Origin of the sequence: Nocardioides sp. AX2bis, assembly GCF_902506435.1 — a bacterium.
Taxonomy (GTDB): Bacteria; Actinomycetota; Actinomycetes; order Propionibacteriales; family Nocardioidaceae; genus Nocardioides.
Map to the genome: position 1 here is coordinate 571368 of NZ_LR733215.1, position 56263 is coordinate 627630.

54 protein-coding genes (2 of these 54 only partly in view) are annotated in these 56263 nt (G+C 74.5%); 30 read left to right on the plus strand and 24 right to left on the minus strand.

From position 1 onward, the window contains the following. Window positions 1-2126, minus strand: the 5' portion of a protein-coding gene (gene icmF / locus GV155_RS02760; protein WP_160005022.1) for a fused isobutyryl-CoA mutase/GTPase IcmF. Its footprint begins 1099 nt before the window's first position; only the first 2126 of its 3225 coding nucleotides appear in the window; the start codon lies at window positions 2124-2126; its stop codon lies beyond the left edge, outside the window. A gap of 106 nt (window positions 2127-2232) precedes the next feature. Between icmF and GV155_RS02765 the strand changes: the two genes are divergently transcribed. Further along, complete coding sequence (locus GV155_RS02765; protein WP_160005024.1) at window positions 2233-3306, plus strand: glycoside hydrolase family 6 protein; 1074 nt, start codon at window positions 2233-2235, stop codon at window positions 3304-3306. Window positions 3307-3395: 89 nt separating this feature from the next. On the opposite strand, the gene GV155_RS02770 is transcribed toward GV155_RS02765, so the two are convergent. Further along, entirely contained in the window at window positions 3396-3947 is a 552-nt protein-coding gene (locus GV155_RS02770; RefSeq protein WP_160005026.1) for a 2'-5' RNA ligase family protein, read from the minus strand. Window positions 3948-4090: 143 nt separating this feature from the next. Then, on the minus strand, window positions 4091-4690 hold the full coding sequence (gene mftR, locus GV155_RS02775) for a mycofactocin system transcriptional regulator (RefSeq protein ID WP_160005028.1): 600 nt from the start codon (window positions 4688-4690) through the stop codon (window positions 4091-4093). 136 nt (window positions 4691-4826) lie between these two features. On the opposite strand from mftR, the gene mftA reads away from it, so the two are divergent. From mftA to GV155_RS02805, 6 genes are read left to right on the plus strand one after another with little or no spacing between them, the layout of a single operon-like run. Next, a complete protein-coding gene (gene mftA, locus GV155_RS02780) occupies window positions 4827-4928 on the plus strand; it encodes a mycofactocin precursor MftA (RefSeq protein ID WP_160005030.1) in 102 nt (33 codons plus the stop codon). Continuing rightward, window positions 4928-5200, plus strand: a complete 273-nt coding sequence (mftB, locus tag GV155_RS02785) for a mycofactocin biosynthesis chaperone MftB (protein WP_160005032.1) — start codon at window positions 4928-4930, stop codon at window positions 5198-5200. Before mftA ends, mftB begins: the two co-directional genes overlap by 1 nt. Then, complete coding sequence (gene mftC / locus GV155_RS02790) at window positions 5197-6537, plus strand: mycofactocin radical SAM maturase (protein ID WP_160005034.1); 1341 nt, start codon at window positions 5197-5199, stop codon at window positions 6535-6537. The genes mftB and mftC overlap by 4 nt, the downstream gene beginning before the upstream one ends. Next, window positions 6537-7805, plus strand: coding sequence for a pre-mycofactocin synthase MftD (mftD, locus tag GV155_RS02795; protein ID WP_236553899.1), 1269 nt, complete (start codon window positions 6537-6539; stop codon window positions 7803-7805). The genes mftC and mftD overlap by 1 nt, the downstream gene beginning before the upstream one ends. Window positions 7806-7821: 16 nt before the next feature. Then, window positions 7822-8502, plus strand: coding sequence for a mycofactocin biosynthesis peptidyl-dipeptidase MftE (mftE, locus tag GV155_RS02800; protein ID WP_160005036.1), 681 nt, complete (start codon window positions 7822-7824; stop codon window positions 8500-8502). Beyond that, on the plus strand, window positions 8499-9278 hold the full coding sequence (locus tag GV155_RS02805; protein ID WP_160005038.1) for a mycofactocin-coupled SDR family oxidoreductase: 780 nt from the start codon (window positions 8499-8501) through the stop codon (window positions 9276-9278). Before mftE ends, GV155_RS02805 begins: the two co-directional genes overlap by 4 nt. A gap of 35 nt (window positions 9279-9313) precedes the next feature. Here GV155_RS02805 and GV155_RS02810 read toward each other — a convergent pair whose 3' ends face one another. The 3 genes from GV155_RS02810 to GV155_RS02820 form a co-directional block, all read right to left on the minus strand. Beyond that, complete coding sequence (locus GV155_RS02810; protein ID WP_201300035.1) at window positions 9314-10786, minus strand: FGGY-family carbohydrate kinase; 1473 nt, start codon at window positions 10784-10786, stop codon at window positions 9314-9316. Continuing rightward, the gene (locus GV155_RS02815) at window positions 10783-12261 is read right to left on the minus strand and encodes an FAD-binding oxidoreductase (RefSeq protein WP_160005040.1); all 1479 of its coding nucleotides are present in this window, start codon (window positions 12259-12261) and stop codon (window positions 10783-10785) included. The genes GV155_RS02810 and GV155_RS02815 overlap by 4 nt, the downstream gene beginning before the upstream one ends. A gap of 69 nt (window positions 12262-12330) precedes the next feature. Next, window positions 12331-13107: an SDR family oxidoreductase gene (locus GV155_RS02820; protein WP_160005042.1), complete on the minus strand. Its 777-nt coding sequence runs from the start codon at window positions 13105-13107 to the stop codon at window positions 12331-12333. A 236-nt stretch (window positions 13108-13343) separates the two neighbouring features. Here GV155_RS02820 and GV155_RS02825 point away from each other — a divergent pair, with 236 nt between their 5' ends. Then, a complete protein-coding gene (locus tag GV155_RS02825; RefSeq protein ID WP_160005044.1) occupies window positions 13344-14114 on the plus strand; it encodes a hypothetical protein in 771 nt (256 codons plus the stop codon). A 100-nt stretch (window positions 14115-14214) separates the two neighbouring features. Here the strand turns inward: GV155_RS02825 and GV155_RS02830 are convergent, their stop codons facing one another. Together GV155_RS02830 and GV155_RS02835 are read right to left on the minus strand one after the other, a co-directional pair. Then, window positions 14215-14718, minus strand: a complete 504-nt coding sequence (locus GV155_RS02830; protein WP_160005046.1) for a VOC family protein — start codon at window positions 14716-14718, stop codon at window positions 14215-14217. Between the two features lie 101 nt (window positions 14719-14819). Continuing rightward, window positions 14820-16196: an NAD-dependent succinate-semialdehyde dehydrogenase gene (locus tag GV155_RS02835; protein WP_160005048.1), complete on the minus strand. Its 1377-nt coding sequence runs from the start codon at window positions 16194-16196 to the stop codon at window positions 14820-14822. Window positions 16197-16313: 117 nt separating this feature from the next. Here GV155_RS02835 and GV155_RS02840 point away from each other — a divergent pair, with 117 nt between their 5' ends. From GV155_RS02840 to GV155_RS02855, 4 genes are read left to right on the plus strand one after another with little or no spacing between them, the layout of a single operon-like run. Continuing rightward, a complete protein-coding gene (locus tag GV155_RS02840) occupies window positions 16314-17540 on the plus strand; it encodes a thiolase family protein (protein WP_236553901.1) in 1227 nt (408 codons plus the stop codon). Continuing rightward, window positions 17537-18205: a 3-oxoacid CoA-transferase subunit A gene (locus tag GV155_RS02845; protein WP_160005052.1), complete on the plus strand. Its 669-nt coding sequence runs from the start codon at window positions 17537-17539 to the stop codon at window positions 18203-18205. Before GV155_RS02840 ends, GV155_RS02845 begins: the two co-directional genes overlap by 4 nt. Further along, window positions 18202-18867, plus strand: a complete 666-nt coding sequence (locus GV155_RS02850) for a 3-oxoacid CoA-transferase subunit B (protein ID WP_160005054.1) — start codon at window positions 18202-18204, stop codon at window positions 18865-18867. Before GV155_RS02845 ends, GV155_RS02850 begins: the two co-directional genes overlap by 4 nt. 10 nt (window positions 18868-18877) lie before the next feature. Continuing rightward, the gene (locus tag GV155_RS02855; protein ID WP_160005056.1) at window positions 18878-19630 is read left to right on the plus strand and encodes an IclR family transcriptional regulator domain-containing protein; all 753 of its coding nucleotides are present in this window, start codon (window positions 18878-18880) and stop codon (window positions 19628-19630) included. Window positions 19631-19651: 21 nt separating this feature from the next. On the opposite strand, the gene GV155_RS02860 is transcribed toward GV155_RS02855, so the two are convergent. Together GV155_RS02860 and GV155_RS02865 are read right to left on the minus strand one after the other, a co-directional pair. Next, the gene (locus GV155_RS02860) at window positions 19652-20713 is read right to left on the minus strand and encodes an NADH:flavin oxidoreductase (RefSeq protein ID WP_236553903.1); all 1062 of its coding nucleotides are present in this window, start codon (window positions 20711-20713) and stop codon (window positions 19652-19654) included. 8 nt (window positions 20714-20721) lie between these two features. Further along, on the minus strand, window positions 20722-21534 hold the full coding sequence (locus GV155_RS02865; protein ID WP_160005060.1) for an IclR family transcriptional regulator: 813 nt from the start codon (window positions 21532-21534) through the stop codon (window positions 20722-20724). A 98-nt stretch (window positions 21535-21632) separates the two neighbouring features. Between GV155_RS02865 and GV155_RS02870 the strand changes: the two genes are divergently transcribed. Beyond that, window positions 21633-22040 carry a VOC family protein gene (locus GV155_RS02870; protein WP_160005062.1) on the plus strand — a complete coding sequence of 136 codons (408 nt, stop codon included), beginning with the start codon at window positions 21633-21635 and terminating at the stop codon, window positions 22038-22040. A gap of 20 nt (window positions 22041-22060) precedes the next feature. On the opposite strand, the gene GV155_RS02875 is transcribed toward GV155_RS02870, so the two are convergent. Continuing rightward, a complete protein-coding gene (locus GV155_RS02875) occupies window positions 22061-23338 on the minus strand; it encodes an MFS transporter (protein ID WP_160005064.1) in 1278 nt (425 codons plus the stop codon). 136 nt (window positions 23339-23474) lie between these two features. On the opposite strand from GV155_RS02875, the gene GV155_RS02880 reads away from it, so the two are divergent. Genes GV155_RS02880 through pcaDC form a run of 5 tightly spaced genes read left to right on the plus strand, consistent with a single transcriptional unit; the run spans window position 23475 to window position 28610 of the window. Continuing rightward, on the plus strand, window positions 23475-24689 hold the full coding sequence (locus GV155_RS02880; RefSeq protein WP_160005066.1) for a 4-hydroxybenzoate 3-monooxygenase: 1215 nt from the start codon (window positions 23475-23477) through the stop codon (window positions 24687-24689). Continuing rightward, entirely contained in the window at window positions 24686-25471 is a 786-nt protein-coding gene (gene pcaH, locus GV155_RS02885; protein WP_160005068.1) for a protocatechuate 3,4-dioxygenase subunit beta, read from the plus strand. Before GV155_RS02880 ends, pcaH begins: the two co-directional genes overlap by 4 nt. After that, a complete protein-coding gene (gene pcaG / locus GV155_RS02890; RefSeq protein ID WP_201300036.1) occupies window positions 25471-26073 on the plus strand; it encodes a protocatechuate 3,4-dioxygenase subunit alpha in 603 nt (200 codons plus the stop codon). The genes pcaH and pcaG overlap by 1 nt, the downstream gene beginning before the upstream one ends. Window positions 26074-26106: 33 nt before the next feature. Further along, window positions 26107-27402, plus strand: coding sequence for a lyase family protein (locus GV155_RS02895; RefSeq protein ID WP_160005070.1), 1296 nt, complete (start codon window positions 26107-26109; stop codon window positions 27400-27402). Continuing rightward, the gene (gene pcaDC, locus GV155_RS02900) at window positions 27399-28610 is read left to right on the plus strand and encodes a bifunctional 3-oxoadipate enol-lactonase/4-carboxymuconolactone decarboxylase PcaDC (protein ID WP_160005072.1); all 1212 of its coding nucleotides are present in this window, start codon (window positions 27399-27401) and stop codon (window positions 28608-28610) included. The genes GV155_RS02895 and pcaDC overlap by 4 nt, the downstream gene beginning before the upstream one ends. Before the next feature lie 45 nt (window positions 28611-28655). Here the strand turns inward: pcaDC and GV155_RS02905 are convergent, their stop codons facing one another. Next, complete coding sequence (locus GV155_RS02905) at window positions 28656-29171, minus strand: thioesterase family protein (protein WP_160005074.1); 516 nt, start codon at window positions 29169-29171, stop codon at window positions 28656-28658. A gap of 113 nt (window positions 29172-29284) precedes the next feature. On the opposite strand from GV155_RS02905, the gene GV155_RS02910 reads away from it, so the two are divergent. Together GV155_RS02910 and GV155_RS02915 are read left to right on the plus strand one after the other, a co-directional pair. Then, entirely contained in the window at window positions 29285-29482 is a 198-nt protein-coding gene (locus tag GV155_RS02910) for a hypothetical protein (protein ID WP_160005076.1), read from the plus strand. Window position 29483: 1 nt separating this feature from the next. Next, a complete protein-coding gene (locus tag GV155_RS02915) occupies window positions 29484-29696 on the plus strand; it encodes a hypothetical protein (RefSeq protein ID WP_160005078.1) in 213 nt (70 codons plus the stop codon). Between the two features lie 37 nt (window positions 29697-29733). On the opposite strand, the gene GV155_RS02920 is transcribed toward GV155_RS02915, so the two are convergent. The 3 genes from GV155_RS02920 to GV155_RS02930 form a co-directional block, all read right to left on the minus strand. Continuing rightward, window positions 29734-32058 carry an MMPL family transporter gene (locus GV155_RS02920; RefSeq protein ID WP_160005080.1) on the minus strand — a complete coding sequence of 775 codons (2325 nt, stop codon included), beginning with the start codon at window positions 32056-32058 and terminating at the stop codon, window positions 29734-29736. Window positions 32059-32126: 68 nt separating this feature from the next. After that, the gene (locus tag GV155_RS02925) at window positions 32127-32747 is read right to left on the minus strand and encodes a TetR/AcrR family transcriptional regulator (protein ID WP_160005082.1); all 621 of its coding nucleotides are present in this window, start codon (window positions 32745-32747) and stop codon (window positions 32127-32129) included. Between the two features lie 58 nt (window positions 32748-32805). Next, window positions 32806-33969 (minus strand): acyl-CoA dehydrogenase family protein, encoded by a 1164-nt coding sequence (locus GV155_RS02930; RefSeq protein ID WP_160005084.1) that lies wholly within the window; start codon window positions 33967-33969, stop codon window positions 32806-32808. 72 nt (window positions 33970-34041) lie between these two features. Here GV155_RS02930 and GV155_RS02935 point away from each other — a divergent pair, with 72 nt between their 5' ends. After that, on the plus strand, window positions 34042-34668 hold the full coding sequence (locus GV155_RS02935) for a TetR/AcrR family transcriptional regulator (protein ID WP_160005086.1): 627 nt from the start codon (window positions 34042-34044) through the stop codon (window positions 34666-34668). A gap of 54 nt (window positions 34669-34722) precedes the next feature. On the opposite strand, the gene GV155_RS02940 is transcribed toward GV155_RS02935, so the two are convergent. The 4 genes from GV155_RS02940 to GV155_RS02955 all read right to left on the minus strand — a co-directional run bounded on the left by GV155_RS02940 (window position 34723) and on the right by GV155_RS02955 (window position 37824). Further along, window positions 34723-35505 (minus strand): helix-turn-helix transcriptional regulator, encoded by a 783-nt coding sequence (locus GV155_RS02940; protein ID WP_160005088.1) that lies wholly within the window; start codon window positions 35503-35505, stop codon window positions 34723-34725. Window positions 35506-35515: 10 nt separating this feature from the next. Continuing rightward, window positions 35516-35875 carry a hypothetical protein gene (locus GV155_RS02945; protein ID WP_160005090.1) on the minus strand — a complete coding sequence of 120 codons (360 nt, stop codon included), beginning with the start codon at window positions 35873-35875 and terminating at the stop codon, window positions 35516-35518. A gap of 100 nt (window positions 35876-35975) precedes the next feature. Further along, window positions 35976-36950: a MerR family transcriptional regulator gene (locus tag GV155_RS02950; protein WP_160005092.1), complete on the minus strand. Its 975-nt coding sequence runs from the start codon at window positions 36948-36950 to the stop codon at window positions 35976-35978. 76 nt (window positions 36951-37026) lie between these two features. Continuing rightward, window positions 37027-37824 (minus strand): sigma-70 family RNA polymerase sigma factor, encoded by a 798-nt coding sequence (locus tag GV155_RS02955; RefSeq protein WP_160005094.1) that lies wholly within the window; start codon window positions 37822-37824, stop codon window positions 37027-37029. 195 nt (window positions 37825-38019) lie between these two features. Here GV155_RS02955 and GV155_RS02960 point away from each other — a divergent pair, with 195 nt between their 5' ends. Then, window positions 38020-39633, plus strand: coding sequence for an adenylate/guanylate cyclase domain-containing protein (locus tag GV155_RS02960; protein WP_160005096.1), 1614 nt, complete (start codon window positions 38020-38022; stop codon window positions 39631-39633). Here the strand turns inward: GV155_RS02960 and GV155_RS02965 are convergent. Together GV155_RS02965 and GV155_RS02970 are read right to left on the minus strand one after the other, a co-directional pair. Beyond that, window positions 39617-40864, minus strand: coding sequence for a cysteine desulfurase-like protein (locus GV155_RS02965; protein WP_160005098.1), 1248 nt, complete (start codon window positions 40862-40864; stop codon window positions 39617-39619). The genes GV155_RS02960 and GV155_RS02965 overlap by 17 nt on opposite strands. Then, window positions 40861-41250: a hypothetical protein gene (locus tag GV155_RS02970; protein WP_160005100.1), complete on the minus strand. Its 390-nt coding sequence runs from the start codon at window positions 41248-41250 to the stop codon at window positions 40861-40863. Before GV155_RS02970 ends, GV155_RS02965 begins: the two co-directional genes overlap by 4 nt. 199 nt (window positions 41251-41449) lie before the next feature. Here GV155_RS02970 and GV155_RS02975 point away from each other — a divergent pair, with 199 nt between their 5' ends. The 3 genes from GV155_RS02975 to GV155_RS02985 all read left to right on the plus strand — a co-directional run bounded on the left by GV155_RS02975 (window position 41450) and on the right by GV155_RS02985 (window position 45785). After that, window positions 41450-42274, plus strand: coding sequence for a response regulator transcription factor (locus tag GV155_RS02975; RefSeq protein WP_236553905.1), 825 nt, complete (start codon window positions 41450-41452; stop codon window positions 42272-42274). A gap of 210 nt (window positions 42275-42484) precedes the next feature. Continuing rightward, the gene (gene zwf, locus GV155_RS02980) at window positions 42485-43912 is read left to right on the plus strand and encodes a glucose-6-phosphate dehydrogenase (RefSeq protein WP_236553907.1); all 1428 of its coding nucleotides are present in this window, start codon (window positions 42485-42487) and stop codon (window positions 43910-43912) included. After that, the gene (locus GV155_RS02985; RefSeq protein WP_160005104.1) at window positions 43905-45785 is read left to right on the plus strand and encodes a glycoside hydrolase family 15 protein; all 1881 of its coding nucleotides are present in this window, start codon (window positions 43905-43907) and stop codon (window positions 45783-45785) included. The genes zwf and GV155_RS02985 overlap by 8 nt, the downstream gene beginning before the upstream one ends. A 158-nt stretch (window positions 45786-45943) precedes the next feature. Here the strand turns inward: GV155_RS02985 and GV155_RS02990 are convergent, their stop codons facing one another. Continuing rightward, window positions 45944-46603 carry an HAD family hydrolase gene (locus GV155_RS02990; RefSeq protein WP_236553909.1) on the minus strand — a complete coding sequence of 220 codons (660 nt, stop codon included), beginning with the start codon at window positions 46601-46603 and terminating at the stop codon, window positions 45944-45946. A 137-nt stretch (window positions 46604-46740) separates the two neighbouring features. On the opposite strand from GV155_RS02990, the gene GV155_RS02995 reads away from it, so the two are divergent. Then, window positions 46741-47016, plus strand: a complete 276-nt coding sequence (locus tag GV155_RS02995; RefSeq protein ID WP_160005106.1) for a DUF7218 family protein — start codon at window positions 46741-46743, stop codon at window positions 47014-47016. A gap of 278 nt (window positions 47017-47294) precedes the next feature. Here the strand turns inward: GV155_RS02995 and GV155_RS03000 are convergent, their stop codons facing one another. After that, window positions 47295-48086: a putative protein N(5)-glutamine methyltransferase gene (locus tag GV155_RS03000; protein ID WP_160005108.1), complete on the minus strand. Its 792-nt coding sequence runs from the start codon at window positions 48084-48086 to the stop codon at window positions 47295-47297. Between the two features lie 58 nt (window positions 48087-48144). Here GV155_RS03000 and GV155_RS03005 point away from each other — a divergent pair, with 58 nt between their 5' ends. Together GV155_RS03005 and GV155_RS03010 are read left to right on the plus strand one after the other, a co-directional pair. Continuing rightward, complete coding sequence (locus GV155_RS03005; RefSeq protein WP_160005110.1) at window positions 48145-49209, plus strand: MBL fold metallo-hydrolase; 1065 nt, start codon at window positions 48145-48147, stop codon at window positions 49207-49209. Window positions 49210-49302: 93 nt separating this feature from the next. Further along, window positions 49303-50118: a hypothetical protein gene (locus tag GV155_RS03010; protein WP_160005112.1), complete on the plus strand. Its 816-nt coding sequence runs from the start codon at window positions 49303-49305 to the stop codon at window positions 50116-50118. A 427-nt stretch (window positions 50119-50545) separates the two neighbouring features. Here the strand turns inward: GV155_RS03010 and GV155_RS03015 are convergent, their stop codons facing one another. Further along, window positions 50546-53029: a fibronectin type III domain-containing protein gene (locus tag GV155_RS03015; RefSeq protein ID WP_160005114.1), complete on the minus strand. Its 2484-nt coding sequence runs from the start codon at window positions 53027-53029 to the stop codon at window positions 50546-50548. 454 nt (window positions 53030-53483) lie between these two features. Here GV155_RS03015 and GV155_RS03020 point away from each other — a divergent pair, with 454 nt between their 5' ends. Together GV155_RS03020 and GV155_RS03025 are read left to right on the plus strand one after the other, a co-directional pair. Beyond that, window positions 53484-54977, plus strand: coding sequence for a helix-turn-helix domain-containing protein (locus tag GV155_RS03020; RefSeq protein ID WP_160005116.1), 1494 nt, complete (start codon window positions 53484-53486; stop codon window positions 54975-54977). A gap of 40 nt (window positions 54978-55017) precedes the next feature. Continuing rightward, a protein-coding gene (locus GV155_RS03025) for an MFS transporter (protein WP_160005118.1) crosses the window boundary here: on the plus strand, window positions 55018-56263 show its 5' portion. It continues 95 nt past the right edge of the window; only the first 1246 of its 1341 coding nucleotides appear in the window; its start codon is at window positions 55018-55020; its stop codon lies beyond the right edge, outside the window.

Consider the following 56263-nt stretch of genomic DNA (forward strand, 5'->3'; position numbering starts at 1 on the left):
CCGCGGACCGTGGCCACCGCGTGCGCGGCCAGCATCGCGTTCTCCTCCTCGCCGGGCTCGCGACCCTCGGCCTCCCGGAACTTCTCGACCTCCTGGTCGATCACGGTGTTGAGGAAGAACGCCAGCACCGTCGGCGCCGGGCCGTTGATGGTCATCGAGACCGACGTGGTCGGCGAGGTGAGGTCGAAGCCGCCGTACAGCACCCGCATGTCCTCGAGCGTGGCCACCGAGACCCCCGAGGTGCCGACCTTGCCGTAGATGTCGGGGCGCGGGTCGGGGTCGCGGCCGTAGAGCGTGACGGAGTCGAAGGCGGTCGAGAGGCGCTTGGCGTCGCCGTCGGCGGAGAGCACCTTGAAGCGCCGGTTGGTCCGTGCGGGGTCGCCCTCGCCGGCGAACATCCGCGCCGGGTCCTCGCCGTCGCGCTTGAAGGGGAACACCCCGGCGGTGAAGGGGAACATCCCCGGGAGGTTCTCCCGGCGCCAGAAGCGGACCAGCTCGCCGTGGTCGGCGTACGCCGGCAGCGCCACGCGGGGGATCCTGCTGCCCGACAGCGACTCGCGGGTCAGCGCGGTGGTGATCTCCTTGTCGCGGACCTTCACCACCTGCTCGTCGCCGGAGTACGACTCGACCACGGCCGGCCACCCCGCGAGCTGGTCGTGCAACGCCGGCGGCACCTCGCGCCGGCTCTTCTCCAGCAGCTGCGGGACGTCGCCCTGGTCGCCCTCGCCGAGCGCCTCGGTCACCGCCTCGACCTGCTGCAGGCGGCGGGCCGCGGCGGCCAGACGCTCGGTCTCGGCGTGGTAGCCGCGCACCGTCTCGGTGATCTCGGCGAGGTAGCGGACCCGGTCGGTGGGGACGACCTGACGGATGCCCGAGGAGTGCCGGACCGCGACGGCCGGCAGCACGCCGTCGGCCACCGGGAGGCCGCGGTCGGCGAGCAGGCCGCGCAGCTCCTGGTAGAGCGCGGTCACGCCGTCGTCGTTGAAGGTGGCCGCGCTGGTGCCGAAGACCGGCATCTCGTCGGGCTGCTTGCCGAAGGCCTCGCGGTTGCGGACCAGCTGCCGGCCCACGTCGCGCAGCGCGTCCTTGGCCCCGCGCCGCTCGAACTTGTTGATCGCCACGACGTCGGCGAAGTCGAGCATGTCGATCTTCTCCAGCTGCGAGGCGGCGCCGAACTCGGGCGTCATCACGTAGAGCGAGGTGTCGACGAACGGCACGATCGCCGCGTCGCCCTGCCCGATGCCCGGCGTCTCGACGACGACCAGGTCGAACCCGGCTGCCTTGAGCACCGTCATCACGTCGTCGAGGTGCTCGGGCAGCTCGCGGGCGCCGCGCGTGGCCAGCGAGCGGAAGTAGACCCGGTCGCCGTCGAGGGAGTTCATCCGGATCCGGTCGCCGAGCAGCGCCCCGCCGCCCTTGCGCCGGGTCGGGTCGACGGCCAGCACCGCGATGCGCAGCTTGTCCTGCTGGTCCAGCCGCAGCCGGCGTACGAGCTCGTCGGTCAGCGACGACTTGCCGGACCCGCCGGTGCCGGTGATGCCGAGCACGGGGACCTGGTGGCCGGCCGCGGCCTCGCGCAGCCGGGTCAGCGTGGTCTCGTCGAGGCGGCCGGTCTCGGCGCCGGTGATGGCGCGCGCGATCGCGGCGTGGTCGCCGGTGAGGACCTGGTCGGCGGTCACCGAGCCGGCCTGCCACAGGTCGGTGTCGCAGTCGGCCACGACGGTGCTGATCATGCCGGCCAGGCCGAGGCGCTGGCCGTCCTCCGGGGCGAAGATCGTCACGCCCGACTCGCGGAGCCGGGTGATCTCGTCGCGCACGATCACGCCGCCGCCCCCGCCGACGACCTTCACGTGGCCGGCGCCGCGCTCGCGCAGCGACTGCACGAGGTACTCGAAGTACTCGATGTGCCCGCCCTGGTAGCTGCTGACGGCCACGCCCTGGACGTCCTCCTGGACGGCGGCGTCCACGACGTCGGCGACCGAGCGGTTGTGGCCGAGGTGGATCACCTCGCAGCCCTGGCTCTGCAGGATCCGCCGCATGATGTTGATCGAGGCGTCGTGGCCGTCGAAGAGGGCGGAGGCCGTGACGAGGCGTACCGGGTTGGTGGGGACGTGGAGCTCGGGCACGGGTGCCTCCTGCAGCGGGGAAGTGGGGCTGGTCACGACATTAGTAGGACGTCCTACTAAATGCCATCCACCCTCGGTGGGCGCCGCGGCGTCGTAGGTTCGCCCGGTGACCCGACGCCTCACCGCCCTGCTCCTCGGCGCGCTCGCGCTCCTGCTCGCCGTGCCCGCCACCGCGACCGCGACGGGTGGCGCAACCGACGACAACCCGCTGGCCGGGCGGGAGTGGGGCACCTACCGCGGCCCGGCGGAGATGGCCTGGCAGCCCTACGTCGACGCCCGGGGGGCGCGCAAGAAGACGCTGGCCCGGATCGCGCAGACCCCGAAGGCGAAGTGGTTCGGCGCCTGGATCCCGGACGGCGAGATCGCGGCCAAGGTCCGGGAGTACGTCGCGAACGCCCAGGACGGCGACCCGTCGGTGCTGGTGCAGATGTCGGTGTTCCGGATGGTCCCCTGGGAGCACGAGGCCTGCTCGCGCCTGCCCACCGAGCGGGAGCGGGCGTCGTACCGCCGCTGGATCGACGGCTTCGCCCGCGCCGTCGGCCGCACACCGGCGGCGATCGTGCTGCAGCCCGACCTGCCGTTCGCGCTGTGCGCGCCGCGGGGCTCCGACGTGCCGACCCGCCTGGTGGCCTACGCCGCGAAGAAGCTCTCGGACCTGCCCCGCACCTCGGTCTACCTCGACGCGGGCGCGGCGGACTGGCCCTCGGAGGGGCAGGGCGGCGTGCAGCGGGCGCTGGACTTCCTGGTCCCGGCGGGGATCCGCCACGTGCGCGGCGTCGCCCTGAACGCCACCCACTACTCCGCGACCTCGCTGGAGGTGCGCCGTGCGGCCGCCCTGGTGAAGGCGCTGGACGCGCGCGGCATCACCGGCAAGCACGCGGTGATCAACACGTCCTCGAACGGCCAGCCCTTCAAGTTCGGCGAGTACGACGGCCCGGACCCCGACAACGCCCGCACCTGCCGCTCCCGCGACGACGACCGCCGCTGCGTCGCGCTCGGCATCCCGCCGACCCACCGCGTCGCCGCCGACCGCTGGCGGCTGCCGGCCGAGGTCGACCGGCTCGCGCGCCGCTACGTCGACGCCTACCTGTGGGTCGGCCGGCCCTGGCTCTACCGGCAGAACTCGCCGTTCCAGATGGAGCGCGCGCTCGCGGTCGTGCGGTCCAGCCCCTGGCGCTAGTCGTCCGGCGTAGTGATCGGCCGGGGAGCGGGCCGGGCAGCTCGCTGACCTGCGCCGATGCGGACGGCCGGTGCGTGGGCGAGCGTTCGCTACGCAGGACGACCGGGGACGCCCAGGCGGGACGTCGCCAGCTGCCGCCAGCGGCCGACGCCGAGAGCAGGCCGGGGTCCGGTCCACAGCTCGATGGCCTCGACGCGCTGGAGGACCGGCAGCTGCGGGAGGATGGATGCCTCCACCTCGCGCAGGACTTCCAGCGGCTGGTCGTGCGCAACGGTCAGGTGGGGCACCGGGTCGCTGAACCGGCCCTCGTAGGGCAGGTGAGCCGGGAACGAGGCCGCCACCGCCCTGGTCAGCTCCACGAGGGGGGAGGGATCGTCCGGGGCAAGGTAGAGCACCTTCTCGTCGAACCACGCCGTGCCACCCAGGACCAGGTCGAAGGGTGCGACGCGGGCCGCGACCTCAGCGACACGGTCCAGGTCGGTGTCGGCGAGCTCGCGTGGGTCGAGAAACGGGTAGAGCACGGTGACGTGGGCCGGCACCCCGACCCGGCCGGACGCGTCGTGGCGCGACCGGTGGCCGCCGACGACCCGCTCGGCCGCGGGGCAGCGGACGAGCAGCGCCGTGCGGTCAGGCGGTCCCACCTGGTCTCCTTCGTGGTCGCGGAACGAAAGAACGTACACAAGCCGTGGCGCCGACCCAGGGGCCGCGCATCACCGCAGGTCAGCGCGGTCGGCCCAGGTCCGACCCGGGCTTGTGTACGTTCTTCCGTCGGCGGCGGGCGGGCTCAGCAGGCCAGGTGGGCGCGCAGGCCGCGCATCGCCTCGTCGACCAGGCCCGCCAGGGAGCGGGAGGGGTCGCGCATCCAGGCGTCGTAGGCGGCCAGCGCCAGCGCCAGCGAGACGTGGCCGACGGTGGTGGGCAGCAGGTCGGTGGGGGACACCGCGAGCCGGTCGGCGACGTGCTCGGCGATCACCGCCCGCCACTCGGCGTAGCGCAGTGCGGAGTGGGCCTGGAGCTCGGGCGTCCCGAGGATCAGCTCCATCCGCTCGCGGTGGCCCGGCCGGGCGTCGCCGGGGAACTCGTTGAACCGCACCACGCCGTGGTGCACCGCCTCCCACAGCGGCAGGTCGGGCGCGGTCGAGCCGAGGATCCGGCGGAAGTCGTCGAGGGTGCGGTCGAACTGCCCCCACGGGATGTCGTTCTTGGAGCGGTAGTAGCGGAACAGGGTCCGCCGCCCGACCCCGACCGCGGCGGCGATGTCGTCCAGCGTGGTGCCGGCGAAGCCCCGCTCGGCGAACAGGCCGAAGGCGGCCTGCTCGATCGCGGCGTGGCTGGTGGCTCCCGGGCGCCCGGCCGCCCGCGGGCGCGCCGGCGTGGTCGTCATGGCTCGGACCCTAGCCCTCACCGCCCCGGCGGGGCCGCGGCTGGCGAGGACCCGTCCGTTCGGAGGGGTCGTTGTGGCCACGGGTGCCAATAGCGTGACGCAGACCACGTCACACCCCGCCACGAGAGGAGTCGCGATGAACCCCGAGCACGCCCAGACCAGCCAGACCGACGAGGAGATGAGCGCCGAGACGCTGGTCGAGGAGGTCTCGATCGACGGCATGTGCGGCGTCTACTGATGCTCGACGAGCCCTGGACCCTGTCACCGTCGGTGGCGCTGCGCCCCGAGCCCTTCGGTGCGCTGGCCTACCACTTCGGCAACCGGAAGCTCAGCTTCCTCAAGCGGCCTGAGCTGGTGGCGGTGGTCCGGGGACTCGGCGACGCGCCCGACGTCCGGTCGGCCCTGGTCGCCGCCGGCGTCCCCGACGCCCAGCACGACGCCTACGCGGCCGCCCTCGAGGGTCTCGCCGCGACCGACATGATCCGCCCTCGCACGGAGGTGCCCGCATGACCCTGGCTCCCGAACGCCCCCTGACCGTCACGCCCGCGCGTCCCGAGCGCCCGGTCGGCGGCGCGCTGGTCGACCAGTTCGAGCTCGGCCTCGACGCCCCGATCTGCCTCACGTGGGAGCTCACCTACGCCTGCAACCTGGAGTGCGCGCACTGCCTGTCCTCCAGCGGACGCCGCGACCCCGACGAGCTGACGACCGAGCAGTGCGAGGCCGTCATCGACGAGCTGCAGCGGATGCAGGTCTTCTACGTCAACATCGGCGGCGGCGAGCCCACGATCCGCCCCGACTTCTGGCACCTCCTCGAGTACGCCGTGGCGCACGACGTCGGCGTGAAGTTCTCCACCAACGGCGTGCGGATCACCCCCGAGCGGGCCCGCTTCCTCGCCTCCACCGACTACGTCGACGTCCAGATCTCCCTCGACGGCGCGACCGCCGAGGTCAACGACTACGTGCGCGGCCCCGGGTCGTACGACACCGCGATCACCGCCCTGCAGAACCTCCAGGACGCCGGCTTCGTCGACGCCAAGATCTCGGTCGTCTGCACCCGCGAGAACATCGGCCAGCTCGACGAGTTCAAGGCCCTGGCCGACTCCTTCGATGCCACGCTGCGGCTGACCCGGATGCGTCCCTCGGGCCGCGGCGCGGACGTGTGGGACGAGCTGCACCCCCTGCCCCACCAGCAGCGGGAGCTCTACGACTGGCTCGTCGCCAACGGCGAGAACGTGCTGACCGGCGACTCGTTCTTCCACCTCGCGGCCTTCGGCGAGCCGCTGCCCGGTCTCAACCTGTGCGGCGCCGGGCGCGTGGTCTGCCTGATCGACCCGGTCGGCGACGTCTACGCCTGCCCGTTCGCGATCCACGACCAGTTCCACGCCGGCAACCTGCTGCGCGACGGCGGGTTCGACAACGTCTGGAAGACCTCGCCGCTGTTCACCGAGCTGCGCTCCCCGCAGACCGGTGGCGCGTGCACGAAGTGCTCGCACTTCGACGCCTGCCGCGGCGGGTGCATGGCCGCGAAGTTCTTCACCGGCCTCCCGCTCGACGGACCCGACCCCGAGTGCGTGAAGGGGTACGGCGAGACGGCGCTGGCCGGCGAGCGGACCATCCCGGCGCAGAGCCAGGACCACTCCAAGTCCAACCCGACCCGCAACCAGCCGGTGATGCTGCAGCTGCTCACCCGTCGGCCCGACGGGTCCTCGGACGGCTCGGGAGTCCCGGTCTCGGCGTGCGCCGAGAGCCCGCTGGCCGGGTTCAGCCCGACCGACCCGACGGGCGACCCGCTGGCCGCCGCGAGCCCGTCCGGGGGCTGCGGCTGCAGCGCCGGAGGGGCGCACTGATGGAGACCTCGAAGAGCGCGCGGATGGCCACCATCCGCAAGAACCTCGAGAACCCGTGGAAGCAGAACCCGTGGTTCGAGTCCGTCGCGGTCGCCCAGCAGCGGGCCCGCAAGCGGCTGCCCGGTCCGGTGTACGGCGCCCTGGTCGCCGGCTCCGAGCGGGGCCAGACCATCGACGACAACCAGCGGGCGTTCACCGAGATCCAGTTCGCCCCGCACGTCGCCGGCCACCAGGCCGAGCGGTCGATGGCCACGACCCTGATGGGCCAGGAGATCTCGCTGCCCGTCGTGATCAGCCCGACCGGCGTGCAGGCGGTCGACCCCGAGGGCGAGGTCGCCGTGGCCCGTGCGGCGGCGTCGCGGGGCACGATCATGGGCCTGTCGAACTTCGCCTCGAAGTCGGTCGAGGAGGTCTGTGCGGTCAACGACAAGACCTTCTTCCAGATGTACTGGACCGGCGACCGCGACGTCATGGTCCAACGCATGCAGCGCGCCGCCGACGCCGGCTCGAAGGGCCTCATCGCCACCCTCGACTGGTCGTTCTCGATGGGCCGCGACTGGGGCAGCCCGGAGATCCCGGAGAAGGTCGACCTCCGCACGATGGTGCGGATGGCGCCCCAGGTCGCGACCAAGGTCGGCTGGCTCTGGCGGTTCGGGAAGACCGGGACCATCCCCGACCTCACCGCGCCCAACCTCGCCGCCCCCGGCGCCGCGAAGGGCCCGACGTTCTTCGGCGCCTACTACGAGTGGATGACCACCACCCCGCCGACCTGGGACGACGTCGCCTGGATGTGCGAGCAGTGGACGCGGATCAGCGGCGGCAAGCCGTTCATGCTCAAGGGTGTCTGCCGTGTCGACGACGCCAAGCGTGCCGTGGACGCCGGGGTCAGCGCGATCTCGGTCTCCAACCACGGCGGCAACAACCTCGACGGCACCCCGGCCACGATCCGCTGCCTCGCGGCGGTGGCCGAGGCCGTGGGCCACGACGTCGAGGTCGTCCTCGACGGCGGGGTACGGCGCGGGTCCGACGTGGTCAAGGCCGTCGCCCTGGGTGCGCGCGCGGTGATGATCGGGCGGGCGTACCTCTGGGGCCTGGCCGCCAACGGCGAGGACGGGGTCGGCAACGTCCTGGACGTGCTGCGCTCCGGCATCGACTCCGCGCTGCTCGGGATGGGGCTGTCGTCCATCGACCAGCTCAGCCCCGACGTGCTCGAGATCCCTGACGGGTTCCACCGCGCGCTGGGCGTCCCGGCCCAGCACCGGCACTGAGCCGCACCGGACCGGGATGCAGCACGTGCAGGTGACGTCGGCCGAGGTGGCCGGCACGGGCGTGGTGCTCGTGCCGGTGGGCTCGACCGAGCAGCACGGCCCGCACCTGCCGCTGGGCACCGACACCCTGGTGGCGACGGCGGTCGCCGACACGCTCGCGGCACGGCTCGCCTCGGACGTCGCCGGAGGCTGCTGGGTGGCGCCGCCGGTGGCGTACGGCTCCAGCGGGGAGCACCAGTCCTTCCCGGGCACCCTCTCGGTCGGCACCGACGTGCTGCGGACGGTGCTGGTCGAGCTGGTCCGCTCGGCGCGCACGTGGTGCGACCGGGTCGTGCTGGTCAACGGCCACGGCGGCAACCTCGAGGCCGTCCGCGGGGCGGTCGAGCAGATGACGTACGAGGGTCACCGCGTCGACTGGGTCCCGTGCGCGGTCGCCGGCGCGGACGCGCACGCGGGTCGTACCGAGACCTCGCTGATGCTGCACCTGCACCCCGACGCCGTCCGCCCCGCGCTCGCGGAGCCCGGCTGCACGACGCCCGTGCGCGACCTGCTCCCGGCCCTGCGCGCCGGCGGCGTCGCGGCCGTGTCGCCCAACGGGGTCCTCGGCGACCCGACCGGGGCGAGCGCGGCCGAGGGCGAGCGGCTGCTGGCCGCGATGGTCGACGGCGCGCTCGCGCGGTTGGCGGTGGTGGCGTGACCGCCCGCGTCGCCCTGGTCACCGGCGCCGCCCGCGGCATCGGGGCCGCGACGGTGGCGCGGCTGGCCGCCGACGGGTACGCCGTGCTCGCCCTCGACTCCTGCGCCGGCCCGGGCGGGGCGCCGTACGACCTGCCGACCCGCGCGGACCTCGACGCGGTGGCCGCCCCGTGGCCCGAGGTGCTCCCCGTCGTCGCCGACGTGCGCGAGGCCGGCGCGCTGCACGAGGCGGTGGGGGTGGCGGTCGAGCGGTGGGGCCGGCTCGACGTCGCCGTCGCCGCCGCCGCCGTGATGGTCGGCGGCCGCCCGCTCTGGGAGACCGACCCGGCCGAGCTCGACCTGCTCTGGGACGTCGACGTCAAGGGCGTCTGGCACACCGCCGCGGCCGCCGTCCCCGCGATGCTCGCCGGCCCCGACCCGGCCGGGTGCCGGTTCGTGGCGGTCGCGTCGGCGGCCGGCAGCCACGGGCTGTACCGGCTGGCCGGCTACACCGCGGTCAAGCACGCCGTGGTCGGCCTGGTGAAGGGCCTCGCGGCCGACCTCGTCGGCACGGGCGTCACCGCGGTGGCGGTCTCACCCGGCTCGACGCGCACCGCGATGCTCGAGCAGACCGCCGCGATCTACGGCACCACCACCGAGGACCTGGTCTCCCACCAGCTGCTCGGCCGGGTGATCGAGCCGGCGGAGATGGCCGCCACGATCGCCTTCTGCGCGAGCCCGGCCGGCGCCGTCCTGCACGGCTCCGTGGTCGCAGCCGACGGCGGCTTCGGCGCCTGACGCGCCGCAACCGTCATCTCGAGGCGCCGCGAGCGTCATCTCGGCTGTCCGGAAGGGTCATCTCGGCGGAGGACGGGGGCGAGGGCGGCGCGGAGGGCGGCGTGGGTGCGCGCGATCGCGGCGTACTCCCGCACGGCGACCGGGTCCGGCCGCACGGTCTCCCCGGGGGTGACCATCGCGGCGACGGCCTCGTCGAAACCGGGGTGGACGCCGGTGCCGACCGCCGCGCAGACCGCCGCGCCGAGCGCGGCGGGGGAGCCGTCGTCGACCGCCGCGCGGACCGGCAGACCGGTGACGTCGGCGACGACCTGGCGCATCAGCGGCGAGCGCGCGCCGCCGCCGGAGAGCAGCACCAGCCGGACGTCGCGGTCGAGCCCGTCGCACAGGGTGCGCAGGTGGCCGCCGACGGTCAGCGCCAGGCCCTCGAGCACCGCGCGGTACAGGTGGGCAGCACCGTGCCGCCCGTCGAGGCCGACGAACGCCCCGCGACGCCACGGCTCGTGGGCCGGGGCCAGCCAGTCGAGCACGGCCAGCAGCCCGTCCGCGCCGACCGGCACCTCCGCCGCGGCCCGGTTCAGCGCGTCCTCGAGCTCCTCGGGAGCACCGCCCGGGAGCAGACCGGGGCCCACCAGGTCACGCAGCCAGGACACCGTCCACATCCCGCGCCGCACGCCGCCGCCCTCGAGCAGGTAGCGCCCCGGGACGCTGGCCAGGTTCGTCCAGGCACCGGCCGCCTCCTCCTCACGGGGCCCCAGCGGGGCGTCGCCGAGCAGCATCGGGGCGACGTAGGTGCCCAGCGAGACCAGGGCCTGGTCGGGCCCGGTCAACCCGCAGCCGAGCGCCTCGACGGCCTTGTCGTTCGCGGTCGCGACCACCGGCAGCCCCGCCGGCAGGCCGGAGGCGCGGGCGGCCTGCTCAGTCACCGCACCGAGCACCGCCCCCGGGAGGACGAGGTCGACCAGCTGGTCGCGGCGCAGGCCGGACGCCGCCACCACCGCGTCGTCGGCCGACCAGTCCCACCGCTCCAGGTCCAGCGGCCACTGCACCGGGTAGGCGGACACCGAGTCCGCCGCGCGGCCGGTCAGCCACCGGGTGAGGTGGCCCGACGAGGCCGTCACCAGCGCCGTGTCGGGGGGTGCCGCGGCGGGGTCGTGGGGACGGGAGGCCCGCTCGTCCATCCAGCTGATCACCGGGGCCGCGAGCGTGCCGTCGGCGCGCAGCAGGGCGCGGGTGGACCGGATCCCGCAGAGCCCGAGCCCCACGAGGTCGCCGGTCGACCCGCCCGCCGCCGAGAGCGCGGCCACCGCGTCCCGACAGGCCGCGGCCAGGGTGTCGACCAGGTCGTCGTCGGGGTGCTCGACCACCCCGGGCCGGGGTGTCAGGGAGGTACGCAGCGCCCGCCGTCCGACGGCCACGACCCGCCCGTCGGCGGTGTGGACGACGACCTTCGCGCTCTGCGAGCCCAGGTCGACGCCGACCAGCAGCGGGCCGGCGGCCGGCCGGTTCACGGCAGCGGGTAGATCGTGCCGGGGTTCATCACGCCGTGCGGGTCGAAGGCCTCCTTCAGCCCGGTCAGCAGTCGCCACGACGAACCGTGCTCCTCCTCGACCCAGGGCGTGCGGTACTTGCCGATGCCGTGGTGGTGGACCATCGACCCGCCCACGCGCAGTGCCTCCTCGACCACGATCGTGTTCAACGGGCGGTGGTAGAGCTCGATCTCCTCCCGCGGCTCGCAGTCGATGTCGTAGTCGTAGACGAAGTACAGGTTGGTGCCGGTCTGGTAGCTGTGCGAGGAGTGGGCGCCGAGCATGGTCAGGTCTGCTGCCCGGGGGAACTCCTCCCGCACCCGGCGCAGGACGGCCTCGTGCAGCGCGGCCACCTGGGACCAGGCCGCCGAGACCTCGGTGGTGTAGCCGAGGTGGCGGTCGGTGAGCATGGCCTGCTTCTCGGCCTCGAGCTTCTCGGGGCCCCAGTTCAGGTGCGTGAACCAGTCCTCCACCAGCGCGGGGTCGACCGGTCGCGCCCCGACGGCCTCGGCGGCGGCGACCACGGCGGCCGCGGTGGCCTCGGCGATGCTGTGCGGGCCCTCGGCCACCGCGACCAGGACCGCCGACCCCGGCCCGCCTGCGCCGTCACCCGGGCCGTCGGCCCAGCCGGGGAGGTGGGCGAAGTGCTGCGCGGCGTCGCCGGCGTCGTAGACCCGGGCCACCGAGGGCCGGTAGCCGGCCGTGACCACCTCGCGGAGCACCTCGACCCCGCCGGGCAGGTCGTCGAGCAGGTAACCGGCGAAGACGCGGTGCTCGGGCAGCCGGAAGACCTGGACGGTGACCTCGGTGACGTAGGCCAGGGCACCCTCGTTGCCGAGCACGACGTGGCGCACGTCCGGGCCGGCGGCCCGGCGCGGGACCGGGCGGACCCGGACCACCTCACCGCCCGCCAGCACGGCCTCGACGCCGAGCAGCATGTCCTCGATCCCGCCGTAGAGCGTGGAGAGCTGGCCGATCGACCGGGTCGCGACCAGCCCGCCCATCCGGGCCAGCGGCTGCGACTGAGGGGAGTGCCCGGTGGTCAGTCCCTGCGCGCGCAGGGCGTCCTCGAGCGCGGCCAGACGGACGCCGCCCTGCGCGGTGGCGGTCATGTCGACCGCGTCGATGGCCACGATCTCGTTCAGGTCGGAGCCGTCGAGCACGACGGTGCCCTCGACGACGACCTCGAGCCCGCCCTCCGTGCCGGTGCCGCCGGTGCGGGGCACGACCGGCACCCGCTCGTCGTGGGCCAGGGCGAGCACCGCCGAGACGTCGGCGGTCGAGCGCGCCCGCACCAGGGCGACCGGCTGCGGGCCGTCGAAGATGCCGTGCACCGACTGGTACTTCTTCCACCGGTCCTGGCTCACCTCGCGCAGGAGGTCGGGGTCGGTCACGACGCGGTCGGCGCCGACCAGGTCGACGAGGCGGGCGACGAGCGCGTCGGGGGAGAGGGTCACGGGTGGCTCCTGCGGTCGAGGGCGGGGCGTGGGTGCGGGTGCGGGTGCGGGTGCGGCTACGGGGTGGCGTCAGCGGACGAGGTAGCCGCCGTCGACGGTCAGCACGTGACCGTTGACGTGGTCGGAGGCGCGTGAGGCCAGGAAGACCACGGTGCCCATGAGGTCCTCGGTCTCGCCCCAGCGCCCGGCGGGCGTGCGCTCGCGCACGGCCCGCTCGGCGACGGGGTCGGCGCGGGTGGCGGCCGTCAGGGCGGTGACCACGTAGCCGGGAGCGATCGCGTTGACCTGCACCCCGTGACCGCCGAGCTCGTCGGCGTAGGTCCGGGTGAGGCCGACGAGGCCGTGCTTGGTGGCGGCGTACGCCGGGGACCCGCGTCCGCCGAGGAAGGAGAAGACGGACGCCACGTTGATGATCTTGCCGCGTCCCCGGGCGACCATCCCGGGCGCGGCGGCCCGGGTCATCGCGAAGGGCGCGGTGAGGTTCACGTCGATCATCGGGTCCCACTGCGCGCGCCCGAACTCCTCCCACGGGGCGATCCTGTTGAGGCCGGCGCAGTTGACCAGCACGTCCGGTCCACCGAGGTCGCCGGCGCAGGCCGCGACGACCTCGTCGGCCGCGCCGTCTCGGGTGAGGTCGGTGGTCAGCTCGGTGTAGCGCCGGCCCCTGGCTTCGACCAGGGCGCGGGTCTCGCCGCCGTCGTCGAGCAGGGTCGGAACGCACACGTCGGCGCCGGCCGTGGCCAGCGCGAGGCTGAACGCCTGGCCCAGGCCGCTGTTGCCGCCGGTCACGACGGCCGTGCGGCCGGCCAACGAGAACCACTCCAGCGAGAAGTCGGTGATGCCCACGCACCGCAGCCTGGCACGTCGGCCCTCCGTGGGGCGAGGTGGCTGGAAGGGTGAGCAGCGGCCACCGGGCCCGAGGCACAGTCGTCGGTGCACCCTCGTTGTCCACTGGACCCGGGTGAGCCCTCACCAGCAGGAAGTGGGCGAGGGGATGGTGGCCCCGCTCCCCGCCGGGGGCGGGGCCGCACCCGATCTTCTCCGGCCCGGACGGGCCGACCTGAGCCAGGAGGACCAGCAGCATGAGCGCGCGCACGAACCCCGGTGACCGCGGGAAGTCCCGCAAGCAGGCCGAGCGGTGGGAGGACCCGGACGCCGGCGACGACGTCACCTACGTCGGGCCCAGCCACGTCGTGAACCCCCGTTGGTCGTGGGGCGGACTGGTGCTGCTGGTCCTGGGAGGCGTCCTGGCCGGCGTCGGCGTGGCGGTCACCCTGGTCTGGCTGATCGCGGTCGGCGCGGTGGTCCTGGCCGCCGGCGCGTTCGCGGCGCTGCGGGGGAACCTGTTCTACGACATCGAGGGCGGCTCGCTGTCGCCGAACGGCGAGAAGACCGTCTCGCCGGGCGCGACCGCCCGGGTCGACGACGAGGAGATGCGCACCGACGTCGCCGAGGAGGAGCAGGAGCTCGCCCGGATCCGGGCCCGTGAGGGGGTGCGGCCGACCCTGCGCCGGCCGGCCGCGGCCCTGCTGGTGCTGCTCGGGGTGTGGCTGCTGTTCACCCAGGGCACGTTCTACGTCGAGTCCGACCCGAGCGGGCGGGACGGCACCTTCCGGGCGCTGAGCGCCGGCCTGGTGCTGGTCCTCCCGGGGATGTACCTGCTGCTGAAGCGCTCCTCGGTCGTGGCCGCCGCGATCTGCCTGGTCGCCGGCGTCGGCCTGGTCCTCGGTGGGGTGCTGGCCGACACCAGCGACCTGCGCGGACCGGTCAACGAGGTGATCTGCGGCGTGCTGGTGCTGCTGGCCGCCCCCGTCGCCGCGCTGCCCGCCCTGACGGGCCGCCCCCGCGCCTAGCCGAGATGACGCTCGCGGCGCGTCGAGATGACGGTTGCGGCGCCTCGAGATGACGCTCGCGGCGCCTCGAGATGACGCTCGCGGCGCCCCGCGGGCGGCCTCAGAGCACGTGCTCGCCGTACATCTCGCCGAGCGGGTCGGCGATCAGCTCGAGGCGGGCGCCGTCGGGGTCGCGGAAGTAGATCGAGACCCCGCTGTGGAGCTCGTGCTCGACACCGGCATCGGTCAGCCGCTGGCGCAGCGCCTCCCAGCGCTCGGGGTCGACCGAGATCGCGACGTGGTGCAGGCCCCCGAGCACCTCGGCGTACGGCCCGACGTCGAGACCGGGGAAGTCGAAGAACGCGAGCAGGTTGGAGTTGCCGATGTCGAAGAAGAAGTGCGAGGACCCCGGGTAGTCGCGGTTCTCGATCAGCTCGGTCAGCGGGAAGCCGAGCACGTCCTGGTAGAACCGGACGGTCTGCTCGACGTCGCTGCTGACCAGCGCGGTGTGGTGCAGCCCCCGCGCGGTCGAGGCCGGGCGCTCGCCGACCGGTCGCAGGTGGGTCGAGCGGATCCGCTCGCGCGCGGCGGCGACGACGTCCAGGTCCACGGTGCTCTCAGTCATGGGACCACGATAGTTGATCTGTCAACCATTCCGGGTCGAGCCGGGACGCCGACGCCCCCGGCCGCAGGAGCGACCGGGGGCGTACGGGGTGGTGCGGGTGACTACTTCGCGGAGACGCGGACCAGCTTCTTGTTCACGAACTCGTCCATGCCCCAGGGGCCCAGCTCGCGGCCGACGCCGGAGCGCTTCACGCCGCCGAACGGCAGGCCCGGCATCGTGGTGCCGTGCTCGTTGACGAAGGCCATGCCGACGTCGAGGCCCTCGGCCACCTCGCGGGCACGCTCGGCGTCCGCCGACCAGACCGAGCCGGACAGCCCGTAGGCCGAGTCGTTGGCCAGGGCGAGCGCCTCGGCGGCGTCCTTGACCTTGTAGACCACGCCGACGGGACCGAAGAGCTCCTCGGCGAAGGCGCGCATCTCCGGGGTGACGTCGGCCAGCAGCGTCGGCTGGACGTACGCCCCGGGGCCGTCGACCTTGCCGCCACCGGTGAGCACGGTCGCGCCCTTGGACACGGCGTCCTCGACCTGCTCGACCAGGGTGTCGGCCGCGGCCTGCGAGGACATCGGGCCGAGCTTGGTGGTCTCATCCAGCGGGTCGCCGGTCTTGGTGGCCGCGAACGCGGCGGTGAGCTGCTCGACGAAGTCGTCGTAGTACTCCTCGGTGACGATCAGGCGCTTGGCGGCGTTGCAGGCCTGGCCACCGTTGCCCAGCCGGGCGCGGGCAGCGGCCTTGACGGTCGCGCCCATGTCGGCGGAGTCGAGCACGATGAACACGTCGGAACCGCCCAGCTCGAGCACGACCTTCTTCAGGTTGCGCCCGGCGGTCTCGGCGACCGCGGTGCCGGCGCGCTCGCTGCCGGTGAGCGAGACGCCCTGGACGCGCGGGTCGGCGATCATGTCGGCGATCTGCTCGTTGGTGGCGAAGATGTTGAGGTAGGCGTCCTCGGGCAGGCCGGCGTCGCGGAAGATCTCCTCCATCAGCAGCGCCGAGGCGGGGCAGCTCGGGGCGTGCTTGAGCAGCACGGTGTTGCCGACCATCAGGTTCGGTCCGGCGAAGCGGGCCACCTGGTAGTACGGGAAGTTCCACGGCATGACGCCGAGCAGCGCGCCGATCGGGCGGCGCTGCACCACCGAGGAGTCGGCGCCGGGGACGTCGAGGGTCTCCTCGGCCAGGAACGACGGGCCGTGCTCGGCGTAGTAGGCGTAGATCGCGGCGGAGAGCTGCACCTCGCCCTTGGCCTCGCGGACCGGCTTGCCCATCTCGAGCGAGATCGAGCGGGCGAGCTCGTCGGCGCGCTCGGTGTAGATCTCGGCGACGCGGGACAGGATCCGCGAACGCTCCTCGATCGGCGTCGTGCGCCAGGAGAGGTAGCCCTGGTGGGCGCTCTCGAGGGCCTGCTCGACACCCGCGGCGTCCAGGGTGTCGTACTCCTTCACGGTCTCGCCGGTGGCCGGGTTCACGGTCTGGTAGGTGCTCATGGAGGGTATAGCGGTCCCGCGGGCCGAGGTATTCCGTCGGGCGTGGTGGTCGTCACCTGGCGGCGCTAGGGTGTGCTCAGAGCGAACACTCGTTCGCTGTGCGAACAGGAGATGATCGTGACCGAGCTCGTCGAGACCGCGTCGTACGTCTACGGCGCCGCCCGCACCCCCTTCGGCCGCTTCGGCGGCGCCCTGGCCGAGACCCGCCCCGACGACCTGGCCGCGACCGCCCTGTCGGGCGTGCTGGCGACGGCGCCGGCCCTCGACCCGGCCGCGGTCGGCGACGTCGTCTGGGGCTGCGCCAACGGCGCCGGCGAGGACAACCGCAACGTCGGCCGGATGGCGGTGCTGCTCGCAGGGCTGCCGACCTCGGTTCCGGCGAGCACGGTCAACCGGCTGTGCGGCTCCTCGCTCGACGCGGCGATGTCGGCCTCGCGGACGATCGAGACCGGGGACGTCGACATCGCCGTCGCCGGCGGGGTCGAGTCGATGACCCGGGCCCCCTGGGTGCTGCCCAAGCCCTCGCGCGCCTTCCCGGCCGGCAACGTCACGGCCGTGTCGACCACCCTGGGCTGGCGCCTGGTCAACGACCGGATGCCGCAGGAGTGGACGATCTCGCTGGGGGAGTGCAACGAGCAGCTGCAGGAGCGCTTCGGGATCTCGCGGCAGCGCCAGGACGAGTTCGCCGCGCGGTCGCACAACCTGGCCCACGAGGCCTGGGAGGCCGGCTTCTACGACGACCTCGTGGTGCCCGTCGCCGGCGTCGACCTGGCCCGCGACGAGGGCATCCGGCCCGGCTCCACCGCCGAGAAGCTCGGCGGCCTGAAGCCGGCCTTCCGCCCCGACGGCACCATCACCCCCGGTAACGCCAGCCCGCTCAACGACGGCGCCGCGGCGCTCCTGCTCGGCTCCGGCGCCGCTGCGGCGAGGATCGGGCGGGACCCGCTCGCCCGCGTGGCCGGGCGGGGCGCGCACGCCCTGGACCCGCAGGAGTTCGGCTACGCCCCGGTCGAGGCCGCGAACACCGCGCTGCGCCGGGCCGGGATCTCCTGGTCCGACGTCGGTGCGGTCGAGCTGAACGAGGCCTTCGCGGTGCAGTCCCTGGCCTGCGTCGACGCCTGGCTGGGCGACGGCCTCGGCGACGCGGAGCTGGTCAACGCCCGCGGCGGTGCGATCGCGATCGGGCACCCGCTCGGCGCCTCCGGCGCGCGCGTCCTCGGCACCCTGGCCCACCGGCTCGTCGCCGACGGGCAGCGGTGGGGCGTGGCGGCGATCTGCATCGGCGTCGGCCAGGCCCTCGCGGTCGTGCTGGAGAACGTCGACACCGCGCGGCGGTCCGCGTGAGCGCGACGACGTACGCGGGGGCGACGGCGTACGACGACGCGCTCGCCGACGTCGCCGACGGCGCGACGGTGCTGGTGGGCGGGTTCGGGATGGCCGGGATGCCGGTCGAGCTGATCGACGCCCTGATCCGCCAGGGCGCGCGCGACCTGACCGTGGTCTCCAACAACGCCGGCAACGGCGACACCGGCCTGGCCGCGCTGCTGGCGGCCGGACGGGTGCGCAAGGTCGTCTGCTCGTTCCCCCGGCAGAAGGACTCGTGGGTCTTCGACGGGCTCTACCGCGAGGGCCGGCTCGAGCTCGAGGTCGTCCCCCAGGGCACCCTGGCGGAGCGGATGCGCGCCGCCGGCGCCGGGATCGGGGCGTTCTTCTGCCCGACCGGGGCGGGCACCCTGCTCGGGGAGGGCAAGGAGACCCGCGAGATCGACGGGCGCCTGCACGTCCTGGAGCACCCGATCCGTGGCGACGTCGCCCTGGTCAAGGCCCACGTCGCCGACGAGCTCGGCAACGTCGTCTACCGCAAGACCGCCCGCAACTTCGGGCCGGTGATGGCGACCGCGGCGGAGACCGTCGTGGTCCAGGTCGACCGGGTCGTCCCGGTCGGCGACCTCGATCCGGAGGCCGTGGTCACACCGAGCATCTACGTCGACCGGGTGGTGGTGGCATGAGCCGCAGCAAGGACGAGATCGCCGCGGCGATCGCCGCCGACATCCCGGCGGGCTCCTACGTCAACCTCGGGATCGGGCAGCCGACCCTCGTCGCGGACCACCTGACGCCTGGTTCCGGGGTGGTCCTCCACACCGAGAACGGGATGCTCAACATGGGTCCGGCCGCGCACGGCGACGACGTCGACCCCGACCTCACCAACGCCGGCAAGATCCCGGTCACCGAGCTGCCCGGGGCGGCCTACTTCCACCACGCCGACTCCTTCGCCATGATGCGCGGCGGGCACCTCGACGTCTGCGTGCTGGGGGCCTTCCAGGTCTCGGCCGGCGGCGACCTCGCCAACTGGCACACCGGCGAGGCCGACGCGATCCCCGCCGTCGGTGGCGCGATGGACCTCGCCATCGGCGCGAGGCGGGTGTTCGTGATGATGACGCTGCTGGCCCGCGACGGCACGCCCAAGCTCGTGCCGCAGTGCTCCTACCCGCTGACCGGGCTGGCCTGCGTCGACCGCGTCTACACCGACCTGGCGACCTTCGAGGTCGGCCCGGCCGCGCACGCCGACGGCGGGGTCCGCGTGCTCGCGACGTACGGCACGGGGGTCGCCGACCTGCGCGAGCTGCTCGACGTGCCCCTGGTCGACGCGACGTCCCCGGCCGGCGGCTGAGGGGCCGGCGGTGCCCGAGGAGTTCGTCCGCTCGCTGGCCCGCGGGCTGGAGGTGATCACCGCCTTCGACGCCGACCACCCCGCGCTCACCCTCAGCGAGGTGGCCGCCCGCACCGGCCTGGGGCGCGCGACCGCGCGACGGTTCCTGCTCACGCTGGTCGAGCTGGGGTACGTCCGCAGCGACGGCCGGCGCTTCTCGCTGACACCGCAGGTGCTCCGGCTCGGGACGGCGTACCTCTCGGGCCTCGACCTGCCCGGCGTCGCCCAGCCCCACCTCGAGCGGCTCTCGGCGGAGGTCGGCGAGTCCACGTCGGCGGCGGTGCTCGACGGGACCGACATCGTCTACGTCGCCCGGGTCGCCACGCGCCGGATCATGTCGGTCGGCATCACCGTCGGCACCCGCTTCCCGGCCCACGCGACCTCGATGGGGCGCGTCCTGCTGGGTGGGCTCGCCGAGCCGGACCGGCGCGCGCTGCTGGGGGAGGGCCCGCTGGCCGCGCCCACCGTGCGGACGCTGACCGGGGTCGACGACGTGCTGGCCGAGGTCGACCGGGTCGCCGCCCAGGGGTGGGCGCTGGTGGACGGCGAGCTCGAGGTCGGCCTCCGCTCGCTCGCCGTGCCGCTGCGCGACGCGGCGGGCGCGGTCGTGGCCGCGCTCAACGTCTCCTCCACGTCGACGGCCGCGACGCTGCGTCAGACGCTGGGCCCGCTGCGCGCGACCGCCGCCGCCGTCGAGGCCGACCTGCGGCTCGTCGCGCGCTGAGGCCCGCCGCCCGCCCGCTGCTCAGGCGACGAAGTCGTCCCAGTTCTCGGCCAGGTAGTCCACGAAGACCGGCCCCACGGACTCCGCCGCGAGGTGCTGGCGGGTGACCGGCTGGGGGACGGCGCGGAAGCCGGCGTCGGCGACCGCGCGGCGGGCGAAGTCGTGGTGCAGGATCGCGCCGGTCCCGACCAGCACGAAGTCGGCGCCGCGGGAGAGGCACCAGGCGGCGTCGGCGGCCGACTTGACCTCGCCGGCCAGGCCGAGCCGGGCGCCGTGGCGGGGGAGGTCGACGACGTGGTCGATCAGCAGGCCGTCCCAGCGCTCCGTGTCGTGCGGGGCCTTGCGCACGTCCCACATCGACACGTCGAGGTAGTCCAGCAGGCCGCCGGCCAGCACGGACCCGGCGACCTCGCGGAACTCGCCGAGCTCGATGCCCATCCGCTCCGGCGTCAGACGCAGGCCGACCTGGAAGTCCGGTCCGGTCGCGGCGCGGACGCCGTCGAGCACCTCGCGCAGGAAGCGGGAGCGGTCCTCGAGCGAGCCGCCGTACCCGTCCTCGCGGTGGTTGGAGCGCGCGTCGAGGAACTGCCCGATCAGGTAGCCGTGCGCGCCGTGGAGCTCGACGCCGTCGAAGCCGGCCTCCTCGGCGCGGACCGCGCCGGCCACGAAGTCGGCGACGGCCTCGTGGACCTCGGCGGTGCTCAACGCCGTGGCGCCGGTCGCCTCGTCGTCCCACGGTGCCTTCGTCGGCACGCCGGAGACCTCGCTGCTGGCGCGGCGGCCGCCGTGGTGGAGCTGGACCGAGGAGACCGCGCCGGCCTCGCGCAGCGACGTCGCGAGCCGGGTCAGGCCGCCCAGGTGCTCGTCGGCGGCGATGCCGAGCTGACCGTGCCAGGCCTTCCCTGCGTCGGAGACGTACGCCGCGCACGTCATGACCAGCCCGAAGCCGCCCTCCGCGCGGGCCCGCAGCCACCGGTGCTCGTCCTCGGCCAGGGTGCCGTCCGGGTGGGACTGCTTGTTGGTCAGCGGCGCCAGCGCGTAGCTGTTCGGCCACGCGGGTCCGTGCGGGAACGAGAGGGTCACCCCGTCAGTCAACCCGCCGTCCCCGGCGGGCGGGGAGCCGGGTACGCCGACCCGACCGCGCGGCCGATGCCGCGGGCGGCCACCTGGAGCGGCGGCACCAGCCGGGCGCGCTGGCCGCGCAGCGACGGCACCACCAGCCCGAGCGCGGCGACCACCTCGCCGTCCGCGCCCCCGCGGCGCACCGGCACGGCCAGCGAGCACGCGCCCAGGCTCATCTCCTCGCTGGTCGTCGCGTGGTCCTCGGCGCGGACCCGCTCCAGCTGGCGGTCCAGCGTCCCGGGCTGCGTCACGGTGTAGGCGGTGACCCGGGTCAGCCCGGCCAGCACCCGCAGCCGGACGTCGGCGGGGGCGTGCGCGAGCAGCACCTTGCCGACGCCGGTCGCGTGCATCGGCAGCCGCGAGCCGACCGTGCTGACCACCGGCACCGACGCGTGACCGCCCAGCCGGTCGAGGTAGAGGACCTGGTCGCCGTCGCGCACCGCGAGGTGCACCGTGGCGCGGGTGGCGGCGTACAGGTCGTGCAGGAACGGCGAGGCCGCCTCGACCAGGTCGGTGTTGACCGGCGCGAGCAGGCCGACGTCCCACAGCCGCCGGCCGACGACGTAGCGGCCGTCCTCCTCCCGGGCCAGCGCGCCCCAGGCCACCAGCTCGCCGACCAGGCGGTGGGCCGTCGGCAGCGGCAGCCCGGCGCGCTCCGCCAGCTCGCTGAGGCCGAGCCGCCGGTGCCCGTCGTCGAAGGCGCCGACCAGCGACAGGGCGCGGGAGGTGACGCTGGGGCCGGGCGCGGCAGGCGTACGCCCGTCCCCGCCCCGTGCCTCCATCCCGCCATCATCGCCCGGCAAACCCGGTGGCGGCGAGGCCCCGGTCCTGCCTAGCCTGGCGGCCGCGGTCGAGCGACGGCCGACGAGGAGGAGGACACGTGCAGCTGCAGAACCTCGGGTTCGTCATCCTGTCCCGCGACGTCCGCGCGGCCTCGGCGTTCTACGTCGACGCGCTGGGCTTCCAGCCGCTGGTGGTCCTGGACTGGTTCGCCAGCCACCAGCACCCGTCGTTCGAGGGGGTCTACCTCGACGTCCTCGACGCCGACCACGAGGCGGCCGGCGGTCGCCTGCGCGGCCAGGAGACGACGGGCACGATGATCGCGCTGGTCGTCGCCGACGCCACGGTGGAGCGGGACCGGCTGGCCGGGCTCGGGGTGGAGGTCGTGATGGACCTGCGCGACGAGCCGTGGGGCCAGCGCCGGTTCCAGGTGCTGGCGCCGGACGACGTCGTGGTCGAGGTGGTCCAGCGGATCGAGCCCGACCCGACCTGGTCGGCCACCGGCTGAGCCGGCTGACCGGGCAGGGCTCAGGCCCGGCTCGGCACCCCGTCCGGCACCGACTCCTCCTTGAGGTGCGCCGGCACGGTGGCCAGCGCGGCCAGGGCGAGCAGGGCGGCGACCGCGAAGGCGTAGAAGCCCCACGGGTAGGCGATGCCGGCGGTGACCAGCAGACCGCCGAGCGAGGGCCCGACGATCGCGCCGACCCGGCCGACCCCGGCCGACATCCCGAGCGCGGTCCCGCGGATCGGGGCCGGGTAGAGGTGGCCGACGAAGGCGTAGACGAGCACCTGCGCGCTGAAGACGAAGATCCCGGCCAGGGTCACCGCGACGTAGACCAGCGGGGTGCTCTCCAGACGGACCGACAGCCCGGCCAGGAAGACCGCCGCCAGGCCGAACCAGACCAGCACGGTCGGCTTGTTGCCGCGGGAGTCGCTGATCCGGCCGGCCAGCAGCAGGCCGAGCACCGCGCCGACGTTGAGCACCAGCAGCAGCCCGGTGCCCTGGCTGATCGAGTAGCCGGCCTCGCCCATGATCGTGGGCAGCCAGGTGTTGAGGCCGTAGACCAGCAGCAGGCCCATGAAGGAGGCGACCCACAGGCCCAGGCTCACCCGCAAGAAGCGGCCCCGCACGACGTCGGAGCTGCGGACGCGCGCCGGGGACAGGGTGCCCGCGGGGGCCGCGCCGCGGCGGGCCAACTCGTCGAGGTAGCCCTGCGACTCGGGCAGCCTGGCCCACATCACCGGCAGCACGAGCAGCCCGGCCACGCCACCGACCACGAACATCGACTCCCAGCCGGCGGCGTCGATCAGCCACAGGCCCAGCAGTGCCGTCATCACCGCGCCGACGTGGTAGCCGGTCATCATCCGGGTCACCGCCGTGCCGCCGCGTCCGGGCTTCGCGTGCTCGCTCATGTAGGCCAGCGCGGTCGGCAGGCAGGCGCCCAGGCCGAGGCCGGCGGCGAACCGCAGCGCCGTGAACGAGGTCGTGCTGCCGGCCAGCGGGATCGCCAGGGTCAGCACCGAGAAGAGCGCGATGCACCCGATCAGCGGGAGCCGACGGCCGTACCGGTCGGCGACCGGGCCGATCGCGACGGCGCCGATCCCCACGCCGACCAGGCCCAGGGTGGAGGCGACGGTCAGCGAGGCCGCGGTGAAGCCGAGGTCGCCGGAGGCGGCCAGGACCGGGATCACCGCGCCGAGCACGACGAGGTCGAAGCCGTCGAGGGCCACGGCGGCCCAGCACAGCCAGACCGGCCAGGCCGAGCGGGTGGTGGTGGCGGTGGTGTCGGTGGTGGGATCGGGCATCGGGGTGCTCCGGTCGTCGGGGACGGGGTACGTCCGGCCACGCTGCCCGTGGCCCCGTGACGGCCGCCACAGGTGACTTCCGTCCACCGGAAGTCGGGTGTGTCGGTCGTCTCCACCACCGGGACACGATGGCGTCATGCCCGAGGTCCCGCCCGTCCGCTCCCACGTGCCCGTCGCCGTCGTCGGCGCCGGTCCCGCCGGCCTGATGCTCACCCACCTGCTCGCCCGCGCGGGCATCGCCAGCACCGCCGTCGAGCTCCGCACCCGTGCCGAGATCGAGCAGACCCACCGCGCCGGGATCCTGGAGTCCGACAGCGTGCGGATGCTCGTCGACAGCGGCGTCTCCGACCGGGTGCTGCGCGACGGCGACGAGCACCGCGGGATCGAGCTCGGCTTCGGCGGGGGCCGGCACCACCTCGACTTCGTCGACCTGGTCGGCGCCACCACCCGGCTCTACCCGCAGACCGACGTCTTCCTCGACCTCGCCGAGGCCCGGGCGCGCGACGACGGCGACGTCCGCTTCGGGGTCACCGAGGTCGAGGTCGGCGACCTGGCCGCCCGCACGCCGTCGCTGCGGTTCACCGACGCCGACGGGGTGCGCCACGAGGTCACCTGCGACTACCTCGTCGGGGCCGACGGCTCCCGGTCGGCCTGCCGGCGGGCCGTGCCGGCCGACGCGCGACGCCAGTACGTCCGCGAGTACCCCTTCGCCTGGTTCGGCATCCTCGCCGAGGCGCCGCCCAGCGCGCCCGAGCTGGTCTACCACCACAGCCCGGACGGGTTCGCGCTGGTCAGCCAGCGCACGCCGACCCTGCAGCGGATGTACTTCCAGTGCGACGCCGGCGAGGACCCCGACACCTGGTCCGACGACCGGGTCTGGGCCCGGCTGCAGGCGATCTGCGGCAGCAACGACCACGAGCTCCTCGAGGGGCCGATCACCTCGCGCACCGTGCTGCCCTTCCGGTCCTTCGTCCAGGAGCCGCTGCGCCACGGCCGCACCGTGCTGGTCGGCGACGCCGGGCACACCGTCCCGCCCACCGGCGCCAAGGGCCTCAACCTGGCCCTGGCCGACGTCCGGGTGCTCGCCGAGGAGCTGGAGCGCGCGGTCCGCGACGACGACCCCGACCACCTCGACACCTACTCCGTCCGCGCCCTGGAACGGGTCTGGAAGGTCCAGCACTTCTCCTACTGGATGACCACCATGCTGCACGCGCTGCCCGAGGCCTCCGACTTCGACCTGCGCCGCCAGCAGGGCGAGCTCGCCGCCGTCGTCGGCTCCCGCGCCGGCTCCACCTGGCTGGCCGAGGCCTACACCGGCTGGCCGACCCCGACCACGGGAGGACCCCGATGACCGAGACGACACAAGCGGAGATCAGCGCCGAGATCGAGGCCGAGGCGCAGGCGTACGCCGCCCGCCCGGCCGGCGCGCCGGCGGAGACGACGACCCGGCGCGGCTGGGGGGCGTACCGCTCCAGCGTGCTGCGCGTCCCGAGCAACGACCCCCACCCGGTCGACCCCGAGGGCGTCGAGCTGTGGGCGCCCTGCTTCGGTCAGCGCGACGTCGACCCGCTCGAGGCCGACCTGACCATCCAGGGCCGCGGCGAGCCGCTGGGGGAGCGGATCGTGGTCACCGGGCGGGTCCTCGACGGTGACGGGCGCCCGGTGCGCGGCCAGCTGGTCGAGGTCTGGCAGGCCAACGCCAGCGGGAGGTACGTCCACCAGCGCGACCAGCACCCCGCGCCGCTGGACCCGCACTTCACCGGCACCGGGCGCTGCCTGACCGACGACGACGGCACCTACCGGTTCACCACGGTCAAGCCCGGTCCGTACCCCTGGCGCAACCACCGCAACGCCTGGCGCCCGGCGCACGTGCACTTCTCGCTGTTCGGCACCGACTTCACCCAGCGCCTGGTGACCCAGATGTACTTCCCCGGCGACCCCCTGATGGGTCTCGACCCGATCGCGACCGCCGTGGTCGACCCCGCCGCCCGGGCCCGGATGGTGGCGACCTACGACCACGACCTGACCGAGCCGGAGTGGGCCACCGGCTACCGCTGGGACGTCGTGCTGACCGGCTCCCACCGCACCCCCCGCGAGGACGACCTCGCCGCCGCCCTGGGCGAGGAGGCCTGATGAGCGACCTGCCCCCCACCCCCGGCCAGACCGTGGGCCCGTTCTTCCACGACGCCCTGCCCTGGACCGGTGACGCCGCGCTGGTGCCGCCCGGGCGGGCCGACGCCGTACGCCTGCACGGCGTGGTCCGCGACGGCGCCGGCGACCCGGTGCCGGACGCGCTGGTCGAGCTGTGGCAGGCCGGGCAGGACGGCCGGGTCGTGCAGCGGCCGGGGTCGCTGCACCGCGACGGGCACACCTTCACCGGCTTCGGTCGCTGTGCGACCGACCGCGCGGGGTCGTACTCGTTCACCACGGTCCTGCCCGGGGCGCACGCCGAGGGTGCGGCCCCGTTCGTCTCCCTCACCGTCTTCGCCCGGGGGCTGCTGCACCGGCTGCTGACCCGCGCCTACCTGCCCGTGGGCCTCGGTGGCACGGCCGAGGCGCTGGCGGCCGACCCGCTGCTGGCCGGCCTCGACCCCGGGCGCCGCGCGACCCTCGTCTGCGAGGTCGACGACGACGGCGGCGGTGCGGGCGGGCAGGCGCTGCGTCGCGACCTCGTCCTGCAGGGGCCGGGGGAGACGGTCTGGCTGACCTACCCCCGCCTGCCGCACGGCGGCTGAGCCGGACCCGGCGGCGTGGGCGAGACTGACGACGTGACCGACCTGCTCGTGCCCGGCGACCACCGCGCCGACGGCGTCCTCGACGACGCCGCCGTCCTCGCGGCGATGCTGCGGGTCGAGGAGGTCTGGCTGGCCGCGCTCGTCGTGCACGACGTCGCCCCGGCGACCGCAGCCCTGCCGGCCGGGCGGCTGACCCGCCTGGTCGGCGACGGCGACCTCGCCGCCCTGGCCCGGGACGCCGACACCGACGGGAACCCGGTCATCGCCCTGGTCGCGCTGCTGCGCGCCCGGCTGGAGGACGCCGGGGAGCCCGGGGCAGCGCGCTGGCTGCACCGGGGGATGACCAGCCAGGACGTCGTCGACACCGCCCTGGTCCTGGGGGCCCGGGACGGCGTGCGCCGGGTGCGCGCCGACCTGGCCACCCAGGCCGCCCGGCTCGCGCAGGTCGTCGCCGAGCACCGCGACACGCCGGCCGCCGGGCGGACCCTGACGCAGCTCGCCGTCCCCACCACCGTCGGGCTGCGGGCCGCCGGGTGGCTGGCCGGCCTGCTCGACGCCGACGACGACCTCGCCGCGCTCGAGACCGACGGCTGGCCGGTCCAGGTCGGCGGTGCCGGTGGCACCCTCGCGGCCCTGGTCTCGCTGGCCGGCGCCGACCGGGCCCGCGCGGTCGTCGCCACCGTCGCCGAGCAGCTCGGCCTGCGTGCCGTCCCGCCCTGGCACACCCGCCGTCGCCCGCTGACCCGGGTCGGCGACGCCCTGACCACCACCACGGACGCGTGGGGCCACCTCGCCGCCGACGTCCTCGCGCTCGGCCGGCCCGAGGTCGGCGAGCTCGCCGAGGGCGCCGGAGGCGGGTCGTCGACCATGCCGGGCAAGGTCAACCCCGTCCGCGCGGTGCTCCTGCGCCGCGCCGCCCTGGCCGGCCCCGCCCACCTCGCCACGCTGCACCTCGCCGCGGCCGGCCAGGTCGAGGAGCGGGCCGACGGCGCCTGGCACGCCGAATGGCCCGCGCTGCGCGCCCTGGTCCGCGGCGCCGTGACGGCCGGCGGGCACGCCACCGACCTGCTGAGCGGTCTCGTCGTGCACGCCGACGTCGCCACCGCCCGCGCCCGGCAGGCCGCCGAGGTGCTCACCGCGGAGCAGCGCTCGATGGCCGCGCTGGCCGGGTCGGCACCCGGCGCGGCGACCGCGGTCGCCGACCCCGCGTCGTACCTCGGCCTGGCCGGCGACCTCGTCGACGCCGTCCTCGCCCGCGCCACCGCCCACCAAGCGGCCCACCAGGCAGCCCACCCGACCCGTACGTCCCCGACCCCGGAGGTCCCATGACCATCGCCGTCCGATTCGGCCGCGGCACCTCGGCCGACAAGCCGCTGCTCGTGCTCGGCCCTTCGCTGGGCACCTCGGCGACCACGCTGTGGTCGGCGGCCGCCGACCGGCTGGCCGAGCACTTCCACATCCTGGCGTGGGAGCTGCCGGGCCACGGCCTGGACCGCGCGGTGCCCGACGGGCCGGTGAGCATCGCCGACCTGGCCGCCGGCGTGCTCGAGCTGGTCGACGAGGTCGGCGAGCGCCGCTTCCACTACGCCGGTGACTCGGTCGGCGGCGCGGTCGGCCTGCAGCTGCTGCTCGACGCCCCCGACCGCGTGGCCTCCGCGGTGCTGCTGTGCACCGGTGCGGTGATCGGCAGCGAGCAGGTCTGGACCGACCGGGTCGCGGCCGTGCGCTCCGGCGGCACCGCCGGACTGGTCGAGGCCTCCGCCGGGCGCTGGTTCGGCCCCGGGTTCGTCGGACGCGAGCCGGACCGGGCCGGCGCTCTCCTGCACGCCCTGTCCGGCGCGGCCGACGAGGGGTACGCCGCGGTGTGCGGCGCCCTGGCCGCCTTCGACGTCCGTGACCGGCTCGGCGAGATCGGCGCCCCGGTGCTGGCCGTGGCCGGCGCGGAGGACGCCGTGACCCCCGTCGACGGGCTCCGCGAGATCGCCGACGGGGTCCGCGACGGGCGCCTCGAGGTGCTCGACGGCGTGGCCCACCTCGCCCCGGCTGAGGCGCCGGTGCAGGTGGCGGCGCTGGTGCTCGAGCACGCCCTGGGCATCCGGCCCGACCCGGGGCCCCAGCAGCCGGCGGCGGTGCCGGACGCGCCGGCGGCGGGCCCGTCGTACGACGCCGGGATGGCGGTGCGGCGCGAGGTGCTCGGCGACGCCCACGTCGACCGGGCGACCGCGGCCACGACCGCCTTCACCGCCGACTTCCAGCAGTTCGTCACCGAGCACGCCTGGGGCTCGGTGTGGACGCGCGAGGGCCTCGACCGCCGGAGCCGCTCGATGATCACGATCACCGCGATGGTCGCGCTGGGCCACCAGGAGGAGCTGGCGATGCACGTGCGCGCCGCGCGCACGAACGGGCTGAGCGTGGAGGAGATCCGCGAGGTCATCCTGCACAGCGCGGTCTACTGCGGGGTCCCCGCGGCGAACACGGCCTTCCGGGTCGCCCAGGAGGTCCTGATCGCCCTGGGCGACGTCGAGCCGCCCGCCTGAGAGCCGGACTGGACGGGCAGGCTTCGCGGCGGGGGAGGCCGCGCGTCAGCGCAGCGCCATCGACCCCGAGACCGGGGAGTCGAAGTCCAGCGCCTGGTGCTCGGCGAGGCGCTCGTCGATCTTCGCGGCGACGTCGGCGGGCCAGGGTGCGGTGCGGCGGGTCTCCATCGAGACGTGGAGGAAGATCTCCTCCATCACGTAGCTCAGCCGCTCGTGGGTGTCGTCGAGCAGGTAGACCAGCACGTGCACGGCGCGCTCGGAGCGGCCGACCAGGCGCACCCGCACCGAGATCTTGTCGCCGGTGCGCAGCTCGTCGAGGTAGCTCATGTGGTGCTCGGCGGTGAAGACGCCGGAGCCGGCGACCGTCGGCCACTTCTGCGGGATCCCGCACTCCACGAGCGACTCGTCGAGGCCCTCGCTGGAGATGCCGACGTAGTGCCGGATGTTCAGGTGGCCGTTGACGTCCTCGAAGGCCGCCGGGACGGAGCGGGCGGCGTACACCGGCAGGGCGGCGAGCTCGGCGTAGCTCGGCTGGGACGTGGCAGCGGTCGAGGAGGTCACGGTGCGGATCCTAGGTGGTCGACGTCACCTGGGCGTCCCCAGGTCTGATCTGAGACACGGGTCACGTGCCATCCGGTAAGGTCGTAGGTCCCAGTCGAGCCCCGGAGGCCCCCATGACCGTCGTCCTCTGCATCGCCGCGTTCCTGGCCGTGATCTTCCTGATCGACCTCGTGCTGGACCGCCGTCTCGCGGCCCGGATCAAGCGCGGCGGACGCGGCGAGGTCGGCTCGGCCCCGTTCAACGCGGCCGCGGCGGAGCACGGCATCGAGCGCGGCGCCCAGCAGGGCCGCGACGCGACGTGGGGGGTCTGAGATGAGCCCGGGGCTCCTGCTCGGGATCGGCGTCGTCGTCCTGGTCGTGGTGGGCTACCTCGTCCACGACTGGCGCTCGGACCGCCGGCTGCGCGCCGAGCTGGCCGAGGGCCGTACGCCGCCGCGGGGCGTGGCCGGCGAGCACGCGGCCGACGTCCACGCCTACGACGCCATGCCGAGACCTGACGACGGCCGGAGCGGTCCGGGCTTCTAGCCCCACCGCGTCCGGCCGCCGCCCGGTCGTCGTCGGGTCAGCGGACCTCGACCAGCGTGTCCTCGCGGGTGCCCGGGTCCTGGGGGCGCGTGGCGTCGAGGTGCGCCGGGAGCTTCTCGCCCTCGACGTCGACGTCCGGCAGGACCCGGTCCAGCCAGGCCGGCAGCCACCAGGCCTTGTCGCCGAGCACGTACATCAGCGCGGGTATCAGCGCCATCCGCACCACGAAGGCGTCGAAGACGACCGCCACGGCGAGCGCGAAGCCCATCGACTTGATGATCGGGTCGTCGATCAGGACGAAGGCGGCGAACACCGAGGTCATGATCACCGCGGCCGCGGCGACCACACGGGCGGAGTTGCGGAACCCGTCGACGACGGCCTCCCGCGCGTCCGCGCCGTGCACGTACGCCTCCCGGATCCGGGTGACCAGGAAGACCTGGTAGTCCATCGCCAGCCCGAAGACCACGCCGATCAGCAGGATCGGCAGGAAGCTGACGATGGGCTGGCCCTCGACGAGGCCGAAGGCGCCCTCCTGGAAGACCGCGACCGTGGCGCCGATGGTGGCCAGCACCGAGAGCAGGAAGCCCAGGGTGGCGGTCAGCGGCACGAGCACCGAGCGGAAGACCACCATCAGCAGCAGGAACGCCAGCCCGACGACCACCGCGAGGTAGATCGGCAGCGCCCCGTTGAGCCGGTCGGAGACGTCGGTCGTGATGGCGGTCAGGCCGGTGATGCCGAGGTCGGTGCCGGTGGCCTGCTCGGTGTCGCCCTCGGTGTCGCGCAGCTCCTGGAGCAGGTCCCGGGTCGCGGGCTCGTCGGGGCCGGCCTCCGGCGTGATGAGCACCTGCGCGCCGTCGCCGGCCTCGCTGGTGCCGGCGACCTGGGCGTTGACGACGCCGTCCTGGGTCGCGGCCCACTCGGTGACGGCGCCGAAGGCGGCGCCGCGCTCCTCGGCGGGCACGTCGCGGGCGTCCACGACGACCAGCAGGGGGGCCTCGCGGCCGGGACCGAACGCCTGGGTGACCAGGTCGGAGGCGCGGCGCTGGGTGGTGTCGGAGGAGGCGGTGCTGTCGGTGGGGAAGGCCAGGAAGAGGTCCTTCATCGGGATCGCGACCGCGCCGAGCGCGACCACGACGAGCAGGGCCACGGCCACCGGGCGCTTGCCGACCACGCGCGCCCAGCGCACGCCGTTGTTGAGCACGGCGCCGTCGGCCTCGCGGGTCGGGCGGTGGCGGCGCACGACGCCGCCGAAGGCCTTGCCGCCGACCATGCCGAGTAGGGCGGGCAGCAGGGTGAGTGCGACCAGCACGGCCACGAGCACGGTCGCGGCGGCGGCCAGGCCCATCGCGGAGAGGAAGGGGATGCCGACCACGGTGAGGGCGGCCAGGGCGATCAGCACGGTCAGCCCGGCGAAGACCACCGCGGACCCGGCGGTGCCGACCGCCTTGCCCACGGCCTCCGCGCGGTCGTCGGTCCGGGTCAGCTCGGAGCGGTAGCGGGCCAGGATGAACAGGGCGTAGTCGATGCCGACCGCGAGCCCGATCATCGAGGCCAGGGTCGGGGTGGTCGACCCGACGGTGTCGGTCAGGCCGGTGGCGGCGGTGATCCCGGCGATGCCGATGCCCACGCCGACCAGGGCGGTCAGGATCGGCAGGCCGGCCGCGACCAGCGAGCCGAAGGTCAGCACGAGGACGCCCAGCGCGACGGCGATGCCGAGCGCCTCCGAGGAGGCGCCGGGCGGCTCGAAGCTGGTCATGCCCTGGCCGTTGGCCTCGGCGGTCAGACCCGCGTCGCGGGCGTCGGCCAGGGCGGCCTGCACCTCGTCCTGGCTGGCCGGCTCGACGTCGGTCACGGTGTCGACGTCGAAGGCGAAGGAGATGACCCCGACGCGGCCGTCCTCGCTCAGGGTGGCGATCGTGTCGGCGTTGGCCTCGGCCGCCGCGCGCGGGGTGCCGGCCTCGACCTGCTGGGCCACGATGCCCTGGCGCTGCTCGGGCCAGGCCACCGACGGGTCGGCGAGGGGCGCGTCGTCGGCCACCTGGTCGACGGCCAGCAGGTCGCCGATCAGCGTCCGGACGGCCGCCTGGTTGGCGGGGTCGGCGAGCTGCTCGCCCTCGGGCGCCGCCACGACCACGTTGACGGTCGCCTGGTCGAAGGCGTCCTGGCTGGACGGGAACAGCTCCTGCTGCAGGTCGGCGGCCTGCTCGGAGGGGATGCCGGGGATCGTGAACTCGTCGGTGGTGGGCTGCGACAGCGTGAACGCGGCCGCGCCGACGGCGACGACGGCGACGAGCCAGACGGCCAGGAAGGCCTTCCAGCGCCGGAACGCCGTCCGGCCGAGGCGGTAGAGCAGGGTGGCCATGGGGTTCTCCTGGGGGTGCGGGCGTACGTGGCGGGGTCGGGGTGGTGCGGCGGTGACCGGGGAGCCGGTCAGCGGAAGACGGCGCGGACGTCGCGCACGACGTCGGCGAACGTGTCGGCGAAGGCCCGCGGGTCGGCGTCGGGCTGCTCGAGCACGCGGGCCAGGGCCAGGTCGTGCGCGACGACGAGCACGCGCACGAGCAGGGTCGCCCGGTCGCGCCCGAAGTCGGCACCCTCGCGCTCGAGGAGCAGCCCGGCGAGCTCCGAGGCCAGCTGGTCGAATCGCTCGTGGGCGGCCACGAGCAGGCGCGGCTCGCTCAGCATCACCCGGCGGCCCCGCTCGAGCTCGTCCAGGCTGAGGCCCGGGGCGTCGACGAGCGGGCGGGCCGCGACCAGCAGGTCCTCGACGAGGTCCCCGCCGGGTCCCCCGGCGCAGAACTCGTCCACGTCGGGGCCCGCGACGTCGGGCAGCGGGCCGAGCACCGCGTCGACCTTGCTCGGGAAGTAGTTGAACAGGGTGCGGCGGGACACCCCGACCGCGGCGGCGAGGTCGTCGAGGGTGAAGCCGTCCAGGCCGCGGTCCTCGGTCAGTGCCTGCGCCGTCGCGGTGATCCGGTGCGCGGTCTCCCACCGGCGGAGGTCGCGCAGGGACACCCGCCCGGTCGGGGCGGAGGTTGCACTCTCGGTCATGAAGTGCAGTTTTGCACTCTGGTCCTAGAAGTGCACCATCCGTCGGGTGGGGCGTCGGTCACACGTGGCTGATCTCCCCGGAACCGCGGGCGTCCAGGCCCCGGGCGATCACCATCCGCTGGATCTGGTTGGTGCCCTCGAAGATCTGCATCACCTTGGCCTCGCGCATGTAGCGCTCGACCGGGAAGTCGCGGGTGTAGCCGGCCCCGCCGAGGACCTGCACGGCGTCCGTGGTCACCTTCATCGCCTGGTCGGTGGCGACCAGCTTGGCCACCGACGCGGCGCGGGAGAACGGTCGACCGAGGTCGCGCAGCCGCGCGGCGGCCAGCGTCGTGGCGCGGGCCGACTGCACGGCGGCCTCCATGTCGGCCAGCACGAAGCCGAGCCCCTGGTGGTCGATGATCCGGCGGCCGAAGGTCTCCCGCTCCCGGGCGTAGGCCAGCGCGTGGTCCAGCGCGCCCTGGGCCAGGCCGGTGGCCACCGCGGCGATGCCGAGGCGGCCGGAGTCGAGGCCGGCCAGCGCGATCTTGAGCCCGTCGCCCTCCTCGCCCAGCCGCCGCTCGACCGGCACGCGCACCCCGTCGAAGCGCATGGTGGCCGTGGCGGAGCCGGTCAGCCCCATCTTGCGCTCGGGCGGGTCGGCCAGGAGCCCCTCGCTGTCGGCCGGCACCAGGAAGCAGGAGATCCCGTTGCGGTCGTCCGCGGTCCGGGCCATCACCTTGTAGAAGTCCGCGTGCCCGCCGTGCGTGGTCCAGGCCTTCGCCCCGTCCAGGACGTAGTGGTCGCCGTCGCGGCGCGCGGTCGTGCGCATCGCCGCGGGGTCCGAGCCGGCGTGCGCCTCGGACAGGCAGTACGCCCCCAGCTGCTCGCCGCCGAGCATGTCGGGCAGCCACGCCTTCTGCTCCTCGGTGCCGCGCGTGAACAGTCCGAAGCAGGACAGGGCGTGCACCGAGACGCCGACGCCGACCGAGGCCCACACGGCCGCGAGCTCCTCGAGCACCTGGAGGTAGACCTCGTACGACACCCCGCCCCCGCCGACCTCCTCCGGGTACGGCAGCCCCAGCACGCCGGCGCGACCGAGCAGCCGGAACACCTCCCGGGGGAAGTCCTCCTCGGCCTCGGCCCGGGCCACGGCCGGGGCGAGCTCGGTGGTGGCGAGGTGGCGGACCAGGCGGAGCAGGTCCGCGGTCTCCTCGGTGGGCAGCACGCGGTCGGCGGGCACGGGTCCTCCAGGGGGCGTTCAGGGCCAGGTCGAGTACCACAGTACGCGGCTGGGTACTGCTAGCGTCGATCCATGACCTCGGAGGCCCAGCCCCGGACGCGTCGCACGCGCGAGGCCCTGCTCGACGAGCTGGTCGGGGTCGTCCTCGCCGAGGGGTTCGCCCACCTCGGGGTCGCCGACCTGGCCGCCCGCCTGCACTGCTCGCGCTCGACGCTCTACGCCGTGGCGCCGAGCAAGGAGCAGCTGCTGCTGGCGGCCGTGCGCCACTTCTTCCGTCGGGCGACCGAGCGGATCGAGCCGGCGGTGCAGGGCGAGCCCGACCCCGGTCGCCGGCTCGGCGCCTACCTCGCCGCCGTCGCGCGCGAGCTGGCCCCGGCGGGCGCCGCCTTCCGCGCCGACCTGGCGGGCCACCCGCCGGCCGCGGAGGTCTACCGCGCCAACACCGAGCGCGCGGCCCGCCGGGTCCAGGAGCTGGTCGACGACGGCGTCCGGGCCGGTCGGATGCGCCCCGTCGACGCCCGCTTCGTCGGCGCGGCGGTGGCCGAGGTGATGACGGGCATCCAGCGCGGCGTGCTGCTCGAGCGGACCGGGCTGGCCGACGCGGAGGCGTACCTGGCGCTCGCCGACCTCGTCACCCGCGGGGTCGGCGTCCCGGCGTCCACGACGCCCGCTGACCGGCCGCTCCTGCCCCGGACGTGACGGACGCCGCGGACCCCGAGGGGTGCGCGGCGTCCGGCTCCGGGGGCGGAGGGGTCAGGAGGCGACGGCCGACAGCGTGGTGCCGGTGCTCGCGGGCACCGGCGTGGCGGCGGTGGTCTCCTCGACCTCGTCGGTGTCGAGGTCCTCGGGCAGCGCGCCACCCAGGCCGTTGGTCATGCCCCAGGCGACGGCCTGGGCGCGACGCTCGACGTCGATCTTGCGGTAGGCCTGGCGGATGTAGGTCTTGATCGAGTTGATGCTCAGCGTGAGCTGCTCGCCGATCTCGGCGTTGGTCAGGCCGTTGGTGATCAGCACCAGGATCTCGTGCTCGCGGCGGGTCAGTCGCAGGCCCGAGGGGGTCTGCGGGTGCACCGGGGTCGCCGGGCGCATCGGGCGCACCTCCTCGACCTCGGCGGCGGCCTGGGCCTCGGCCTCGGCGCGGGCGGCGACCTCGTCCTCGCCCGGGGTGGTCTCGAGCTCGCCACGACCGCTGACGAGGTCCTCGAGGGCGCGGACCAGCTGCGAGGCGGTCAGTCGCTTGGAGAGGTAGGGGCGCGCGGTGGCCGTGGGCAGCTGGTCGGCGGGCGCCCAGCTCCACACCACCGAGGTGGCGTCGCCGGCGCGCTGCAGGTCGCGCAGGACGGCCTCACCGAAGTGGGACTGGCCCATCGGCTCGTACAGGACGACGTCGACGTCCTTGGCCCGGGCGAGGCCGGACCGGAGGTCGAGGAGCTCCACGCGCTCGGCGTACGGGGCGAGCATGCACTCGAGACCCGTCACCGACAGGTCGTGGTCGTCGACGAGCGCGATGGTGATCTGCGGGGTGGTGGAAGGCATGGGGGAACTCCTAGAAGGCCGTGTCGGAGGATGCGTCGAGCAAGGGACGTGCCTCGCGGAGCGAGGCGCGGTTGGCCGGTGGCAGGGCCGGCAGGAGCTCGTCGAGGACGGCCTCGACGAGGGCGTGCAGCAGGTGGGGGCGCAGCCGGGTCCGGGTCGCCTCGGCGAGGAGGACGGCCAGGTCGCGGCGGAGCTCGCTGGTCTCGCGGGCGTCGAGGTCCGTGAGCGGCAGCGAGAGGCGGGCGAGGTGGGCGAAGTAGACCAGGCCGTTCCGCACGCTCGTGGCGTCGGTCCGCCGGGTGTCCGCGCTGCCCGGGGAGTCGTCCCCGGAGGCGGCCCCGGTGGGGACGGAGTGGAGTGCGGCGGACATGGTGTCCGTCCTCTCGATCGGTGCGGACGCCCGGTCGAGCGCCTCGACCCCCCCGTTCTCCCTCAGTGCGAGTTTCAATCAGTTCGAGCCGAAAAACTTTCTACAAAGGTTGTACAGGTCGCTCCGGGGCGGTCGGGCGGACCGTCGCGGGCCCTCGTTGCGGGACCAGCTGCTGGGCACCGGCGACCGGGTCGCCGGACAGGTGGGTCGCTCCCCAGGCCTCGGCCAGGGCTGCGTCCGCGCCGGCGCCGGCGAGTGCCAGCGGCCACCGCCGACGCAGCTCACGGAGCGCCTCGTCGTCGATGTTGAAGGCCGCGCGGCGGGTCGCGGCCAGCACGACGAGGTCGGGGTCGACGATCTCGGCGGCGGCGAGCAGCGAGCGGGTCGGCGTCTGGGTGCCGAGGAAGCGGGTGCGCCAGCCCGCGCGCTGGAGGATGACCTCGAACGCCTTGAGCGCGAGGTCGTGCGCCTCGCCCGGCGGGCAGGCCAGCAGGACCAGCGGCCCGGTGCTGGGGGCGCCGCCGACGGTCAGGGCGGCGAGGCGCGACCGGACGACCTCGGTGGCGAAGTGCTCGTCGGCGACGTCGTAGTCACCGGTCGACCAGCCGAGCCCGACGTCGTGCATGAAGGGCAGCAGGACGTCGCGGATGGCGGCCTCCACCGAGACCGTGCGGAGGACCCGGTCGATGGTGTCGTGCATGGCCGACACGTCGTACCCGACCATCGCCGCCTTGAGCTCCTCGCGCGCCACGGCGTCGTCGTCCGTCCCGGTGCCGGCCCCGACCGCGTCGTGGGTCCCGGGCGCGAGCGACGACCGCTCGGCGCTCAGCACCTCGGCCGCGGCGCGGGCTGCCGGGACCCCGCGCTGGCGCGCCGCGACCATCGCGCGGATCCGCCGCTCGTCCTCCGGGCCGTAGAGGCGGTAGCCCGACGGGGTGCGGACCGGGCTCAGCAGGCCGTAGCGCAGCTCCCAGGCCCGCAGCAGGGTCTCGGTGACCCCGACCCGTCCGGCCAGCACCCCGATCCGCCACCGCTCGCCCGGTCCGGCCGCGCCGTCCTCCGCGTCGTCGGGCACGGGATCCTGACCTTCCACGAACGTTGGACTGGAGGACCGGATGCTAGCGCAGCGGCCCCCCGCCCGGCAGACCCGCTCAGCCGACGTCGCCGATGGTGGCGCGCAGGTGCGTGAGCATCTTCTGGAGCAGCCGCGACACCTGGACCTGGGTCATCCCCAGCCGCTCGGCGATCTCGCGCTGCGACATCTCGTCGACGAACCGCCAGGCCAGGATCTGGCGCTCGCGCTCGTCCATCGTGGCCACCAGCGGGGCGAGCATGGCCCTGGCCTCGGCGGCCTCGGCGGCGTGGTCGCCCACGTCCACCACGTCGATGCTGCCGCCGGCGCCGGTGGGCTTGTCGAGGGACAGCAGCGCGAAGCCGTCCCGGGCGACCAGGGCCTCGCGGACGACCTCGACCGACTCCTCGACCTCCGCGGCGAGGCGCTCGAGCGCCTCGGCGTCGTAGCGGTCGCGCTGGTCGCTGCTGCGCAGGATCCGGGAGTGCGCCCGCTGCACCTCGCGCGGCGGGCGGATGCTCCAGCCCTGGTCGCGGAAGTGGCGGCGGATCTCACCGGTGAGGTTGGGGACCACGAAGGTCAGCAGGTCCTCGCCCCGGTCGGGGTCGTAGGTGGCCACGGAACGGACCAGGGCCAGGTAGGCGACCTGGGTGAGGTCCTCCAGGGGGATGCCGCGCTGGGCGTAGCGTCGGGCGACGGCCTCGGCGACCTGCATGTTCAGCTCGACGACGGCGTCGAGGAGGCGGTCGCGCTCCGCCGGGTCGCCGGTGCCGGCCGCCGTGGCGGCGGCGGCGAGCAGCTCGGTGGTGCGTGCCGAGCGCTCCGCCGCGGGGATGCGTCTGGCACGGCGCTGGTGGGTGAGATCGATGGGCTCCACGGTTCCGGCCTCTCCGTCGAGCACCGGTCGGTGCGAGACCTTGTTGAACCTTGTTGAATCCTGCTTCCACAAGGTTCCACAGACTTCCCGTGTAAGCCAGCCACAGCGCACTTTCCACCCCTCGGGGTGAGAGCACGCCCGCGGTTCGTCGGGGAAGCCGACCGGGCGGACCTGCCCGACCGCTACCCTTCGGCCATGCCGACGAGCCCCCAGGGCGTGGGTTCCACCGCCTTCGAGTCGGTCCTGCTCGGTCCCGCCGACCAGTCGCCGCGCCGGCTGCGCTGGCGCGTGCAGGTCCTGCTCACCTCGATGCTGGTCACCACGCACATGATCGGTGCCGCCGTCGTGGTCGTGCTGTCGGTGCTCGTGCTGCCCTCCACACCGCTCTCCGACGCCAGCCTCGTGGGCCTGGCGATCGCCGTGCCGGTCTACGTCGTCGTGGCCGTCGTGGTCGGCGGCACGGCCGCGACCGTGCGCGGGCTCCGTGCGCTGCGCTGGGCCAGCGAGGGGCGCTCGCCCTCGGAGCAGGAGCGGCGTACGGCGCTGCGGCTGCCCTGGCAGCTGACCCTCGTGCAGGCCGCGATGTGGGCCGGGGCGCTCGGGGTGTTCTCGCTCCTCAGCCTCGTCCTGCAGCCCGAGCGGGCGCTGACCACTGCGCTGACCATCGCGATCGCGGGCCTCGTCGTGAGCGCCGTGGCGTTCCTGCTCAGCGAGTTCGGGCTGCGGCCGATCGCGGCGCAGGCGCTGACCGGCGAGCTGCTCCAGGACGGCCGGGGCCTGGTCGGCGTGCGTCGGCGGATGGTCGTCTTCTGGTTGATCGGCACCGCCGCGCCGCTGATGGGGGTGTTCCTCGCTGCGACCATCTTCCTGGCCGACGGGGCGCTGGGTGGCGAGGACCTGACGCCGACCAGGTTCGCCTGGATCGTGCTCGCGCTGGCCGGGGTGGTGCTCCTTGTCGGGCTGCTGGTCACCCTGCTCACGACCAGGGCGGTGGTCGGCCCGATCACCTCGGTCCGGCAGGCCCTGCTGCGCGTCGGCGAGGGGGACCTCGAGACCGAGATCACGGTCTACGACGGCACCGAGCTCGGCCTGCTCCAGGCCGGTTTCAACCAGATGGTCCGCGGGCTGCGCGAGCGCGAGCAGCTGCGGGACGTGTTCGGGCGCCACGTCGGGCGCGAGGTCGCGGACGCCGCCGCTGCCGGGTCGGTCGAGCTGGGCGGCCAGTCCCGCGAGGTCACGGTCCTCTTCGTCGACCTGGTCGGGTCGACCTCGTTCGCGACCGAGCGGGACGCCGACGAGGTCGTCGGCACGCTCAACCGCTTCTTCGCCGTCGTGGTCGAGGAGGTCGGTCGCGAGGGGGGACTGGTCAACAAGTTCATGGGGGACGCCGTCCTGGCGGTGTTCGGGGCACCGGTCGACCACGAGGACCACCCCGGCGCGGGGCTGCGCGCCGGTCGGCGGATCGCGGCGCGGCTGGCCGAGGAGGTCGGCGAGATCCGCGCCGGGATCGGGATCGCGACGGGCACGGCCTTCGCCGGCAACGTGGGGGACGAGCAGCGCTACGAGTACACCGTGATCGGCGACTCGGTGAACTCCGCCGCCCGGCTGTGCGACCTCGCCAAGGCCCCGCCGGCGGAGGCCGTGGACGCGGTGGGGTCGTCGTTGCTGCTCGCCGCGATGAGCACGGTGGAGGCCGCCGGGGGCGACGAGGGCGAGCGCTGGCGCGGTGCCGGTTCCACGGTGCTCCGGGGGCGCAGCGAGGAGACCGCGCTGGCCGCGGTGTCGGCCCCGGTCAGCGCGGACCGGTGACGAGCCGGCCGAGGCCGTCCAGCAGCCGGTCGACGTCGTCGTCGTCGGTGTAGGGCGAGATCCCGACCCGGAGGCCGCCGGTGTCGCCCAGCCCCAGGTGGCGCGAGGCGTGCACCGCGTAGAAGTGACTGGCGGGGGCGTTCACCCCGAGCCCGGCCAGGAACCGGTACGCGTCGACCGCCTCCACGCCCGGCACGTCCTCGAAGGTGAGCAGCAGCGTCGGCGTACGGCGTCGCGCCCGCGACCGGACGGTGACGCCGAGGTCGGTGGCGCCCTGCTCGACCCGGTCCCGCAGCCGGGCCTCGTGCGTCTCCACCGCTGCCAACGAGCGCTCCAGGCGGGTGCGCCGCGGGTCGGTCGCCGCGGCGGCGGAGGCGCCGACCACGTCGGCCAGGCCGGCGAGGAAGTCGACCGCGGCGCTCAGCCCGGCGAGCAGCTCGTACGGCAGCGTCCCGGCCTCGAACCGCTCCGGCACCCGGTCCGGGGACGGCTCCAGCTTGGCCGGGTGGAGGGTCTCGAGGAGCGCGGGGTCCCCGTGCAGGACGCCGCAGTGCGGGCCGAGCACCTTGTAGGGCGACCACGAGTAGAGGTCGGCGCCGATCGCGGCGAGGTCGACGTGGTGGTGGGCGGTGAGGTGGACGCCGTCGACGTGCACCAGCGCGCCCACCTCGTGGGCGGCCCGGGTGATCGCGGTGACGTCGGGGCGGGTGCCGAGCAGGTTGGAGGCGCCGGTGACCGCGACCAGGCGGGTGCGCGGACCCAGCAGCGCGGTCACCGCGGCCGGGTCGAGCTCGCCGGTGGCCGGGTCGAAGTCGGCCCAGCGCACGGTCGCGCCGACGGCGGCGGCGGCGGAGGTCCACGGTGCGACGTTGGCGTCGTGGTCCAGGCGAGTCACGACCACCTCGTCCCCGGGTCCCCAGCCGGCGGCCAGGGTGCGGGCGAGGTCGAAGGTCAGCGCGGTCATGCTGCGACCGACGACGACGCCCGTGGGGTCGCCGCCCACCAGGTCGGCGGCTGCCTGCCGGGCGGCCACGACCACGGCGTCCGCACGGCGCTCCGAGGCGGTCGTGCCGCCCCGGTTCGACAGGCCGGCGACGAGGGCCCCGGCGACGGCCTCGGCGACCGCGGTCGGTGTCTGCGACCCCCCGGGGCCGTCGAAGTAGGCGGTGCCGTCGGCCAGGGCCGGGAAGTGCGCCCGCAGCGCGGCGACGTCGTAGGCGGCGGCGCTCACCGCAGGACCTCGCGCACGGCGGTGACGAACCCGTCGACGTCGGCGACCGTCAGGGTCGCGCCCGGGTGCCGCAGCCGGCCGGTCGGCTCGATCCCGCGGACCGGCTCGTGGAAGGAGACGCAGGCGCCGCGGTCGCCGTTCGTGGCGAAGCTGATCCCGCGGTCGCTGAAGGACAGGTGCGGGGGACCGGCGGTCTTCAGCAGGGCGTACCCGCCGGAGACCTCGACGCCGGCCAGGTTGGCGACGGGGGTCCGCAACCGCCAGGGCCCGAACCGCACCCGCAGCTCGTCGTCCAGCTCCACGCCGGTGGTCGCGGCGGTGACGCCGAAGGGCAGGCCCAGGACCCGGTAGCGCGGGTCGAGGCGGAAGGCGAAGTGCTGCGTCATCCGGGCAACCTACGCGCGGCACCCGGGTCGCGGTCTCGCCCGGGAGGGCGGCGGGCCCGCCCCGACCGCACGCCACACCTGCACCGATCCTGGTTCACCCTTCAGGATGGGGCGCGACGGCGGGCGCTGCCGATTCGATCGGGCGTCGGACGGCGCATCCCCGGGCGACGGCCGAGCCCGTGACCGCGAAGGAGCACCCGTGACCCCCCACGCCGACGACGGCCGGGCGCCCCGGCGGGTGCCGCCGGGGTCCGCGCGGGCGGTACGGCTGGCGGTCGTCGACGACTACGAGATCGTGCGCGCCGGGGTCTCGGCGATGCTCGAGCCGTACGCCGGTCGGGTGCGCGTGGTCGAGCTGACCACCTCGGAGCCCGACCAGGAGGACGTCGACGTCGTCCTCTACGACACCGACACCCAGACGTCGGGCACCCGGGTCAGCCTCGAGGTGCTGCTCGGTCGGAGGTCGGTGGGCGCCGGGCGGGCGCCGGGGCAGCGCCCGCCGCGCGTGGTGGTCTTCAGCTGGAACGTCGAGGCGGCCCGGGTCGACACCGCGCTGCGGCGCGGGGCGGCGGGCTACCTCAGCAAGGGCCTCACCGCGGTGGACCTGGTCACCGCGGTCGAGCAGGTCCACGCCGGCGAGCGGGTCCGCCCCGAGGCCGAGGGCGACGACGACGAGCCCGCCGGCGGGTGGCGTGGCCAGGGCGAGGGGCTGAGCGTGCGGGAGGCCGCCACGATCGCGCTGATCACCCAGGGGCTGTCCAACCAGGAGATCGCCGACCGCTCGTTCCTGTCCATCAACTCGGTCAAGACCTACATCCGCAGCGCCTACCGCAAGATCGGTGTGTCGCGTCGCTCGCAGGCGGTGCTCTGGGGCCTGCAGCACGGGTTCGACGCGCCCGACCGGGCGGTGCCGGGGGCAGGGCAGGCCGGGCAGGCGGGGGCCGACCTGACCCGGCGACCCCCGGCGTCCCGTTCGGCGTCGCGCCCGCCGTCCCGGTCGGCTCCGCCCGCCGCGGAGGCGTAGGGGCCGGTGCGCGTCAGCGCCGGGAGGCCCCCCAGGACGTGCCGGCCGGTCCTGGTGAGGTGCCGACCGGTCGGGCATACTGGGAGGTGCCGGCGGTCACGCCCGGGTTCCCGACTCACGCAGACGGGGCCCGAGCCTGGCTGCCGGTGCTGCGTCCGCAGACCCCTCTGGGTGGCCGAGGCGCTCTCGCGCTGCTGGCAGGCTGGTCGGGTGAGCCCCACCGAGAAGCTTCCCCCGCACGTCATGGTCCTCTTCGGCGCGACCGGAGACCTCGCCCGCCGCAAGCTCTTCCCGGGCCTCTACAAGCTCGCCCGCGCCGGCCGGCTGCCGGCCGACTACCAGGTGATCGGCAGCGGACGGCACAGCCCGGGCTCCGACGACGAGTTCCGCGACCAGGTCCGCGAGGGGCTGGCCGAGACCGTCGGCGACCTCGACGACGACCTCGTCGCCGAGCTGGTCGGGCGGGTGTCCTTCCAGACCTCGAACGCCGACGACGGTGCCGACCTCGCCGAGGCCGTCCGGACCGCCGAGCAGTCCCTGGTGGGTGGCGACGACGTCTCCGACGTCCGCCGGCTGGTGTACCTCTCGGTGCCGCCGTCGGCGATGCAGGACATGATCCACATGCTCGGCCGGGAGGGCATCGCCGAGCGGGCCCGCCTGGTGATCGAGAAGCCGTTCGGCCTCGACCTGCAGTCCTCCCGCGAGCTCGACTCCGCCCTCAAGGACGTCGTCGACGAGGACCAGGTCTTCCGCATCGACCACTTCCTGGGCAAGGAGGCGGTGCAGAACATCCTGGCGCTGCGCTTCGCCAACGGTCTCTTCGAGCCGGCCTGGGACGCCGAGCACCTCACGTCGGTGCAGATCGACGTGCCCGAGGACCTCGGGCTGGAGGGCCGCGGCAGCTTCTACGAGTCCACCGGCTGCCTGCGCGACATGGTCTCCACCCACCTCTCCCAGCTGCTCGGCTTCGTCGCCCTGGAGGATCCGGGCGAGTTCAGCGCCGACGCCGTGCGCGACGCCAAGGCGAAGGTCTTCGCCGACCTCCAGCCGCTGGACCCGGCCAAGGTCGTCTTCGGCCAGTTCGAGGGCTACCGCGACGAGGAGGACGTGGCCGAGGACTCCGACGTCGAGACCTTCGTGGCGATCGAGGCCCGCGTCGACAACGACCGGTGGCGCGGGGTGCCGTTCTACCTGCGCACCGGCAAGGCCCTGGCCCAGCAGCGACGCACGATCACGCTGCGCTTCCGTACCGCGGAGAGCCCGATCTTCGGGGTGGACCCCGGCCCCAACGAGCTCGTCCTCGAGCTCACCGACGACCCGCAGGTGCTGATCGACATGCGCGCCAAGCGGCCCGGGCCCGACATGGAGCTGGCCGAGGCCACCATGCGGATGGACTTCTCCGACGCCATCCCGGGGGCCGACCCGCTGGAGGCCTACGAGCGGCTGCTGCTCGAGGTCATCCGCGGGGAGCAGACCCTGTTCACCCGCTCCGACGAGGTGGACCGGTTGTGGCAGGTCGTGCAGCCGGTGCTGGACAACCCGCCGCCGCTGCAGACGTACGCGAAGGGGTCCTGGGGCCCGCAGGCCGCGCTGGACCTCCCCGAGGGCGGCTGGCGGCTCGGGCGCGACGATGCCTGACGGCCCCTCCCAGGAGGGCGCCCGCAGCCGCAGCACGGGTGGCTCCCAGAGCGCGCTCGGCGACCGTGACTTCCTGGCGATCGCCGACCACGGCCTGATCGGTGACCTGCGCACCTGCGCCCTGGTGGGCTCCGAGGGCACCATCGACTGGTTCTGCGCGGGCCGCTTCGACGCGCCCAGCGTCTTCGGGGCCCTGCTGGACCCCGAGCAGGGCGGGGCCTGGCGCTTCGAGGTCGTCGACGGCCACGTGACGACGGCGCAGTTCTACTTCCCCGACTCCAACATCCTGGTCACCCGGTTCCTGACCGAGGAGGGCGTGGCCGAGGTCCACGACTTCATGCCGGTCGTGAAGGCGCACGACCACGATCACCGGCAGCGGATCGTGCGGCGGGTCACCGCCGTGCGGGGCTCGACGCGCCTGCGCATGGAGCTGGCCGCGCGCCCCGACTACGGCCGCGTCACGCCCGACGTGGAGCTGGTCGGCACCGACGCGCTGGTCACCGGGGGCGGTCTGCGCCTCGGGGTGGCCTCGACGGTCGACCTCACCACCGAGGACGGCACGGTGCTCGCCGACCTCACGCTGCGGGCCGGCGAGGAGGCGCTGTTCGTCCTGCAGGTGCTCGACGAGGGCGAGGACCTCACGCCCGGCGACTGCGCGGACACCGGCCAGCTGTTCGCCGAGACCGCGGCGTTCTGGCGCCAGTGGCTGTCCCGCTCGACCTACCAGGGACGCTGGCGCGAGATGGTCAACCGGGCCGCGCTCACGCTCAAGCTGCTCACCCACGAGCCGACCGGCGCGATCATCGCGGCGCCCACCACGAGCCTGCCGGAGGAGATCGGCGGCCCGCGCAACTGGGACTACCGCTACGTCTGGATCCGCGACGCCGCGTTCAGCCTCTACGCCCTGCTGCGCCTCGGCTTCACCGACGAGGCCAACGCCTTCATGGGGTGGCTCTCCCGGCGGCTCGAGGACCAGGGCGACGACGTCGACCCGGAGCTCGGCCCGCTGCGGGTGCTCTACGACATCGACGGCAACATCCCCGACACCGAGCACGAGCTCGACCACCTGCGCGGCTACCTCGACTCGAAGCCGGTCCGCGTGGGCAACGCCGCCGCCGGTCAGCTCCAGCTCGACATCTACGGCGAGCTGATCGACTCGGTCTACCTGTTCAACAAGTACGGCAACGGCCTGTCCTACGACTCCTGGTCCGACCTCACCCGGGTCCTGGAGTGGCTGATGGACAACTGGGAGCGGCCCGACGCCGGCATGTGGGAGATCCGCGACGAGCCCCGGCACCACACCACGTCACGGCTGATGGCGTGGGTGGCGCTGGAGCGGATGATCCGGACCGCCCGCCAGCGCGGCCTGCCCGGTGACGCGACCCGCTGGATGAAGGTCCGCGACGAGATCTACGAGCGGCTCATGACGCGGTCCTGGAACGCCGAGATCGGGGCGTTCGTCCAGCACGAGGGCGCCGACGTGCTCGACGCCGGCGTCCTGCTGATGCCGATGGTGAAGTTCGTGGCGCCCGACGACCCGCGCTTCCTCTCGACGCTGGAGGCGATCGAGGAGCGGCTGGTCTCCGACAGCCTGGTCTTCCGCTACGACGTGGAGATGTCCGCCGACGGTCTCGAGGGCGGCGAGGGGACGTTCTCGCTGTGCTCGTTCTGGTACGTCGAGGCGCTCACCCGCGTCGGCCGGCTCGACGACGCGCGGCTGGCGCTGGAGAAGATGTTCACCTACGCCAACCACCTCGGCCTCTACGCCGAGCAGATCGGGCTGACCGGGGTCCAGCTGGGCAACTTCCCCCAGGCCTTCACCCACCTCAGCCTGATCAGCGCCGCGCTGAACCTGGACCGCGCCCTGGGCTGACCGCCGAGATGGCGCTCGCGGACAGCCGAGGTGACGCTCACGGACAGCCGAGGTGACGCTCACGGACAGCCGAGGTGACGCTCGCGGACAGCCGAGATGACGCTCGCGGCGCCCCGAGGTGACGCTCGCGGCGCCCCGAGGTGACGCTCGCGGACACGTCAGCTCGTGAACGGCGCCTCGTCGAGGTGCGCCATCAGCTCGCGCGGGCTGTCGTAGACCGCGACGGCGCCGGCCTCGAGCAGCTCGGCGCTGCCGAACCCGCCGGTGAGCAGGCCGACGCAGGGGACCCCGGCCTTCGCCGCCGCCTCGACGTCCCATACGGCGTCGCCGATCATCACCGCGTGCGTGGCGTCCACCGACTCCAGCGCGACCTCGATGAGGTCGGGCTCGGGCTTGCTCTGCTCCGCCTCGGCGCCCGCGATCGACTCGTGCAGGTGCTGCCCGGCGCCGTCGAGCAGCTCCAGCAGGCGCTCGCTGAGCTCCTTGTCGGCCGAGCTGGCGAGCACGACGTTGAAGCCCTTGCCGCGCAGCGCCTCGAGCAGCTCGCCGGCACCGTCGGTGGCGCTGAGGTCGTGGAACCGCTCGTCGAGGTAGCGCTGGTGGCGCTCGCGGACCTCGTCGCCCATGGCGTCCTCGACGGACTGGCCGGCGACGTGGGCCACGAGGCGGTCCCCGCCCATCCCGATCGCGCGTTGGACGTGGTGGCTGGCCACGGTGACGCCGACGTCGCGGAACGCCAGCTTCCAGGCGGTGGTGTGCACGTAGACGGAGTCGACGAGGGTGCCGTCGAGGTCGAGCAGCACGGTGTCGATGGACACGAGGCGGGCTCCTTGGATGGGGTACGGGGGACCCGCCACCTTCGCAGTGGGTCGATGCCGGGGTCCTCACCCCCGGGGTCGGTGCCGGGCCGGGCCGTGCTGGCTAGCCTGGCCGGTCCACGAGGCGAGGAGGGCGCGTGAGCCCGAAGCAGGAGGACCCTGGTCCGAGCGTCAAGGACCCGGAGCTCTACGAGAAGCTCCGCGACGAGGGCAACAGCAAGGAGAAGTCCGCGCGCATCGCCAACGCCGCGGCGAAGAGCTCCCGGTCCGAGGTCGGTGAGCGGGGCGGGAGGTCCCCGTCGTACGACGAGTGGACCGTCGCGGAGCTCCGCGAGCGGGCTGCCGAGCTGGAGGTCCAGGGTCGGTCGACGATGACCAAGGACGAGCTGGTGGAGGCGCTGCGCGACCACTGACCGCGCACCCGCACCCGCGACGGAGGTCGTGGCAGCGGTCTGCGTCCGCGCCGCGGGCGACAGGCGACCGGGCCGCTGAGCGGCCCGGCCCCGGCGCCGGGGACCGAGCCGCACGGTGACCCGGCGCCCCGGGGGCGGACCTGCCTGACGAGGGACCGGAGGGAGCGTTCGCAATTCCTTCGACAGGGTCCGGCGACGCGCCGCGACGCCGGGTCGTCATGGGTTCGGAGCACGCCTGTAGCCGGATTGGTCCGGACCCGTCCGCGACCGGATGGCGGTCAGGTCGTCGACCGGACCGCGAGGACGGTGGCGTCGAGGTCGTCGTCGACCACGACCCGCGTCTCCAGGCCGGCGGAGGCGGCGGCGACGACGCCGTCGGGCGCCTGGCCCCGCGACGTCTCGACCAGCAGCAGCCCGTCGGGCGCCAGCCACCGGGCGGCCCCGGCGAGCACGCGCCGCTGCTCGTCGAGGCCGTCGGACCCGCCGTCGAGGGCCTGGCGCCGCTCGTGCAGCCGGGCCTCGGGGGGCATCAGCGCGACGGCGGCGGTGGGGACGTACGGCGCGTTCGCGAGCAGCACCGCGACCCGTCCGACCAGGGCCGCGGGCAGGGCGTCGTAGAGGTCGCCCTCCAGCACCCGGTCCGGTGGCAGGACCTGGCGTGCGCACCGCACCGCGGCGGGGTCGACGTCGACGGCCCAGACCTCGACGCCCGGCCGGGCGGCGGCCACGGCGGCCCCGAGCGCACCGGTGCCGCAGCCCAGGTCGACGACCACCGCGGCGTCGGGGCGTGGACCCAGGGCCTCCACGGCGAGCCGGACCAGCAGGGCGCTCCGGGCGCGCGGGACGAAGACGCCGGGCTCGACGGGCACCCGTACCCCGGCGAAGTCGGCCCAGCCGACGACGACCTCCAGCGGCACGCCCTGCTCCCGGCGGGCGACCAGCGCCTCGAGGTGGTCCGGCGTCCGGGCCTCCGCGAGGAGCAGCGCGACCTCGTCCTCGGCCCAGACGCAGCCCACGGCGCGCAGCCGGGCGACGAGCAGCGGCAGGTCGACGTCGGGGGTGCTGGTCACCGCGTCATGGTCGCAGGGGCCGGTACGCCGCCGCGCCGCGCCGCGTAGCCTCCGCCGGGTGACGAGCACCCCGACCTCCCGCGCCGTGTCCCCGGACTCCGGCCAGCACTGGACCGAGCCCGGTGCCTGGCCGGTGGCCGACGGCGTCCACCGGATCCCGCTACCGCTGCCGCAGGACGGCCTGCGCGCGGTCAACGTCTACGCGGTCGAGAGCGAGGCCGGGCTGACGCTCGTCGACGGCGGGTGGTCGATCGTCGAGGCGCGCGAGCTGCTCGAGCGGTCCCTGGCCTCGATCGGGTTCGCCTTCGCCGACGTACGGCGGTTCCTGGTCACCCACGTGCACCGTGACCACTACACGTTGGCGCACGTGATCGGCCGCGAGGTCGGGGCGGAGGTGAGCCTCGGGATCGGTGACAAGCCGACGCTCGACCTGATGCACGCCACCGAGCCGCCGTTCACCGGGTCCAGCGACCTGCTCCGCGCCGCCGGGGCCGCGGACCTCGCGGACCGCTGGGGGCGCTCGAGCGCGAGCCCGACCCTGGACCTCGACCACTGGGGCTACCCGGACCGCTGGTTGGAGGGCGACCACGACATCGCCCTCGGCTCGCGGACGCTGGCCGCGGTCGAGACGCCCGGGCACACCCAGGGCCACGTCGTCTTCGCCGACCACGGCGGGGGCCTGCTGTTCGCCGGGGACCACGTGCTGCCCACGATCACGCCGTCGATCGGCTTCGAGCCGGTGCCGGTCGAGCAGCCGCTGCGCGACTTCATGGGCTCGTTGGCCAAGGTGCGGGCGATGCCCGACCTGCGGCTGCTCCCGGCGCACGGCCCCGTCGCACCCTCGGTCCACGCCCGGGTCGACGAGCTGCTGGCCCACCACGAGGAGCGCCTCGCCGCGTGCCTGCGGGCGCTGGTCGGGGCGGGGCCGGCGGGGCTGACGTCGTACGACGTGGCCGGCGTCCTGCCGTGGACCCGGCACGAGCACGCCCTGGCCGACCTCGACCTGTTCAACGCGGGGCTGGCCACGATGGAGACCAAGGCGCACCTCGAGCTGCTCGTGGCCCGCGGGGACGCGGGGCGCGCCGTGGTGGACCGGGCCGTGGTCTTCACCGCCGTCGGCTGACTGCTGCCGGGCCGGGCGGTCGGTGGTGGTCGCGGGCGGAACCGGGGGCGGTCGTCGCGCGTCCGACCGGGGACGCCTGACCGGAGGAGACCCGTGCGCCCGTACCCCGCTGTGCTCGTCCTGCTCGCCGCGCTCGCCTCGTTCGCCGGATGTGGTGCCGCCCCGACCGCGGGTGGGGGAGAGGTGGTCGGAGCCGCCGCGGCCGAGCCGCAGGCGTTCCCGGACCCGCCCGACGGCACCCGCTGGGTGGGTACCGGACAGGTCGTCGTCGCGGTGCCGGACTGGTGGACGACGGGGGAGACGCGGTGCGCGGCCCCGGTCGAGGACACCGTGTACGCCGACAGCACCGCGGTGGTCGACTGCTTCGACCCGGTCGCGTCCGCCGAGGTGCCGGAGGTGTCAGCGCTGGCCGTGATCGACGCGGGGAGCGCGTACGCCGAGATGCTGCTCGGCCAGATGGAGCCCGCGGGCGAGGTCGACGGGCACCCGGTGCTCGAGCGTCCCGGGTGCGAGCGGTGGTTCCCCGGCGTCTGCCGCCGGGTCCTCGCGGTGCCGGACGAGGACGCGGTCCTCGCCGTGACGATCGCCGAGGAGGGCGACGGCAGCCACGCCGCGATCCGAGACTCGCTGCGTGTCCTCCCCGAGGCGATGACGACCGTGCCGATCGCGACCACGGCGGGTCGGACCCCGACCTGGGGCGCCGAGCCCGCGGTGGTCCGCGACCTGGTGGCCGCCCTGCGCCGCGGCGGCCTGCAGGTCGCGCTGGAGCGGGTCCCTCCGCCGGACCCGGCCGAGACGCAGGGCCTCGTCGCCGACCTCCCCGTGGGTGCCCTGCTGGGGACGGAGCCGGCGCTGGGCAGCGTGGTCGAGCGCGGGGCGACGGTGACCGTCTCGGTGATGGGGCGCTGAGAGGGGCGGTGGTCGATGTGTGATCTGCACGCACCTGATGAGTGCAGATCACGTATCGACCACGGCAGCCGGTGGGCCGGGCCGGCGGGGGATGTCCGGGCGTGCCGGTACCGCCGGTGGTCGAGGAGCGAGCGAAGCGAGCGTCACGAGACCAGGCCACCCCCGGTGGTCGAGGAGCGAGCGCCAGCGAGCGTCACGAGACCAGTCGCGGTGAGTCGATGTGTGATGTGCGTGCACCTGATGAGTGCAGATCAAACATCGACCGTGGCAGCCCGTGGGCCGCGCCGCGGGGCCGGTCGGGTCGCGATCTGCTGTCATCAGGTGGCACCAGATCGTGAGTCGAGAGCCAACGGTGTGACCGGGCGTGCCGGTGCCGCCGGTGGGCGTGCCCGGTCCGGCGGTACGGCTGCTGCTGAGTGTCAGTGGGTCAGAAGGGTGGGGTGGTGTTGCGGGGTGGTGACTCGGCGGCACCGCCGGGTTGGTCGGGGTCGTCTGCGACCGGGGGTGACGGGTCCGGGTCGGAGTCGATCGTCATGGTGGGCGCTTCGGCGCCGGTGGCGTCGGTCAGGCGCACCGAGACGGTGACTTGCTGGGAGCCGTTGGTGACGTCGATGGACTTCGGGGTGAAGTCGAAGTCGCTGGTGACGGGTCCCTGGGTGTCGGTCGGGGTGTTGGCGACTGTGAGCTTCTGGGGGTGGTCGCGGAAGGAGTCGCCGTTGTTGCCCAGGACGTCGTCGGTGGGGAAGAGGGTGACGGTCCAGGTGCCGGCGGCTGCGGTGGTGGGCAGGGTGACGGTGCGTTCGTAGCGGCCGTCCTGGGCGGTGCCGGAGACACGGTTCATGGTGCCGAAGCCGTAGCTCTGGTCGGTGCTGTCGGAGTCGATCGTCATGGTGGGCGCTTCGGCGCCGGTGGCGTCGGTCAGGCGCACCGAGACGGTGACTTGCTGGGAGCCGTTGGTGACGTCGATGGACTTCGGGGTGAAGTCGAAGTCGCTGGTGACTGGTCCCTGGGTGTCGGTCGGTGCGCTCGGGACGGTGAACCTGGACGTCGCCGCCGGGCCGGTCCCAGCGGCGTTGACCGCCGCGACGGTGAGCGTGTGATCGCCCGCCGCGAACGACCCGTTGAAGTAGACCCCGCTCCAGTCCGCCGCCACTTGTCCGACGGAGACGCCGTCGACCGTCAGCGCGTACCCGGTGATCGGGGAGCCACCGTCGCTGGACGGCGGCTGCCAGTACAGCTCGGGGCGGTTGGCTGCGGCGTTCCAGAACCCCGACACGCTGGTCGGGACGGAGGGGACCGCGATCGGCGCCGCCGCGGTCCGTAGCCGGATCGAGGCCGGTACGCCCGGCCCGTGGGCGTTGGATGCCGTGACGGTCACGTCGTAGGCCGTGGCTGCGGCCAGACCGACCAGAGTCGCCTCCCGGGTGTCCGGCCCAAGGCTGAGCGGGGCCCCCGTGCCGGCGTTCACGGTGTACGCGGTGATCGGAGACGCTCCGCTGGCGGTGGGGGCCGACCAGCTCACGCTGAGCGTCGACGTCGTGGCGGGTCGAGCCTCGGTCAGACCGGTGGGGTTCGACGGCAGGCCGGTCAGGTCGCGGTCGCAACCGGCTGCCGTGACCTGGTAGGCCCCGATGCTGCCGTAGGCCGTGTACCCGGTCGAGGTGTCCCCGATCTGGTGTCCGCTGCCGCTGCCGCTGATTTCGACGGAGTAGCGGGCATCGGTCGGGACGGTCAGTGCGGCATCCATGCCAAAGGCCCGGGTGGCGTCGACGGTCCCGGAGGCCGGGTTTGCGGTCGCGAGAACGGTCCCGTCAGGGGACAGCAGGCGGGCGCGGACGTCGAGGTCCGGCGTCGCGTACGGACTGGCGATGGCGACCGTGCTGCCCGAGGAGCAGCGGCCGAGGGCGAAGACGTCGCTGTCGGTGTCAGAGGTGATGTACCCGTTCTGGGGGGCGAGGCCCCCGGTCTCGTCCGGGCGGCGGGCGAGGTACCCGCCGATCACGGCGAGGTCGTCCTGACGGGTGCTCGCGCCGGCGTACTCACCCTTGCTCCACTGGGTGATCGGGCGGTTGTAGCCGACGCCCATGATGGGGGCCCAGCTGCCGTGGCCGGCGTAGTAGTCGGCGCCGGTGATGCCGTCGTGCTGCAGAGCGAGGTTGTGCCCGATCTCGTGGCTCGTCGCCTCGGCGATTGCCTTCGCCGAGTTGCCTAGCGCCTGGGGGAACACCCAGGCCGGTTGCAACGCGCTGCCGATCGCGTCGTAGGCGTTGAGGAAAGCCACCCCGCCGCACTGCTGCTGGCAGACCGTGGACCATGCGTTGCTGCTCGGTGAGATGAGGGCACGTGTCCCGTACGTCTGGTCGGCGCTGTCCGAGCGCTCCAGACCGGCCGCGCCGGGGTCCTGGGTCGTGACGTCGACGTCGTAGGCCGCGAAGTCCTCGCTGACCATCGACCAGACCTGCTGGACCATCGCGCGCTCGGTCGCGTTGAAGGCCGCGCCGTCCCCGGAAGGGTCCCACCCGGGGTGCGTGGCTGCGGCCACCCCGTAGTTGGAGTTCCAGTAGGTGCCGGCGACGGTGTGGCCGTCGAAGTCGAGGAAGATCGAGCGCTGCGCGCCGGGGTTGCTGTGGAGCGCGAAGGTGTCGGCCAGGGCGACCGCGCTGTCGAGCACCGCCCGGGTCGGTGGGTCGTCAGGCAGGTCTGCCGGGATCGGCTCGACGTAGTGCAGGCGGCCGTCGGTGGTCAGGCGGGCGGTGCCGTCGGTCCGGAGCAGCGTTTCCAACCGCGTCGCGGAGAGCTCGTTGACCCTTGCCGCGGCGGGGAGCCGGGCACCGAGCTCTCGGACCGCCTCGGCGCCGCCGACCGGCTCGTCGAGGAGGGGGTCCGCGCGCTCACTCGCGACGTCCGACACCGGATCCACAGGTCCGGGCGCGGCCGGTCCGGTGGCGGTGGCGGTGGCGGCCGGACCGATAGCGGTCAGGGCGGCGAGTGCGATCGCGGAGACCGCGATCCGAGCGGACGCGGTGCGTACGACGAGCTTCACGTGTTCCCCCAGGTTGATTCGGGAGGAACCGTAGTTGGGCAACGATGCCGAGCCGGTGTTGTTTCCGCGACGTGACCGGGTGCCGCCTTGCGTCAGATGTCCGGAAGCGTCACCTCGAGGCGCCGGAAGCGTCACCTCGAGGCGCCGGAAGCGTCACCTCGAGGCGCCGCGAGCGTCATCTCGGCTTTTTTCCGGACCGCCGGGGAGGGGAAACATCAGAGGGGTAGCGCAGGCGGGAGGTCCCGTGACCCAGATCGCTCCCACTACGGTTTCCCGCCAGCGGGATCATCAGAGGTCTCGCACGCGATGGAGGGGGACCGGCGTGACGGGGGGGCGGCCGCAGACGGTTCTCGACGACGAGACCGACCTCAACGGTCCGCGCGTCGACGTCGACCGGCGGGTCGGGTGGATCCTGCGGATGGCGCGCACGACGACCCCGGGTCCGGACGGGGCGCCGCTCCGCCTCGAGGCCATGGCCGAGGCGGTCGGCGTCAGCACCACGCGGCTGCACCGCGTCGAGACCGGCGTGACGCGCAGCGGGCGGGTCGCGGACGCGTACGAGCGGGTGCTCGGGATGCCCGAGGGCTCGCTGCGCGCCCCGGTCGACATCATCTGCCGGACCTTCCCCTACGCCCAGGCCGACCGCGAGCCGGGGGAGCCGGTCACGTCGACGAAGGAGATGTCGGCGCTGACCGAGGCGCTCCTGGGCCCCGACCCGACCGGGGGGCAGTGGCTGCGCGGGGCGCGCGCCCTGGCCCAGCCGGGGGCCATCGGGCTGCCGGAGGGCCTGGCCCGGGACCTCGTACGTCGCCTGGCCGACGAGATGTCCCGCTCGGTCGGGCACGCCTACCCGTCGCGCTACGAGGCGATGGCGCTGCTGCGCTGCAGCGCGTACGGCCACCTCGTGCTGGAGGTCGCGCAGGAGATCGTCGGCGACCCGCACGTGCAGGTGATGTACGACCTGATGAGCGCGGTGGGGGAGAGGCCGTCCCCCGATGCGCTGGCCTGGTGCCTGGAGCTGCTCGACCACGGGCGCGACCGCGTCGTGATCGGTGGTGCGCTCGCGATCGAGGCGATGGCCGAGGTCGCCGAGGAGGGGTTCTGGGCGCCGGTCGTGGCGCCGCTGGTCGACCGGCTCGACGCCGGGCAGGAGGGCACCGTCCGCCACGACTGGCTCTCGCACCTGCTGCGGCTCGTGCCGCGCCCGGTGGTCGCGGGCAGCGGTCGCCGCCCGGCGCACCCGCTGGCGCCGGTCCCGGTCATCCCCGACTGGTCACGGACCCGGGTCAACCCGCACTGGTCGGAGTGCCAGGAGCGCGCCTGGGCCATCACCGAGGAGCTCCGGCTCGGTCCCCAGCCGATGCTGGCTCGGCTGCTCTTCGACATCGCCATCGGGCCGTTCGAGAGCCGCGCGGCGACCTCGTACTTCCTGCTCCGCGGGGTGCCGACGATCGCCGCGGCGGTCGGCGCGCAGCTCGGTGAGCTCGTCGACGCCCACGCCGACCCGCTGGTGCGCGAGCGCGCCGGGCGCCGTCTGGTGGGGACGATGGACCACCACTACCACCCGCTGGCGACGAGGTGGATCGCGGCGGGCACCGTCGAGGAGCGGGACCGGGGGCTGCGCCTGGCGGGCTCGGCCGGCCACCTCGTGCCCGAGGAGGAGCTGCGCGCCGGGCTCACGGAGGCGGCCCTCTACGCCGCCGGCATGGCGGGGCACCCCTGCCTGCCGGCGCTGGCGGCTGACCCGACGCTGTCGGAGCGGGTGCGTGGCGCGGCCGCGTGGTGGCTGCGGGCGGGGTCCCGGCTCCAGCACTGAGCCCTCCCCGCGGCGCGGCGGAATGTGCCGGGGGCCGGCGGTGTTGGTCCACCTCGTGAAGGTCGACGACTCCCGCCGCGTCTCGATGCTGCTGGGACTCCTCTTCGGCCTCGCCGGGATGGGCTCCTCGTCCGCCGCCGTCGCGCTGCCGCTGCTGGGCGACGAGCTCGGGGTGAGCGTGTCGGTGGCGACCTGGACGATCAGCCTGTACGCCCTGATGCTCGCGGTCACCACCGCCGTCTACGGCCGCATCTCCGACCTCGTCGGCATCCGGATCCCGATGCTGGTCGGGATCGGGCTGATGGCCGGCGGCGCCCTCGTGGCGGCCTTCGCGCCGACCTTCGAGGTGCTCCTGGGCGCCCGGCTGGTGCAGGGCGCGGGCGCTGCCGCCGTCCCCACGCTCGGGGTGGCCGGGCTGTCGGCCCGCTACGACGGCGCGGTCCGCGGCCTCGCGCTCGGACGGCTCGCCGGCGTCGCCGCCGCGGTGAGCTGCCTCGGTCCGCTGCTCGGCGGACTGGTCGAGCAGGCCTTTGGCTGGCGCGCGGTGATGGCGCTGCCGGTGCTCGGCGTGCTGGTGCTGCCCCTGATCTGGCGCGCGCTGACCGGCGAGGGCAGCGGCGCCCGGCTCGACGTGCTCGGTGCGGTGCTCGTCGCGGGGACCGCCGGTGGGCTCGTGCTGCTGGTGCAGTCGCCGTCGACCGGGATCGCGGTGGCCCTGGTCGGCATCGCGCTGATGGCGCTCGGCGTCCCCGCGGTCATCGGCTGGACGCGCCGCCGCCCCGACGGGTTCCTGCCGGTCGAGGTGGTCCACAACGCCACGGTGGTGCGCAGCGCGCTCGCCGCGGCCGCGGTGCCCGCGGCGTGGTTCGCCCTGCTGGTCGGGGTGCCGGCGGTGCTGGTCGGCGAGGGCTGGGAGCCCTGGCAGGTCGGCATGCTGCTGCTGCCCAGCGCCGTGCTCGCGCTGCTCACCCCGCGCCTGGCCGGGCCGATGCTGGAGCGGTTCGGGGCGACCCGGTCGCTGGTCGTCGCCGGGGTGATGGCCTCGGTCGCGCTGCTGCTCGCGGCGGTGGGCCTCGGGCTGGTCGTCCCCGTGCTGGTCGGCCTCGCGGTCGCGCTGGTCACCGTCGCCTTCGGGATCGGGCAGCCCGCGCTGTCGGCCGCGGTCGGCGACGCCGTGCCGGCCGAGGTGCGCGGGGTCGCGCTCGGCGTGGCCACGCTGCTGTTCCTGGTCGGCGGCTCGGTCGGCTCCGCGGTCGTCGGCGGCCTGGGCGGCCTGGTCGGCATCC

What these genes read in the sequence shown, in the direction of transcription:
- GV155_RS02920 (WP_160005080.1), bottom strand. Translation starts at nt 32,058, where the DNA reads ATGGCCACCCTGCTCTACCGCCTCGGCCGGACGGCGTTCCGGCGCTGG.
- GV155_RS02915 (WP_160005078.1), top strand. Translation starts at nt 29,484, where the DNA reads ATGAGCCCGGGGCTCCTGCTCGGGATCGGCGTCGTCGTCCTGGTCGTG.
- GV155_RS02945 (WP_160005090.1), bottom strand. Translation starts at nt 35,875, where the DNA reads ATGTCCGCCGCACTCCACTCCGTCCCCACCGGGGCCGCCTCCGGGGAC.
- GV155_RS02960 (WP_160005096.1), top strand. Translation starts at nt 38,020, where the DNA reads ATGCCGACGAGCCCCCAGGGCGTGGGTTCCACCGCCTTCGAGTCGGTC.
- GV155_RS02970 (WP_160005100.1), bottom strand. Translation starts at nt 41,250, where the DNA reads ATGACGCAGCACTTCGCCTTCCGCCTCGACCCGCGCTACCGGGTCCTG.
- pcaH (WP_160005068.1), top strand. Translation starts at nt 24,686, where the DNA reads ATGACCGAGACGACACAAGCGGAGATCAGCGCCGAGATCGAGGCCGAG.
- mftD (WP_236553899.1), top strand. Translation starts at nt 6,537, where the DNA reads ATGGAGACCTCGAAGAGCGCGCGGATGGCCACCATCCGCAAGAACCTC.
- mftE (WP_160005036.1), top strand. Translation starts at nt 7,822, where the DNA reads ATGCAGCACGTGCAGGTGACGTCGGCCGAGGTGGCCGGCACGGGCGTG.
- GV155_RS02910 (WP_160005076.1), top strand. Translation starts at nt 29,285, where the DNA reads ATGACCGTCGTCCTCTGCATCGCCGCGTTCCTGGCCGTGATCTTCCTG.
- mftB (WP_160005032.1), top strand. Translation starts at nt 4,928, where the DNA reads ATGCTCGACGAGCCCTGGACCCTGTCACCGTCGGTGGCGCTGCGCCCC.
- GV155_RS02985 (WP_160005104.1), top strand. Translation starts at nt 43,905, where the DNA reads ATGCCTGACGGCCCCTCCCAGGAGGGCGCCCGCAGCCGCAGCACGGGT.
- pcaG (WP_201300036.1), top strand. Translation starts at nt 25,471, where the DNA reads ATGAGCGACCTGCCCCCCACCCCCGGCCAGACCGTGGGCCCGTTCTTC.
- GV155_RS02880 (WP_160005066.1), top strand. Translation starts at nt 23,475, where the DNA reads ATGCCCGAGGTCCCGCCCGTCCGCTCCCACGTGCCCGTCGCCGTCGTC.
- GV155_RS02865 (WP_160005060.1), bottom strand. Translation starts at nt 21,534, where the DNA reads ATGGAGGCACGGGGCGGGGACGGGCGTACGCCTGCCGCGCCCGGCCCC.
- GV155_RS02825 (WP_160005044.1), top strand. Translation starts at nt 13,344, where the DNA reads ATGAGCGCGCGCACGAACCCCGGTGACCGCGGGAAGTCCCGCAAGCAG.
- GV155_RS02935 (WP_160005086.1), top strand. Translation starts at nt 34,042, where the DNA reads ATGACCTCGGAGGCCCAGCCCCGGACGCGTCGCACGCGCGAGGCCCTG.
- GV155_RS02940 (WP_160005088.1), bottom strand. Translation starts at nt 35,505, where the DNA reads ATGCCTTCCACCACCCCGCAGATCACCATCGCGCTCGTCGACGACCAC.
- GV155_RS02875 (WP_160005064.1), bottom strand. Translation starts at nt 23,338, where the DNA reads ATGCCCGATCCCACCACCGACACCACCGCCACCACCACCCGCTCGGCC.
- mftC (WP_160005034.1), top strand. Translation starts at nt 5,197, where the DNA reads ATGACCCTGGCTCCCGAACGCCCCCTGACCGTCACGCCCGCGCGTCCC.
- GV155_RS02830 (WP_160005046.1), bottom strand. Translation starts at nt 14,718, where the DNA reads ATGACTGAGAGCACCGTGGACCTGGACGTCGTCGCCGCCGCGCGCGAG.
- GV155_RS02925 (WP_160005082.1), bottom strand. Translation starts at nt 32,747, where the DNA reads ATGACCGAGAGTGCAACCTCCGCCCCGACCGGGCGGGTGTCCCTGCGC.
- pcaDC (WP_160005072.1), top strand. Translation starts at nt 27,399, where the DNA reads ATGACCATCGCCGTCCGATTCGGCCGCGGCACCTCGGCCGACAAGCCG.
- GV155_RS02850 (WP_160005054.1), top strand. Translation starts at nt 18,202, where the DNA reads ATGAGCCGCAGCAAGGACGAGATCGCCGCGGCGATCGCCGCCGACATC.
- mftA (WP_160005030.1), top strand. Translation starts at nt 4,827, where the DNA reads ATGAACCCCGAGCACGCCCAGACCAGCCAGACCGACGAGGAGATGAGC.
- mftR (WP_160005028.1), bottom strand. Translation starts at nt 4,690, where the DNA reads ATGACGACCACGCCGGCGCGCCCGCGGGCGGCCGGGCGCCCGGGAGCC.
- GV155_RS02835 (WP_160005048.1), bottom strand. Translation starts at nt 16,196, where the DNA reads ATGAGCACCTACCAGACCGTGAACCCGGCCACCGGCGAGACCGTGAAG.